At 53.3% G+C, this 57,671-nt stretch carries 51 protein-coding genes (1 of these 51 cut by a window edge); 23 read left to right on the top strand and 28 right to left on the bottom strand.

From position 1 onward, the window contains the following. A complete protein-coding gene (gene pspG / locus SK36_RS19295; RefSeq protein WP_045438538.1) occupies positions 1 to 243 on the top strand; it encodes an envelope stress response protein PspG in 243 nt (80 codons plus the stop codon). Positions 244 to 527: 284 nt separating this feature from the next. Here pspG and SK36_RS19285 read toward each other — a convergent pair whose 3' ends face one another. After that, the gene (locus SK36_RS19285; RefSeq protein WP_045438543.1) at positions 528 to 1,511 is read right to left on the bottom strand and encodes a quinone oxidoreductase; all 984 of its coding nucleotides are present in this window, start codon (positions 1,509 to 1,511) and stop codon (positions 528 to 530) included. Between the two features lie 81 nt (positions 1,512 to 1,592). Here SK36_RS19285 and dnaB point away from each other — a divergent pair, with 81 nt between their 5' ends. The 5 genes from dnaB (at position 1,593) to SK36_RS19260 (ending at position 7,002) form a co-directional block, all read left to right on the top strand. Next, positions 1,593 to 3,008: a replicative DNA helicase gene (gene dnaB / locus SK36_RS19280; protein ID WP_045438554.1), complete on the top strand. Its 1,416-nt coding sequence runs from the start codon at positions 1,593 to 1,595 to the stop codon at positions 3,006 to 3,008. A gap of 151 nt (positions 3,009 to 3,159) precedes the next feature. Continuing rightward, a complete protein-coding gene (gene alr / locus SK36_RS19275; RefSeq protein ID WP_048222443.1) occupies positions 3,160 to 4,239 on the top strand; it encodes an alanine racemase in 1,080 nt (359 codons plus the stop codon). A 131-nt stretch (positions 4,240 to 4,370) separates the two neighbouring features. Continuing rightward, positions 4,371 to 5,564: an aromatic amino acid transaminase gene (tyrB, locus tag SK36_RS19270; RefSeq protein WP_048222442.1), complete on the top strand. Its 1,194-nt coding sequence runs from the start codon at positions 4,371 to 4,373 to the stop codon at positions 5,562 to 5,564. Positions 5,565 to 5,810: 246 nt separating this feature from the next. Beyond that, positions 5,811 to 6,524: an acid phosphatase AphA gene (gene aphA / locus SK36_RS19265; protein ID WP_048222439.1), complete on the top strand. Its 714-nt coding sequence runs from the start codon at positions 5,811 to 5,813 to the stop codon at positions 6,522 to 6,524. Positions 6,525 to 6,651: 127 nt separating this feature from the next. Continuing rightward, a complete protein-coding gene (locus SK36_RS19260; RefSeq protein WP_045438566.1) occupies positions 6,652 to 7,002 on the top strand; it encodes an MmcQ/YjbR family DNA-binding protein in 351 nt (116 codons plus the stop codon). A 42-nt stretch (positions 7,003 to 7,044) separates the two neighbouring features. On the opposite strand, the gene uvrA is transcribed toward SK36_RS19260, so the two are convergent. Next, a complete protein-coding gene (gene uvrA, locus SK36_RS19255) occupies positions 7,045 to 9,867 on the bottom strand; it encodes an excinuclease ABC subunit UvrA (RefSeq protein WP_045438569.1) in 2,823 nt (940 codons plus the stop codon). A gap of 251 nt (positions 9,868 to 10,118) precedes the next feature. Here uvrA and ssb1 point away from each other — a divergent pair, with 251 nt between their 5' ends. Further along, positions 10,119 to 10,652: a single-stranded DNA-binding protein SSB1 gene (gene ssb1 / locus SK36_RS19250; protein WP_045438572.1), complete on the top strand. Its 534-nt coding sequence runs from the start codon at positions 10,119 to 10,121 to the stop codon at positions 10,650 to 10,652. Between the two features lie 96 nt (positions 10,653 to 10,748). Here the strand turns inward: ssb1 and fecE are convergent, their stop codons facing one another. The 8 genes from fecE to SK36_RS19210 all read right to left on the bottom strand — a co-directional run bounded on the left by fecE (position 10,749) and on the right by SK36_RS19210 (position 18,908). Continuing rightward, complete coding sequence (gene fecE, locus SK36_RS19245) at positions 10,749 to 11,516, bottom strand: Fe(3+) dicitrate ABC transporter ATP-binding protein FecE (RefSeq protein WP_048222437.1); 768 nt, start codon at positions 11,514 to 11,516, stop codon at positions 10,749 to 10,751. Continuing rightward, on the bottom strand, positions 11,517 to 12,473 hold the full coding sequence (gene fecD / locus SK36_RS19240) for a Fe(3+) dicitrate ABC transporter permease subunit FecD (RefSeq protein ID WP_048222434.1): 957 nt from the start codon (positions 12,471 to 12,473) through the stop codon (positions 11,517 to 11,519). Continuing rightward, the gene (gene fecC, locus SK36_RS19235) at positions 12,470 to 13,468 is read right to left on the bottom strand and encodes an iron-dicitrate ABC transporter permease FecC (protein WP_048222431.1); all 999 of its coding nucleotides are present in this window, start codon (positions 13,466 to 13,468) and stop codon (positions 12,470 to 12,472) included. Before fecC ends, fecD begins: the two co-directional genes overlap by 4 nt. Further along, positions 13,465 to 14,367: a Fe(3+) dicitrate ABC transporter substrate-binding protein FecB gene (locus SK36_RS19230; protein ID WP_048222429.1), complete on the bottom strand. Its 903-nt coding sequence runs from the start codon at positions 14,365 to 14,367 to the stop codon at positions 13,465 to 13,467. Before SK36_RS19230 ends, fecC begins: the two co-directional genes overlap by 4 nt. 225 nt (positions 14,368 to 14,592) lie before the next feature. Further along, positions 14,593 to 16,908 (bottom strand): TonB-dependent Fe(3+) dicitrate receptor FecA, encoded by a 2,316-nt coding sequence (gene fecA, locus SK36_RS19225; RefSeq protein WP_048222426.1) that lies wholly within the window; start codon positions 16,906 to 16,908, stop codon positions 14,593 to 14,595. A 94-nt stretch (positions 16,909 to 17,002) separates the two neighbouring features. Next, on the bottom strand, positions 17,003 to 17,959 hold the full coding sequence (gene fecR / locus SK36_RS19220) for a ferric citrate uptake sigma factor regulator FecR (RefSeq protein ID WP_048222423.1): 957 nt from the start codon (positions 17,957 to 17,959) through the stop codon (positions 17,003 to 17,005). Beyond that, positions 17,956 to 18,474 carry a ferric citrate uptake sigma factor FecI gene (gene fecI / locus SK36_RS19215; RefSeq protein WP_045438588.1) on the bottom strand — a complete coding sequence of 173 codons (519 nt, stop codon included), beginning with the start codon at positions 18,472 to 18,474 and terminating at the stop codon, positions 17,956 to 17,958. The genes fecR and fecI overlap by 4 nt, the downstream gene beginning before the upstream one ends. A 152-nt stretch (positions 18,475 to 18,626) precedes the next feature. Then, complete coding sequence (locus tag SK36_RS19210; protein WP_048222420.1) at positions 18,627 to 18,908, bottom strand: YjcB family protein; 282 nt, start codon at positions 18,906 to 18,908, stop codon at positions 18,627 to 18,629. Between the two features lie 549 nt (positions 18,909 to 19,457). On the opposite strand from SK36_RS19210, the gene SK36_RS19205 reads away from it, so the two are divergent. Next, a complete protein-coding gene (locus tag SK36_RS19205) occupies positions 19,458 to 21,044 on the top strand; it encodes an EAL domain-containing protein (RefSeq protein WP_048222417.1) in 1,587 nt (528 codons plus the stop codon). Positions 21,045 to 21,046: 2 nt separating this feature from the next. Here SK36_RS19205 and soxS read toward each other — a convergent pair whose 3' ends face one another. Continuing rightward, a complete protein-coding gene (gene soxS, locus SK36_RS19200; protein WP_045438598.1) occupies positions 21,047 to 21,370 on the bottom strand; it encodes a superoxide response transcriptional regulator SoxS in 324 nt (107 codons plus the stop codon). A gap of 86 nt (positions 21,371 to 21,456) precedes the next feature. On the opposite strand from soxS, the gene soxR reads away from it, so the two are divergent. The 3 genes from soxR (at position 21,457) to SK36_RS19185 (ending at position 25,698) form a co-directional block, all read left to right on the top strand. After that, positions 21,457 to 21,915, top strand: a complete 459-nt coding sequence (soxR, locus tag SK36_RS19195) for a redox-sensitive transcriptional activator SoxR (RefSeq protein WP_045438603.1) — start codon at positions 21,457 to 21,459, stop codon at positions 21,913 to 21,915. A 628-nt stretch (positions 21,916 to 22,543) separates the two neighbouring features. After that, a complete protein-coding gene (gene ghxP / locus SK36_RS19190; RefSeq protein ID WP_048222415.1) occupies positions 22,544 to 23,893 on the top strand; it encodes a guanine/hypoxanthine transporter GhxP in 1,350 nt (449 codons plus the stop codon). Positions 23,894 to 24,051: 158 nt separating this feature from the next. Next, the gene (locus SK36_RS19185) at positions 24,052 to 25,698 is read left to right on the top strand and encodes a Na+/H+ antiporter (protein WP_045438610.1); all 1,647 of its coding nucleotides are present in this window, start codon (positions 24,052 to 24,054) and stop codon (positions 25,696 to 25,698) included. Positions 25,699 to 25,789: 91 nt separating this feature from the next. Here SK36_RS19185 and SK36_RS19180 read toward each other — a convergent pair whose 3' ends face one another. After that, a complete protein-coding gene (locus SK36_RS19180; RefSeq protein WP_045438614.1) occupies positions 25,790 to 26,680 on the bottom strand; it encodes a LysR family transcriptional regulator in 891 nt (296 codons plus the stop codon). 101 nt (positions 26,681 to 26,781) lie between these two features. Between SK36_RS19180 and SK36_RS19175 the strand changes: the two genes are divergently transcribed. Together SK36_RS19175 and SK36_RS19170 are read left to right on the top strand one after the other, a co-directional pair. Further along, on the top strand, positions 26,782 to 27,192 hold the full coding sequence (locus SK36_RS19175; protein ID WP_048222412.1) for a CidA/LrgA family protein: 411 nt from the start codon (positions 26,782 to 26,784) through the stop codon (positions 27,190 to 27,192). After that, positions 27,185 to 27,874: an LrgB family protein gene (locus SK36_RS19170; protein ID WP_045438622.1), complete on the top strand. Its 690-nt coding sequence runs from the start codon at positions 27,185 to 27,187 to the stop codon at positions 27,872 to 27,874. Before SK36_RS19175 ends, SK36_RS19170 begins: the two co-directional genes overlap by 8 nt. Before the next feature lie 52 nt (positions 27,875 to 27,926). Here the strand turns inward: SK36_RS19170 and actP are convergent, their stop codons facing one another. From actP to acs, 3 genes are all read right to left on the bottom strand, one after another. After that, positions 27,927 to 29,576 (bottom strand): cation/acetate symporter ActP, encoded by a 1,650-nt coding sequence (gene actP / locus SK36_RS19165; protein ID WP_045438625.1) that lies wholly within the window; start codon positions 29,574 to 29,576, stop codon positions 27,927 to 27,929. After that, entirely contained in the window at positions 29,573 to 29,887 is a 315-nt protein-coding gene (locus tag SK36_RS19160; protein WP_045438627.1) for a DUF485 domain-containing protein, read from the bottom strand. Before SK36_RS19160 ends, actP begins: the two co-directional genes overlap by 4 nt. Before the next feature lie 241 nt (positions 29,888 to 30,128). Continuing rightward, entirely contained in the window at positions 30,129 to 32,087 is a 1,959-nt protein-coding gene (gene acs / locus SK36_RS19155) for an acetate--CoA ligase (RefSeq protein WP_048222409.1), read from the bottom strand. Positions 32,088 to 32,520: 433 nt separating this feature from the next. On the opposite strand from acs, the gene nrfA reads away from it, so the two are divergent. From nrfA to gltP, 7 genes are all read left to right on the top strand, one after another. Then, positions 32,521 to 33,957 (top strand): ammonia-forming nitrite reductase cytochrome c552 subunit, encoded by a 1,437-nt coding sequence (nrfA, locus tag SK36_RS19150; RefSeq protein ID WP_045438632.1) that lies wholly within the window; start codon positions 32,521 to 32,523, stop codon positions 33,955 to 33,957. A gap of 44 nt (positions 33,958 to 34,001) precedes the next feature. Next, positions 34,002 to 34,568 carry a cytochrome c nitrite reductase pentaheme subunit gene (nrfB, locus tag SK36_RS19145; protein ID WP_045438645.1) on the top strand — a complete coding sequence of 189 codons (567 nt, stop codon included), beginning with the start codon at positions 34,002 to 34,004 and terminating at the stop codon, positions 34,566 to 34,568. Next, entirely contained in the window at positions 34,565 to 35,236 is a 672-nt protein-coding gene (nrfC, locus tag SK36_RS19140) for a cytochrome c nitrite reductase Fe-S protein (protein WP_045438650.1), read from the top strand. Before nrfB ends, nrfC begins: the two co-directional genes overlap by 4 nt. After that, on the top strand, positions 35,233 to 36,189 hold the full coding sequence (gene nrfD / locus SK36_RS19135) for a cytochrome c nitrite reductase subunit NrfD (protein ID WP_045438653.1): 957 nt from the start codon (positions 35,233 to 35,235) through the stop codon (positions 36,187 to 36,189). Before nrfC ends, nrfD begins: the two co-directional genes overlap by 4 nt. Positions 36,190 to 36,199: 10 nt before the next feature. Continuing rightward, entirely contained in the window at positions 36,200 to 38,566 is a 2,367-nt protein-coding gene (gene nrfF / locus SK36_RS19130) for a heme lyase NrfEFG subunit NrfF (RefSeq protein WP_136345597.1), read from the top strand. Positions 38,567 to 38,742: 176 nt separating this feature from the next. After that, the gene (gene nrfG / locus SK36_RS19125; protein ID WP_231593098.1) at positions 38,743 to 39,294 is read left to right on the top strand and encodes a heme lyase NrfEFG subunit NrfG; all 552 of its coding nucleotides are present in this window, start codon (positions 38,743 to 38,745) and stop codon (positions 39,292 to 39,294) included. Positions 39,295 to 39,637: 343 nt separating this feature from the next. Further along, positions 39,638 to 40,948 (top strand): glutamate/aspartate:proton symporter GltP, encoded by a 1,311-nt coding sequence (gene gltP, locus SK36_RS19120; protein WP_045438658.1) that lies wholly within the window; start codon positions 39,638 to 39,640, stop codon positions 40,946 to 40,948. A gap of 103 nt (positions 40,949 to 41,051) precedes the next feature. On the opposite strand, the gene yjcO is transcribed toward gltP, so the two are convergent. Together yjcO and fdhF are read right to left on the bottom strand one after the other, a co-directional pair. Then, entirely contained in the window at positions 41,052 to 41,735 is a 684-nt protein-coding gene (gene yjcO, locus SK36_RS19115) for a Sel1 family TPR-like repeat protein YjcO (protein WP_048222406.1), read from the bottom strand. 91 nt (positions 41,736 to 41,826) lie between these two features. Next, positions 41,827 to 43,974 carry a formate dehydrogenase subunit alpha gene (gene fdhF / locus SK36_RS19110; protein WP_081918179.1) on the bottom strand — a complete coding sequence of 716 codons (2,148 nt, stop codon included), beginning with the start codon at positions 43,972 to 43,974 and terminating at the stop codon, positions 41,827 to 41,829. 288 nt (positions 43,975 to 44,262) lie between these two features. On the opposite strand from fdhF, the gene SK36_RS19100 reads away from it, so the two are divergent. Next, a complete protein-coding gene (locus SK36_RS19100) occupies positions 44,263 to 44,994 on the top strand; it encodes a response regulator (protein ID WP_048222403.1) in 732 nt (243 codons plus the stop codon). A gap of 52 nt (positions 44,995 to 45,046) precedes the next feature. Here the strand turns inward: SK36_RS19100 and SK36_RS19095 are convergent, their stop codons facing one another. The 6 genes from SK36_RS19095 to SK36_RS19070 form a co-directional block, all read right to left on the bottom strand. Then, complete coding sequence (locus SK36_RS19095; RefSeq protein ID WP_136345598.1) at positions 45,047 to 46,051, bottom strand: carbohydrate kinase family protein; 1,005 nt, start codon at positions 46,049 to 46,051, stop codon at positions 45,047 to 45,049. After that, positions 46,048 to 46,908 (bottom strand): ketose 1,6-bisphosphate aldolase, encoded by an 861-nt coding sequence (locus SK36_RS19090; RefSeq protein ID WP_045438681.1) that lies wholly within the window; start codon positions 46,906 to 46,908, stop codon positions 46,048 to 46,050. Before SK36_RS19090 ends, SK36_RS19095 begins: the two co-directional genes overlap by 4 nt. Positions 46,909 to 46,922: 14 nt before the next feature. Further along, the gene (locus SK36_RS19085) at positions 46,923 to 47,606 is read right to left on the bottom strand and encodes a D-lyxose/D-mannose isomerase (RefSeq protein WP_048222399.1); all 684 of its coding nucleotides are present in this window, start codon (positions 47,604 to 47,606) and stop codon (positions 46,923 to 46,925) included. A 69-nt stretch (positions 47,607 to 47,675) separates the two neighbouring features. After that, entirely contained in the window at positions 47,676 to 48,617 is a 942-nt protein-coding gene (locus SK36_RS19080) for an ABC transporter substrate-binding protein (RefSeq protein WP_045438690.1), read from the bottom strand. Between the two features lie 73 nt (positions 48,618 to 48,690). Further along, on the bottom strand, positions 48,691 to 49,686 hold the full coding sequence (locus tag SK36_RS19075) for an ABC transporter permease subunit (protein ID WP_045438694.1): 996 nt from the start codon (positions 49,684 to 49,686) through the stop codon (positions 48,691 to 48,693). Further along, positions 49,679 to 51,202, bottom strand: a complete 1,524-nt coding sequence (locus SK36_RS19070) for a sugar ABC transporter ATP-binding protein (protein WP_048222394.1) — start codon at positions 51,200 to 51,202, stop codon at positions 49,679 to 49,681. The genes SK36_RS19075 and SK36_RS19070 overlap by 8 nt, the downstream gene beginning before the upstream one ends. A 114-nt stretch (positions 51,203 to 51,316) precedes the next feature. Here SK36_RS19070 and SK36_RS19065 point away from each other — a divergent pair, with 114 nt between their 5' ends. Both SK36_RS19065 and yjdP read left to right on the top strand, forming a co-directional pair. Beyond that, positions 51,317 to 53,581, top strand: coding sequence for a hybrid sensor histidine kinase/response regulator (locus SK36_RS19065; RefSeq protein WP_048222391.1), 2,265 nt, complete (start codon positions 51,317 to 51,319; stop codon positions 53,579 to 53,581). 69 nt (positions 53,582 to 53,650) lie between these two features. Continuing rightward, positions 53,651 to 53,980 carry a DDRRRQL repeat protein YjdP gene (gene yjdP / locus SK36_RS19060; protein WP_048222388.1) on the top strand — a complete coding sequence of 110 codons (330 nt, stop codon included), beginning with the start codon at positions 53,651 to 53,653 and terminating at the stop codon, positions 53,978 to 53,980. Positions 53,981 to 54,284: 304 nt separating this feature from the next. On the opposite strand, the gene phnP is transcribed toward yjdP, so the two are convergent. The 5 genes in view from phnP to phnL are tightly spaced (at most 8 nt apart) and all read right to left on the bottom strand, a layout consistent with a single transcriptional unit that may run on beyond the window. Continuing rightward, positions 54,285 to 55,043: a phosphonate metabolism protein PhnP gene (gene phnP / locus SK36_RS19055; RefSeq protein ID WP_045438706.1), complete on the bottom strand. Its 759-nt coding sequence runs from the start codon at positions 55,041 to 55,043 to the stop codon at positions 54,285 to 54,287. An 8-nt stretch (positions 55,044 to 55,051) separates the two neighbouring features. Beyond that, positions 55,052 to 55,486, bottom strand: a complete 435-nt coding sequence (gene phnO / locus SK36_RS19050) for an aminoalkylphosphonate N-acetyltransferase (protein ID WP_048222386.1) — start codon at positions 55,484 to 55,486, stop codon at positions 55,052 to 55,054. Continuing rightward, a complete protein-coding gene (gene phnN / locus SK36_RS19045) occupies positions 55,473 to 56,027 on the bottom strand; it encodes a ribose 1,5-bisphosphokinase (protein WP_048222384.1) in 555 nt (184 codons plus the stop codon). The genes phnO and phnN overlap by 14 nt, the downstream gene beginning before the upstream one ends. 2 nt (positions 56,028 to 56,029) lie before the next feature. After that, positions 56,030 to 57,166: an alpha-D-ribose 1-methylphosphonate 5-triphosphate diphosphatase gene (phnM, locus tag SK36_RS19040; protein ID WP_045438720.1), complete on the bottom strand. Its 1,137-nt coding sequence runs from the start codon at positions 57,164 to 57,166 to the stop codon at positions 56,030 to 56,032. Continuing rightward, on the bottom strand, positions 57,163 to 57,671 hold the 3' portion of the coding sequence (phnL, locus tag SK36_RS19035) for a phosphonate C-P lyase system protein PhnL (RefSeq protein ID WP_045438722.1). Its footprint extends 172 nt past the window's final position; the window shows 509 of its 681 coding nt (coding positions 173-681); its start codon lies off the right edge, out of view — the gene reads right to left on this strand; the stop codon is at positions 57,163 to 57,165. The genes phnM and phnL overlap by 4 nt, the downstream gene beginning before the upstream one ends.

The following is a 57,671-nucleotide window of genomic DNA, read 5'->3' as shown; positions in this document are numbered from 1 at the left end:
ATGCTGGAACTACTTTTTGTCGTTGGCTTTTTTATCATGCTGATGGTCACCGGTGTATCACTGCTGGGTGTGCTGGCTGCATTGATGGTGGCTACCGCAGTGATGTTTTTGGGTGGCTTGTTTGCGTTAATGATTAAATTGTTGCCCTGGTTGTTACTGGCCATTGCTGTGGTATGGGTTATCAAGGCGATAAAAGCGCCAAAAGTCCCACAGTATCAGCGCAATAACCGTCGGTTTTACTAAGGTATTGAGTGGTTCGTCACAACATGCAACTTTGCTTTTAGAACCAAATAGGAATTGATAATCAAATCTGTCACTATTACGCCGTTAACGAATTCATCGAGCTGTACCCTACATACAGCCGAACTAAAAAAAGAAAGGGCTTCCTGCGGGAAGCCCAATTTCTTTGTATTCCCGCCATCATTCAAACCGCTGGTGTGCTGGATGTTTTCACTGACCCCGGACACAAGCTTCAGTAACGTATCGGTTTTTTTCCTGCTACTGAAATGAATTAGGAACGGTAGAAATTAAGGGATCAGAAGACTTGAACCCTGCGTCGCCCGGCTTTCCAGGACTTCATGCGCGCGTTGCGCATCTTTCAGGGCATACTTCTGACTCTCTGCCACATCAACCTTGATAACCCCGCTGGCAATCAGCGAAAAAAGCTCATTGCTGGCTTCGGCTAACTCATTGTGGTTGGTGATGTAACCCTGAAGAGAAGGGCGCGTCACATATAACGAGCCTTTCTGATTCAGAATACCTAAGTTTACGCCAGTCACTGGTCCGGAAGCGTTACCGAAACTTACCATCAGTCCCCGGCGCTGCAGACAATCCAGCGAAGCTTCCCAGGTATCTTTCCCTACCGAATCGTAAACCACCCGAACTTTTTTACCGCCAGTTATCTCTTTAACGCGCTCGACAATGCTTTCTTCACGGTAGTTAATCACCTGCCATGCACCGGCCTGCAAGGCAATTTGCGCTTTTTGCGCGTTGCCGACGGTACCAATCAGTTTTGCACCCAATGCTTTTGCCCACTGACAGGCAATCAGACCGACACCCCCTGCCGCAGCATGGAACAAAAACGGTTCGCCAGGCTGGATTTCATAGGTTTTGCGTAACAGATAAAAAACGGTAAGCCCTTTCAGGAAGGAGGCGGCAGCCTGCTCAAACGAAATGGCATTGGGCAGAATGGCGACTTTATCAGCTGGAACGTTATGCACTGAACTGTAAGCGCCGAGTACGGACTGAGCATAGACGACCCGATCGCCGGTTTTAATGTGCTTCACACCGCTGCCGACTTTGCTGACTACGCCAGCAGCCTCGGTGCCCAGACCACTGGGTAATGATGGCGGCGGATAAAGCCCGCTACGGATGTAAGTATCAATATAATTGATGCCAATCGCTTTGTTTTCGACCTGGATTTCATGTTCCGCCGGGTCAACGGGCGCAAACTCCACAGCCTTCAGAACATCAGGCCCGCCGTGCTTATGAAATTCAATACGTGTTGCCATGTATCCTCCAGAACGTATCGTAAGGGTCTACTTATATGGTAATCTTTCGACCCATTCTTTATCTCGGTAACTCCATTCACTATGGCAGGAAATAAACCCTTCAACAAACAACAGACTGATGCTCGTGACCGCGATCCGCAGGTTGCGGGACTGAAAGTGCCGCCGCACTCGATTGAAGCGGAACAGTCGGTGTTGGGCGGTTTAATGCTGGATAACGAACGCTGGGACGATGTGGCCGAGCGCGTGGTTGCGGAGGATTTTTACACCCGACCACATCGGCATATCTTCACAGAAATGCACCGCCTGCAGGAGATGGGAAAACCCATCGATCTGATTACACTGGCAGAGTCGCTGGAAGTTCAGGGACAACTGGACAGCGTCGGCGGTTTTGCTTACCTGGCTGAGTTATCTAAAAATACGCCAAGTGCGGCGAACATTAGCGCGTATGCCGATATTGTCCGCGAACGTGCCGTTGTTCGCGATATGATTTCTGTCGCCCATGAAATAGCCGACGCGGGTTTCGATCCGCAGGGGCGCTCCAGTGAAGACCTGCTCGATCTGGCGGAATCTCGCGTCTTTAAAATCGCTGAAAGCCGCGCCAATAAAGACGAAGGTCCGAAAAACATCGCCGATGTGTTGGATGCGACCGTCGCGCGTATAGAACAGTTGTTCCAGCAACCGCATGATGGCGTCACCGGAGTGAATACCGGTTATGACGATCTCAATAAAAAGACTGCAGGTTTGCAGCCGTCAGATCTGATCATCGTCGCGGCGCGTCCATCGATGGGTAAAACGACATTTGCGATGAACCTCGTCGAAAACGCAGCGATGTTACAGGATAAGCCCGTACTCATCTTTTCTCTTGAGATGCCCTCTGAGCAGATTATGATGCGTTCCCTGGCCTCGCTTTCGCGCGTGGATCAGACCAAAATTCGTACTGGTCAACTGGATGATGAAGACTGGGCGCGAATTTCCGGAACAATGGGTATTTTGCTGGAGAAACGAAACATCTATATTGATGATTCCTCCGGTCTGACGCCGACGGAAGTGCGTTCGCGCGCGCGCCGTATCGCTCGTGAGCACGGCGGTATCGGGCTTATCATGATCGACTACCTTCAGCTTATGCGCGTGCCGTCGCTTTCCGACAACCGTACGCTGGAAATTGCTGAAATTTCTCGCTCACTGAAAGCGTTAGCAAAAGAACTGCATGTGCCGGTGGTGGCATTGTCGCAGCTTAACCGTTCTTTGGAACAACGCGCCGACAAACGCCCGGTCAACTCGGATTTGCGTGAATCAGGCTCCATCGAGCAGGACGCCGACTTAATCATGTTTATCTATCGTGATGAGGTTTATCACGAGAACAGCGATCTGAAAGGGATCGCAGAAATTATTATTGGTAAGCAGCGTAACGGTCCTATCGGCACGGTACGTCTGACGTTTAACGGCCAGTGGTCACGCTTTGATAACTATGCCGGACCACAATACGATGATGAGTAAATAATTTGGCCATTTTGTTTGCGATTTAAGGATTGGGGAGTGCTCGTCATCCCCACGTACTTTAGTACGCTCTGGTGGCTGAGCGTTTGCCGCACCCAAACTCGCTGCACCAATAACACCAAATTCCAGACACATAATTCAAGGAACACAAATGCAAGCGGCAACTGTAGTCATTAACCGCCGCGCTCTGCGACACAACCTGCAACGTCTGCGTGAACTGGCGCCTGCCAGCAAACTGGTTGCGGTCGTGAAAGCGAACGCTTACGGACACGGTCTGTTAGAGACCGCGCGAACGCTCCCCGATGCGGACGCTTTTGGTGTCGCTCGTCTTGAAGAAGCCCTGCGGCTGCGCGCGGGAGGGATCACGCAACCCATCCTGCTGCTGGAGGGTTTTTTCGATGCAGCCGATCTGCCGACTATCTCCGCACAGCGTCTGCATACCGCCGTGCACAACCAGGAACAACTTGATGCCCTGGAAGCGGCAGAACTGGCTGAACCGGTCACCGTATGGATGAAGCTCGACACCGGAATGCACCGTCTGGGCGTACGCCCTGAGCAGGCCGAGGCCTTTTATCAGCGTTTAACGCAGTGTGAAAACGTGCGTCAGCCGGTCAATATTGTTAGCCACTTTGCTCGTGCAGATGAACCCGAGTGCGGTGCAACCGAAAAGCAGCTCGATATCTTCAATAGCTTCTGTGAAGGCAAGCCGGGCCAGCGTTCTATCGCCGCTTCTGGCGGCATCCTGTTGTGGCCACAGTCTCACTTCGACTGGGCGCGTCCGGGGTTGATTCTGTATGGTGTATCACCGTTGGAAAATCACTCCACAGGTGCAGATTTCGGCTGCAAGCCGGTGATGTCACTCACCTCCAGCCTGATTGCGGTACGCGAACATAAAGCAGGAGAACCTGTTGGTTACGGCGGAACGTGGCTCAGTGAGCGCGACACGCGTCTGGGCGTCGTGGCGATGGGGTATGGAGACGGTTATCCGCGTGCGGCTCCCTCTGGTACGCCAGTACTGGTTAATGGCCGGGAAGTGCCGATAGTCGGGCGCGTTGCGATGGATATGATTTGCGTTGATTTAGGCCCTGATGCGCAGGATAAAGCTGGCGACCCGGTGATCCTGTGGGGTGATGGCCTGCCGGTTGAGCGTATTGCTGAAATGACAAAAGTAAGTGCTTACGAACTTATCACGCGCCTGACGTCAAGAGTAGCGATGAAGTACGTGGACTAAATTTGGTTATAAGCCGGATAAGGCGGTTCCGCCGCCATCCGGCAATATTCCCCTCAACATCCTCTCGATCTTCTCTCACTTCCGGTTTATTGTGTCTTTATCCCCTGCCTGTAAACCTGGAGAACCATCGCGTGTTCCAAAAAGTTGACGCCTATGCTGGCGACCCGATTTTATCGCTCATGGAGCGTTTCCAAGAAGATTCACGTAGCGACAAAGTGAACCTCAGTATCGGCCTGTATTACAACGAAGACGGGATTATTCCTGAGCTTAAAGCCGTAGTTGAAGCGGAAGCGCGGCTTAATGCTAAGCCACATGGTGCTTCCCTGTACCTGCCAATGGAAGGGTTGAATAGCTATCGCCATACTATCGGAAAACTGCTGTTTGGCGCAGAACACCCGATTCTCCAGCAACAGCGTGTAGCGACGATTCAGACGATGGGGGGATCGGGCGCGCTAAAAGTGGGCGCTGATTTCCTGAAACGCTATTTTCCTGATTCTGGCGTGTGGGTCAGCGATCCGACGTGGGAAAACCATATCGCAATTTTTGAAGGCGCCGGGTTCGAAGTCAGTACTTACCCTTGGTATGACAATGCAACCAATGGCGTGCGTTTCAACGATCTGTTAGCAACGCTCAATACCTTACCGGCGCGCAGCATTGTGCTGCTGCATCCGTGCTGTCATAACCCAACCGGTGCAGATCTGACTCATGCTCAGTGGGATACGGTCATCGAGATACTGAAAGCACGCGACCTGATCCCGTTTCTGGATATTGCCTATCAAGGTTTTGGCGCCGGAATGGATGATGATGCCTACGCGATCCGTGCTATTGCCAGCGCCGGATTGCCTGCTCTGGTCGGCAATTCGTTCTCAAAAATTTTCTCACTGTATGGCGAGCGTGTCGGCGGGCTTTCCGTTGTCTGTGAAGATGCTGAGACGGCAAGTCGCGTACTGGGACAGTTAAAAGCCACCGTTCGTCGTAACTATTCCAGTCCGCCGAACTTTGGTGCTCAGGTTGTTGCTGCCGTACTGGGGGATGATGAGCTCAGAGCCAGTTGGCTGGCTGAAGTAGAGGGTATGCGTACCCGTATCCAGGCGATGCGTCAGGAACTGGTCAACGTTCTTAATACTGAGATCCCTGGTCGCGATTTTGATTATCTGCTGCAACAGCGCGGTATGTTCAGCTATACCGGACTGAGCGCAGCCCAGGTTGATCGTCTGCGTGATGAGTTTGGTGTTTACCTGATTGCCAGCGGTCGTATGTGTGTGGCCGGTCTGAACCACAGTAACGTTCAGCGCGTGGCGAAGGCGTTTGCTGCGGTAATGTAATATTTTTTTCCCGAAACACGTAGGTCAGATAATGGAAACACCATCAGGTTTTGTGTGCCAGATGGTAGCGTAAATACCTTATCTGGCCTACGTGACATGCCTCTATTCATATGTGATCGTTCTCTTTTTCTGTAACAAAACCAGATAAAGCCCTTCCTTTCCCCCCCCTCAGGGGGTAAGGTCAGATAGCTTTTTGACCAGTTGTTAATAAAAAAATCATAACTAACTGACTAATTAGGGAAAAATATGCGCAAGATTTCTTTGGCACTGAGTGCCGTTTGTTTATTGTTCACATTAAACCATTCCGCCCAGGCTTTAGTTTCTTCTCCCTCTCAGCTTAATCCAGGCACTAACGTTGCAAAACTTGCTGAGCAGGCTCCTATTCATTGGGTTTCTGTCGCACAAATTGAAAATAGTCTGACTGGTCGTCCGCCGATGGCTGTCGGATTTGATATTGATGATACGGTTCTCTTTTCCAGCCCGGGATTCTGGCGTGGCAAAAAAACGTACTCCCCGGACAGCGAGGATTACCTGAAGAATCCGGCCTTCTGGGAGAAAATGAATAATGGCTGGGATGAGTTCAGTATCCCGAAAGAAGTGGCGCGACAGCTTATTGATATGCACGTGCGTCGCGGCGACAGCATCTTTTTTGTGACCGGGCGTAGCCAGACCAAAACCGAAACGGTTTCTAAAACGCTGTCCGACAACTTCCATATTCCACCCGCCAATATGAATCCGGTTATCTTCGCGGGTGACAAACCCGGACAGAACACCAAAACGCAGTGGTTGCAGGATAAAAACATCCGTATGTATTACGGCGATTCCGACAATGACATCACTGCGGCCCGTGAGGTCGGTATTCGCGGTATTCGCATTTTACGTGCTTCCAACTCCACCTATAAACCGTTGCCACAGGCTGGAGGGTTTGGTGAAGAGGTGATCGTGAACTCCGAGTACTAAGGAGCCGCTTTTTCAGTTGCTGTTTTTTTAAACAAATTTGCGTTACTGGCTTTTACCTTTCGCTGACTTGCTGCACACTGAGTAAAAGATGTTCTCATCAGGCGATATGCTGGTAAGGGGAATAAAAATGACGAATTCGGAGTTGCTGCAATACTGCATGGCAAAAACAGGTGCGGAGCAGAGCGTCCACAGTGACTGGAAAGCCACACAAATTAAAGTCGAAGATGTGCTTTTTGCCATGGTAAAAGAGGTGGAAGGTCGCCCGGCGGTGTCTCTGAAAACCAGCCCTGAACTGGCAGAGTTATTACGTCAGCAGCATAGTGACGTAAGGCCAAGCAGACATCTGAATAAAGCGCACTGGAGCACGGTATATCTGGATGGCTCGTTACCGGATTCTCAGATTTACTATCTGGTCGATGCCTCCTGGCAACAGGCCGTAAACACGCTGCCGGAAGATAAGCGCAAACTGCTGGCGTAAATTTGCCGCTCCCTGATGATTCAGGAAGCGGCATTCGCGCAATTACAGCATGGGTTTGAGGAATCGGGCCGTGTGCGAAGCTTCACACTCGGCAACCGTTTCTGGCGTACCGGAGACGAGGATTTCGCCGCCGCCGCTCCCGCCTTCCGGTCCGAGGTCCACAATCCAGTCCGCGGTTTTAATCACGTCCAGGTTATGCTCAATGACTACGATGGTGTTGCCCTGATCTCTGAGCTGGTGCAGTACGTCCAGTAACTGCTGAATATCTGCAAAATGCAGACCTGTGGTCGGCTCATCCAGAATATACAACGTCTGGCCGGTTCCGCGTTTTGACAGCTCGCGTGCCAGTTTCACGCGCTGCGCCTCACCACCGGAGAGCGTTGTCGCGGACTGACCCAGACGAATGTAGGTCAGACCAACGTCCATCAACGTTTGCAGCTTACGCGCCAGCGCCGGAACGGCATCAAAGAACTCGCGGGCTTCTTCGATCGTCATATCCAGCACTTCGTGGATGGTCTTGCCCTTGTACTTAATCTCCAGCGTTTCACGGTTATAGCGCTTGCCTTTGCACTGGTCGCACGGCACGTAGATATCCGGCAGGAAGTGCATTTCGACTTTGATTACGCCGTCGCCCTGGCAGGCTTCGCAGCGTCCACCGCGCACGTTAAAGCTAAAGCGACCCGGCGTATAGCCGCGCGCGCGTGATTCCGGTACGCCAGCAAACAGTTCGCGCACGGGCGTAAACACGCCAGTATAGGTCGCCGGGTTAGAACGCGGCGTACGACCAATCGGGCTTTGGTCAATATCGATAACTTTGTCGAAATGTTCCAGTCCCTGAATATCGCGATACGGCGCGGGTTCCGCCAGTGTTGCGCCATTAAGCTGGGTCTGGGCAATCGGGAACAGCGTGTCGTTAATCAGCGTCGATTTACCCGAACCGGAAACGCCGGTAATACACGTGAACAGGCCAACTGGCAGCGTCAGGGTGACATCTTTCAGGTTGTTGCCGCGTGCGCCGGTTAACTTCAGCACTTTTTCTGGATCGGCCGCAACGCGCTGTTTCGGCACTTCAATCTTGCGCTTGCCACTCATGTACTGGCCGGTCAGTGACTCAGGTACTGCCATGATGTCGTCCAGCGTTCCTTCCGCGACCACCTGTCCACCGTGGACACCGGCGCCAGGACCGATATCAATAACGTGATCGGCGGCGCGAATAGCGTCTTCATCGTGTTCCACCACTATCACGGTATTACCCAGATTGCGCAGATGGATAAGCGTACCTAACAGGCGTTCGTTATCGCGCTGGTGCAGACCGATGGACGGTTCATCCAGCACGTACATTACGCCCACCAGGCCTGCGCCGATCTGGCTTGCCAGACGGATGCGCTGGGCTTCGCCACCGGAGAGCGTTTCGGCTGAACGGGACAGCGTCAGGTAGTTCAGACCGACGTTAACCAGGAACTTGAGACGGTCGCCAATCTCTTTGAGGATTTTCTCTGCGATCTTCGCCCGCTGGCCCGCGAGCTTGAGATTGTTGAAAAAGTCCATCGCATGGCCGATGCTCATGTCGGAAATGGCGGGCAGCGGTGTGTTCTCAACGAATACATGGCGTGCTTCACGACGTAAACGTGTTCCTTCACAGCTGGCACAAGGCCGGTTGCTGATGAATTTTGCGAGTTCTTCACGTACCGCACTGGATTCCGTCTCTTTATAGCGACGCTCCATATTGTGCAATACGCCTTCGAACGGATGGCGGCGTACCGATGTATCGCCGCGATCGTTCATATATTTGAATTCAATGTTTTCTTTGCCGGAACCGTATAAGACCACTTTGTGAACGGCAGGATTCAGGCTGGCCCATGGCGCTTCCACATCAAACTTGTAGTGTTCCGCCAGCGACTTGAGCATCTGAAAGTAATAGAAGTTACGGCGGTCCCATCCGCGAATAGCCCCGCCTGCCAGCGACAGTTCAGGGTTCTGAATCACCCGATCGGGATCGAAATACTGCTGTACGCCGAGACCGTCACAGGTTGGACACGCACCAGCCGGGTTGTTGAACGAGAACAGGCGTGGTTCCAGTTCGCGCATGCTGTAGCCGCAAATCGGACAGGCAAAGTTGGCGGAGAAGAGCAACTCTTCCGCTTTTGGGTTGTCCATATCGGCAACTATCGCTGTGCCGCCGGAAAGCTCCAGCGCGGTCTCAAAAGATTCCGCCAGACGCTGAGAGAGGTCGTCGCGCACTTTGAAACGATCAATCACCACTTCGATGGTGTGTTTCTTCTGCAACTCCAGCTTAGGTGGATCGGAAAGGTCGCACACCTCACCGTCAATTCGCGCACGGATATAACCCTGGCCTGCCAGGTTTTCCAGCGTTTTGGTGTGCTCACCTTTACGCTCTTTAATTACTGGTGCCAGCAGCATCAGACGCTTGCCTTCCGGCTGCGACAGGACATTATCAACCATCTGGCTAACGGTTTGTGCTGCCAGTGGGACGTCGTGGTCCGGGCAGCGCGGTTCACCGACGCGGGCAAACAGCAGGCGCAGATAGTCGTGAATTTCGGTAATGGTGCCTACCGTGGATCGCGGGTTGTGGGATGTCGATTTTTGTTCAATTGAGATGGCAGGAGACAGCCCCTCAATGTGGTCGACATCCGGTTTTTCCATCAGCGACAGAAACTGACGCGCGTACGCGGAAAGGGATTCAACGTAACGACGCTGCCCTTCGGCATATAACGTGTCGAAAGCAAGCGAGGATTTGCCTGAGCCCGAAAGCCCGGTGACGACAATCAGCTTGTCGCGCGGGATGACGAGGTTGATGTTTTTGAGATTATGGGTGCGGGCGCCCCGAACTTCGATCTTATCCATTCATCTTTCCCGGATTAAACGCTTTTTTGCCTGGCTGCATGGTGCTACCGGCGATCACAAACGGTTAATTATGACACAACCTAACCTGAATGGATATACAGTATTGGAATGCAAAACGCAGGTGTCTGTGCAACAATGTCTGGCTGAGGTTGTTTACTGGAATCGACCTCCCAACGTAGTAAAAGCGCTATTGGAAATGCTACAATCCCGCGCTTACACTTATTAAGAAACGTTTTTCAGGAGACACGATCATGGCCAGCAGAGGCGTAAACAAGGTGATTCTCGTCGGTAATCTGGGCCAGGACCCGGAAGTACGCTATATGCCGAATGGTGGCGCAGTTGCCAACATTACGCTGGCTACTTCCGAATCCTGGCGTGATAAAGCGACCGGTGAGATGAAAGAGCAGACTGAATGGCACCGCGTTGTGCTGTTTGGCAAACTGGCAGAAGTTGCCAGCGAATATCTGCGTAAAGGTTCTCAGGTCTACATCGAAGGTCAGCTGCGTACCCGCAAATGGACCGATCAGTCTGGCGTAGAAAAGTACACCACTGAAGTGGTTGTAAACGTAGGCGGTACCATGCAAATGCTGGGTGGCCGTCAGGGTGGTGGCGCTCCTGCTGGTGGTAACGCGGGTGGTGGTCAGCAGGGTGGTTGGGGTCAGCCTCAACAGCCGCAGGGTGGCAATCAGTTTAGCGGCGGTGCTCAGTCTCGTCCGCAGCAGTCAGCTCCGGCAGCACCGTCTAACGAACCGCCGATGGACTTTGACGACGACATCCCGTTCTAAGCATTCTGCTAAAAAGGCCCGTAAAGGGCCTTTTTTGTTTCGGGAAACGTAAAATGTCCGGCTCGATTGCATCCCAAATCTCTGCCCTTGAAAGTATTACACCACCACGCACATCGGCCTTCCTGATATTGGCTCCGGGTGGATCTCTGCTTCCACGCTAAACACTCTTTTTAGCATTTCCGGCTGCATTACCGCTTCTGGTGTTCCCTGCGCCGTCACGCGACCATTTGCCAGCACGACGAGGTGATCGCAATAGCGGCTCGCCTGATTCAGATCGTGCAGTACCGTCACTACCGTTTTTCCCTGCGCCTTGAGCTCGTCCATCAACCGCATTAGTTCGACCTGATGATTAATATCCAGCCAGGTCGTCGGCTCATCAAGCAACACGACAGGAGTGTCCTGCGCCAGCATCATGGCCAGAAATGCTCGCTGGCGCTGACCGCCAGACAGCTCGGTTAAACGTCTGTCTGCCAGAGCATGCATCTGCGTTTTCTCCATTGCAACGTTGACCCGGGAATGATCTCCGATAGAAAGTCGTCCCCATAAGGAAAGCCAGGGGCTGCGACCGTAACTCACCAACTCCCGGACGGTGATCCCCTCAGGAGTAAGGTGATGTTGGGGTAGCAGCGCCAGACGTTGGGCTAACTGGCGTGATGACAGGGTGTCAATTGGCTGGTCGTCGAGCATCACGGTACCCGATGTTGGGATGAGCAGACGCGAAAAGCAGTTCAACAGTGTTGATTTTCCGCAGCCGTTTGGTCCCAGTAGTGCGGTAATTTTCCCTGACGGCAGTGCGAGCGTAAGTCCGTCCAGAACCTGGCGAGTACCATAGTTGACGGTCAGATTTTCGGTATGTAATTTCATTTAACGCATTCTCACAAGCAGCCAGACAAAACATGGTGCGCCGATGATGGCTGTCAGTATCCCTGCCGGAAGCTCCAGCGGGGGATGGATAATTCGCGCCAGCAGATCGGCGACCAGCAACAGCAAAGCGCCAGTTAGCGCGGAAACTGGCAGCAGCCAGCGATGGCGACCGCCGGTCATTTTGCGCACCATGTGTGGCACCACCAGACCAATAAAACTGATTGGTCCACAAACGGCTACTCCGGTTGCGGCCATCGCCACCGCCAGCATTAGCCCGCAAAATTTTACGCGCGGAACGGCCACGCCAAGCGTCGCCGCGCGCGCATCGCCCAGTGCCAGCAGGTCGAGGTCGCGGCAAAAACGCAGGCTAAGGGGAAGAAATACCGCCAGCAATGGCACCGCGATTTTTACAAACGTCCAGTCGCGCCCCCACAAACTTCCGGTGAGCCACAACAAAGCACTGTTTACATCTTGCGGATGTGAAAGCATCAGGTAATCCGTCATGCTCGCCCAGCAGGCGGAAAGCGCCACGCCTGTTAACGCCAGCCGCATTGGCTGCGTGGTATCGGCCAGTATGCGTAGCAGCAACAACGCTGCAATACCGCCGCCAAATGCCAGTAGCGGCAGAAAAATTGCTGGCAGCGAGGGCAGTAGCAGCAATCCACTCACTGCCGCAAGACTGGCCGCATGGTTGACGCCGAGAATGTCCGGTGAGGCCAGCGGGTTGCGTACAATGCCTTGTACCAGCACGCCAGAAACCGCTAACGCGGCACCAACGAATATCGCCAGAATCAGTCTTGGTAGACGGTATTCCATCAACACGTAATAGTGTGTGCTGTCGGGACGCCAGTCAGTCAGCAGTGCTCGCCAGGGAACAGGGATCATCCCCATCTGTAGCGACAGCGAGGCGAATACCAGCAGAGCCAGCGCAATCAACATCACCAGGGAGGTTCTCATCCGCGCCTCCTGACCAGCCAGACAAAACACGGTGCGCCGATGAGCGCCAGCACTGCACCGGCAGGTAAATCACCAGGAAAGGCCAGGGCGCGGGCCAAAACGTCAGCCAGCAGCATGAACGTAGCACCCAACAACATGCTCATAGGCAGAACCTTGCGCTGATCGTACCCAATCCAGAATCGTGCCAGATGTGGCATCAGCAGACCGACAAATGCCACGGGGCCCGCCACGCTGACGCAGGCACCGACTAACGCCAGTACCAGAATATTGATGGTAAATCGCAATTTCGGCAGATTTACTCCCAACGTGTGGGCGGTACTATCCCCTATATTCAGCAAGTTAAGCTGGGTTGCCAGCAGCAGGATCGCCGGCGCTGCTATCGCCACAATCGGGAACAGATGCCAGAAATCCTGCCAGCGAACATGTGACACACCGCCAGCCAGCCAGTAAAAAATGCCCCAGGTATGATCTTCAGCCAGCAGTAGCGTGATCCGGGTGAATGCCATACAAAAGGCGGAAAGCGCGATCCCGGCGAGGATCAGCCGGTTTCGCTCCTGTGTATGACGAAAACCGCCTCCGGCGATCATGACCAGCATCCAACTTATACCACCACCACAGGTTGCGACGATGGCAAGTGGATATCCTGCCACTGGCGTGGGATTGAGGGCGCTGGTGAGCGCCATTGCCAGTGCGGCACCGCTGTTGATACTGAGCAGGGAAGGCGAGGCCAGTGGGTTATGGGTCAGGGTTTGCAGTAGCGATCCGGCTAGCGCCAGGCTTGCTCCCACCAGAATCGCGACCAGGCTTCTGGGTAAGCGGAGATTGTGGACCAGCGTTTGCGGGAGCGTCAGCGTATGGCCGGGGATCAACGCGCCTAAAGCATCCATACCGGAAACAGGGATGGCTGAGTAGCAAAACAGACTCAGCCAGAAAATAGCGATAAGCGCCGCAGCGGGAATACCCCACAACAGTGCTGGATGTTTAGGGTAAGTCATTTCATATCGTCAACTGACTGGTGCTGAAAGACCTTTACCGTATCGCTGGCAATGCGCTCGGCAGCAAAAATGCCGCGCATTCTGGCCCAGGTATTACTGTCAACGGCGGCAATTTGCTGTTTTTTCACCGCATCAAGCATTTGCCACAATGAGTCCTGTTGCCAGCGTTTAACGATACTTTCCTCGCGATAGTGTGCCACTAACAGCCATGACGGATTGATCGCCAGGAGTTGTTCAAGGCCTATCGAGGGGATGGGCGCACCCGCGATTGCTGGGGGGACGTTCAGGCCAAGAGCCGTTAATACGCCCCCGGTATAGGTCTCGCTGGAGTGCAGATTGAACTGCTGTTCGCGAGAGGTTCCAAATACCACGCTGGCCCCTTGCGGGAGAAGTTCGGCCCATTGAGCCATCTTCTGGCGATGTTGTTCCAGTCGTGCGGTCATCTGCTCTTTTTTACCGACAATATTCCCGATAATTGCGGCTGATTGCAGATTTTCTGCGTAGGTTTCGTTGCGGGATTTAAGCAACAGAACCGGGGCGATCTGCTGTAATGCACTATAGATGCCCGCGTGGCGGTGGCTGTCGGCAATAATCAGGTCTGGCTTCAGGGCGCTGATAGCCTCCAGACTTGGCTGGGCGCGCGTACCGACAGATTGCCAGGGTTTTAGATGCGCGCGAACCTCCGGAAGAATGCGGCCCGCATCACCATCATCGGCAATCCCCACCGGACTTATCTCCACCGCGGCCAGCGCATCGGCAAACGACAGTTCCAGCACCACAATCCGCTGTGGTGTTTTGTCGAGTGTAAAAGAGCCATGTTCATCCTGAACCGTGGCGGCAAAGGTGTGGCTGGCTACCAGCATCAGACCTGCAAATAGAAAACGAAAACATGCCAACATATGTACTCCCGGAGCCGGATAGCGCAGTGTTTTCTGGCCTGCATTGGTGTACCTGCAGGCCAGATGAGTGTTTATACCCGTCATTCTTCAAGCTGGTTGGGTGTTGGCTGCCCTTACTCACCCCAGTCACTTACTTGTGTAAGCTCCAGGGGCTTCGCTCTGTTGCCGCCTACAAGCAACTCGAATTATTTGGGGTATACGTCGCTGTCGGAAAAAGAACCCTTATCAGAACTTCAGCGAGCCTTGCAGGTACAGCGTGCGGGGCTGTCCGGTGTAGATACCTTTGTTGTTATCGTCATACGAGCGGGTGTAGTACTCATGGTCGAAAATGTTCTTCACACCGAATGCCAGATTCAGGTCTGCCATCTGTGGGCCGAAGTCATACGCCACGCGAGCTCCCCACAGCATATAGCCGGGGATCCGTCCGGTGCTGCCGTCTGCGCTCTCTTTCTCAGTGTTTGCATTATCTGCAAACTGGCTGGACTGGAAATCGCTGTTCAGGTTGAAGGTCCAGCTACCCGGCTTGTAATCCACACCGAGCGTGCCTTTATGTTTCGGCGAGAAAGGAACCTGGTTGCCGTAGGTATCGCCTTTTTCACGAATTTCGGCGTTTACATAGGCGTAGTTTGCATAGATGGATACGTTATCGAACGTGGGCGTCAGGCTGCCGAGATCGTAACGAGCCTGAGTTTCCAGGCCGGTATGGCGCGTTTTGCCGCGTGCGGTAACGGTGTCATTGGTTTGGTTAGAGTCGTACTGATTATTAAAGTTAATCAGGAACAACCCCATTTCCGCCGTTAACGCTCCGCCGTCGTATCGGGTTCCGAGCTCCCAGGTTCGCGCTTTTTCCGGTTCCACGTTGCCGCTTTCCACAGCCTTGCCAATTTGGCTGTACTGTACGGTGCCGAATGAGCCTTCTGTGTTGGCATAGAGATTCCAGCTGTCTGTAAGATGATAGAGAACGTTCAATGCCGGAAGCGGAGCGTTATAGCTCACTTCCTGATGTGTTTTTTTGATGTTGTTGTTCTGATACGACTCGATATGCTCAAAACGCATACCTGGCGTAATGGTCCAGTTGCCGATATCAATTCTGTCATCCAGATACCAGGCATGCGCTTCAGTACCGGAGCGGGTATCACGATCGTGTGGGCTGGATGTTGAAGGTAACTGCCCGCTCGCTGCTGCGCTGAAATAGCGCATCTCATGCGTTGATTCGTTGACATAGCGATAACCTACACCGACTTCATGCGCGGAAGAGCCGATCATAAAGCTCTGGCTGTAGCGTGGTTCAATGCCGCGAACCCAGTAGTAACGTGGCGAAAGCGTGAGGTTTTTTCCCTGATCCAGAAAACCGCTACGCAGGGTTTGTGTATAAAAGCCCTGGATATTGAATTTATGTTGGCTGTCCGGCTGGAACTGGTACCCGAGGCTGGCCAGTTTTCTGCGGCCCCAGAAGCGATCATATGGACGGGTGGATTGCCAGCGGTCGGCGTCATAGTCGGCGCGAGACAGTCCACCAGGCATGTCGGCTTCACCATCGTAGTATTGCAAAAGACTATTGAATGAGTGGGCTTCGTTCGGCGAATATTTGCTTTTTAGCATGATATCGTCGATACGGGTGGCGCTGTGTTCACGCCAGTCACTACCACGGGTGCCGGAATAGAGCAGAGCAGAGCCGAAGCCGTTATCTGCCGTGCCGCCAATCATCAGATTGTGCGTTTCTTTCGGATTATTTTGTGATGAGGTTGGACTCAGTTGCCCCTCCGTCCCGGCTTCAATACCGAAGTCTTGTGGGATCGCGCGGGTGACGAAGTTCACTACGCCGCCGACACTTTGCGGTCCATAGCGCACCGCGCCGCCGCCGCGAACCACATCAATGGCATCCATATTGCCCAGAGAGACCGGTGCTAGCGAGAGTTGTGGTTGACCGTAGGGGGCAAACGGAACGGGGATGCCGTCCATAAGCACCGTTGAACGGCTTGCCAGGCGTGGGTTGAGGCCGCGAATGCCGAAGTTCATTGCCAGATCGTGGCTGCCGGTACCGTTATTTTCTGGGGCGTTGACGCCAGGAATACGGTTAAGCGCTTCGCGCATTGTCGTTGCACCGGTTTTGATAAAATCATCGCGGCGGATAACGTCACGTGCTCCGGCATGTTCAAAGACGTCGTTTTCACGGGCATCGCCCAGCCAGTCGCCGACCACAGTCAATGAGTCTTCAGTCGCAACGGGGGCGGGTTCCAGCGTCCAGGTGTTATCTCCGAGCGATTTCTCCTGCAGGCCACTGCCTTTTAATAGCGCATGCAGACCCTCGTCGAGATTAAAGTCCCCTTGCAGACCATCGCTGTGTTTGCCGCGCGTCAGCGAGGCATCAACCGACAGAATAATACCGCTGCGCGTAGCGTACTGGTTCAGCGCTTTGTCTAAATCCCCTGCGGCAATATTAAATTGTGTCGCGATTGCAGGGAGCGAAGCAAGCCCGGCGAGCGGGAGCAGGCTTAAACGAATCCACATCCCCAGAGATGCTGTGTTATGAAAGGCCATCACGTCTCCATCATATTATTTTGTATTTTCATTAATGAAGTCGAACGACCAGAGGAAAAGGGACAATAGAAATGATAATTTTTTTCGTTATCGTTTAACTGATGGGGCTGAGAGTGACCCAATAGCGGGTAACAAACTGAATTTTAACGGGGAGTGTTTTGGCTATCGCATTCAGCACTGCATCAGTATTTTCTAATGGAAAAGTTCCTGTCAGACGTAATCCGGCGATGGCAGGATCGCAGCGCAGAATGCCGGGGCGATAGCGAGAGAGGGTGGTAATAACGTCTTCCAGTGGTTTGTCGCTGAAGCTGAGCACGCCTTGCGTCCAACTCGCTGATTCGTTATTAAGCGGCTGTACATGACCAAATTGTGATGCGCTGAAAACCAGCATTTCACCCTGCTGGATCACCCGTATTTGGTGGGGCTCGCTGGCAAGACGCACTTCAACCGCATGCTGATGGACGCTAAGATGCGTTTCATCGCTCAGTTGGGTAACAGTAAATTCTGTACCCAGTGCGGTGAGTTGCCCCTGACGCGTCTGTACACGGAAGGGGCGCTGTAGATCATCTTTCCCGGTGGTAATTGCAATTTCACCGTACCACAGGCGTACCAGGCGTTGCTGATCGTCAAATTTTACGTTTACTGCGCTGTCGGTATTCAGTGAAAGTAGAGTGCCATCTTGCAGTTTTTGTCGCTGGATTTGCCCTTTCGCGGTCCGGTAATCCGCGCGTAACCCTTCCCCTGTTTCTGAGTGCCAGAGCGACCAGCCGCTTCCTGCACAGGCGAGGATCAGCAAGCCTTTCAGTACATGGCGACGAGTCAGGCGGGTATCATTCAACGTCCGACTGGCAAGGTTTCCTGGTACGCTGTTCATCTGGCAACGCAGATTTTCAACCTGCTGCCATGCCCACTGGTGATCTCTGTCCTGTTCATACCATTGTTGCCAGCGGGCTTCCTGCTGAGGGCTGACACGTTCACCGGTCAATACAGCGTACCAGTGAGAGGCTGAACGTAATGCCTGGCGACGGGAATCGGTAAGTGTTGTTTTCACAGGTCGTGCTCCAGACGGAACAGCAGGCAGTGCTCAGTGGCTTTAGCGACGTACTTTTTCACCGAGCTTACCGATACGCTCAGTCGCTGCGCGATATCGCTATAAGTAAGACCATCGAGTTGAGAAAGCAGGAAGGCATATCTGGCTTTGGTGCTCAGTCCGTCCAGCATCTGGTCAACAAGTTGTAACGTTTCAAGATGAGACTGCTTTTCTTCTGCAGAAGGTGCCAGCGCTTCGGGTAACTGTGCGAGCATCTCCAGATACGCTCTTTCCAGTGCATTACGGCGGAACAGGTCGATCATTACCCGCTTAGCGATGGTGCATAAAAATGATTTTGGATCGCGAATGGCGGCGAGTGACTCACCATTGATAACACGTAGAAAAGTATCCTGAGCGACATCATCGGCATCGAATGCTGATTGTAATTTTCGCGTCAGCCAGTGGGTTAACCAACCGTGATGCGCACGGTACAACGATTCAAACGAGAGAGGGGCGCACTGAGCAGGATTAGACATGGCCGATAGTTTCAACAGTTAATCATCACGGCGGCATGTTAATATGAGAATGGTTATCATTTCAATGTTGGCGGAGGAATTTGTACATGAGAGAGAATAATTGACTGATTTTGTGGGTAATAAAAAGCCTCCATGCAGGAGGCTCATTGGGGTCAGGTCAGTACCATCGGCCAGTCTGGTGGTGTATGGCTCATTACTTCCACCATTACAGATTCGATGTTCTTCCAGATAGCAGAGACATCCACCAGAGTGATACCAAGTAATCCGGTCGCAAACCAGCAGGCAAAAACAACCCCTAAACCGCTGCTGATGACAGCCAGACCAATATAATCTGATTTACGAAACCGAATATTGAGCATACTGGCTAAAAACATGAGCACCGCGCTGAGCAGTTGCCACCGCAGAAGAGCCACGCCAGTTGTTATTGTTGCCATGAAAAATGTCCTCAGAAAATCTGATGCCCAGGACAGCGCGGGGGGATTCACAGGGGGTGTGGCTCTCTGGCTATCGACGGGCATTTACATGAATGAAACGTTGTTTCTGTTACATGATTTTTGTGAACTATATCACATATGCTCGTTTGTTCACCAGTGTTGAACGCTATTTTTGTCGGCTTATAGCCATGCTAAAATTGTGGTTATATTGAGAGCGAGCAGATAATAAAGTATTCACAATATAAGATGCATTCATACTGCCTGTTATCTTTATCCTAAATTAATCTTTAAATTTTTTAATGTGTTTTTTTTATGCAGCCAGTATTACGCCCATAAAACATTACGACTTCTGGATAATGTTGTTCCTGAATAAGCTAAACTCTAAGTTTGGCTTACGGAAAAATAATATCATCATCAACTAATATCAGACTTTTACATAGAGAAGTCTGTTGCTAATACTGATAGATTCATGCAACTTAGCTAGCTGGTGTTTATAGCATCCTGCCTTGATGGGTACTGGCATATACGATACAGGGAAATAGGGCTGACATGACTCACAGTGCGCGACGCAAGACGCTGAGGCTACTCGGAACGTTCATGGTGGTAATGCTCCCCGTGGTACTGGCGTTATGGTTTGCTCACTTGAGGGCAATGTCCGAAACCCGCAATCAACTCCGCTCTTTTGCTCAACTGGTGTTAAATAAAACGGAACTGGTGATCCAGCAGGCTGATTTAGCTCGCGATATGGCCCAACTGTATCAAGGGAAGATGTGTACCCCTGAACATCAGAAAAGCATGCTGAATATTATTCGCGGTCGCTTATATATCAGTGAGCTAATTTATGCGCAGGCTGATCGTTTTTTGTGCTCTACATCGTTAGTACCCCCTGCCTCGTATATTATGCCGACCGCTGACTATAAGCGTACACCGGACATCTCCATCTATTACTATCGCGATACGCCTTTTTTCTCCGGCTACAGAATGACGTATATGCAAAGGGGAAACTACGTTGTCGTTATCAATCCATTATCTTACAGCGAGGTAATGTCAGACGATCCAGGTCTGGCCTGGGGAGTATATGATACGGTTACGGATTCCTTCTTCTCTGCAAGTGAAGGGGTAAACGTTGCGCAATTATTGCCGTTGGTGCGCGGCGCAGCCTCTACGTTCCAGCAAGGTAATCGCTTCTATACCATCGTTCGTTCTGAAAAGCGGCCAATTGCGATTATTGTGTCGACGACAGGCGATCGCGTAATTCAAAATTTCTATCATGAAGCTGCGTTAACACTTCCCTTCGGGGCAATTAGCAGCATTCTGATACTGTTAATGTGGTGGCGTACGCGTCAGCAATACTACTCTCCCCGCCGCCTGTTAAAACGCGCGATCAAAAAACGTCAGCTTTGTCTGCATTATCAGCCAATCATTGATATCAAAAATGGTAAATGCGTCGGGGCCGAAGCTTTGCTGCGCTGGCCTGGCGGAAAAGGTGAAGTAATGAGTCCGACAGAATTTATTCCGCTGGCAGAAAAAGAGGGAATGATAGAGAAGATCACGGATTACGTGGTGGAAGAAGTGTTCAACGATCTGGGCTATTTTTTATCGGCGCACCCTCAGCTTTATATCTCAATAAACCTTTCCGCTTCTGATTTTCATTCATCCCGACTGATTGCCTTAATTGCCGATAAAACACGCGAGTATTCGGTGCAAGCGCAGCAGATTAAAGTTGAGGTGACTGAACGCGGATTTATTGATGTGCATAAAATGACCCCGGTCATCCAGGCATTTCGTCAGGCGGGTTATGAAGTCGCGTTTGATGATTTTGGTACGGGGTATTCCAACCTGCATAACCTGTCTTCATTGAATGTTGATATTCTGAAGATCGATAAATCTTTTATCAGTACGCTAGCCACCAATAGCACCAGCCACCTGATTGCGGAACATATCATCGAGATGGCGCAAAGTTTACATCTGAAAACTATTGCAGAAGGTGTAGAAACGTCGGAGCAGATCAAGTGGCTGCTGGAGCGCGGCGTACAGTACTGTCAGGGATGGTACTTCGCGAAGGCGTTGCCGCCACAGGAATTCATGCACTGGCTCCAGCGATCGCCCGCCATACTGTCGCAAAGCGGGCAATAATCTTACAGGCGATGACGGTAGTCGCTGGGAGTACGATCAAACTCGCGGCGGAACACGCGTGAGAACGTTTGTTGCGATACATAACCCAGATCCATCGCGATATCAAAAATAGGCCGCTCGGTGTTACGCAACTCGACTGCGGCCAGCAGAAGTCGACGCTGACGGATATAGTCGCCCAGCGTCTGACGCATCACCGTGCGGAACATCCGCTGTAAATACCACTTCGAATAGCCTGATTTTTTCGCGACCACCTCAATATTCAGCGGTTGGTCGATATGTTCATCAATCCATTCAATAAGGGTCTGAATAATTTGCTGATGGGACATATAGTTGCCTCTTGCTCAGTGTTCGATTCGTCGTTTTGTCTGTGGGCGAGTATAATTCCTCAAGTTAACTTGAGGTAAAGCGATTTATGGAAAAGAAATTACCCCGCATAAAAGCTCTGCTAACGCCTGGTGAAGTCGCAAAACGTAGCGGTGTGGCGGTATCAACTTTGCATTTCTATGAAAGCAAAGGCTTAATCAGTAGCATGCGCAATAGCGGCAATCAGCGTCGATATAAACGTGATGTGCTGCGCTATGTCGCGATTATCAAGATTGCTCAGCGCATAGGCATTCCGCTGGCGACGATTGGCGACGCGTTCGGTGTCTTGCCAGAAGGGCACTCGCTTAGTGCGAAAGAGTGGAAGCAACTCTCGTCGCAATGGCGTGAGGAACTGGATCGACGCATTCATACCCTGGTGGCGTTACGAGATGAGCTGGACGGCTGCATTGGTTGTGGTTGTTTGTCGCGCAGCGATTGTCCGTTGCGTAACCCAGGCGATCAGCTTGGTGAGCAGGGGACAGGGGCGCGATTGCTGGAAGATGATTGATGTGAAATATACGATGGGCATATCCCTTAAACAACATGAAGTATGACGGGGATAAAACTAAAGCGCCACAGAGGGCGCTTTAGTTTGGTTCCGGTCTTTGTCTTTCACTCTATCCCGCTGGTTCACGGGAGGGTTTCCCCCGACATCAACACCCCTCAGTCGAGCACATTAGGGGAGGTTCCGGCTTGTGTTGATAAGTTAATTGTAAGCCAGTTCAGGGTATTTGCCAGTGTATTGAGGGTTTTTTCGCCTAAAAATTTCCCACAACTCCACCAATTTTTCTGCGTAACTTTGCGTCCAAAACAAAACGATTGTTGCGACAACTCAGCGAAATTTGTTGCCAGATTGCGCATTGACGATAACGTTTGCGCATCGACTGTCTATTTCTTGTACGTTATAAGAAGAAATGAGTAAAAACTGGCAAAGTTCAGTTGAAAACCGTCGTATGATCGCTGGATAATCGTTTGCTTTTTTTTACCACCCGTCTTTTTATGCGCGAAGCTAAACGTTTGCTTTTTTGCGACACCCCTATTGACGCAAACCTGGCACATGGAGAAAACGTTTAGCAGGCAGTGGATTGTCCATCACGCATAGGGACGAAAAAATAAACTCTCAGGGGATGTTTTCTATGTCTACGCCTTCAGCGCGTACCGGCGGTTCACTCGACGCCTGGTTTAAAATTTCACACCGTGGCAGTACCGTCCGTCAGGAAGTCGTTGCCGGATTAACGACGTTCCTGGCGATGGTCTACTCTGTTATCGTGGTTCCAGGAATGCTGGGTAAAGCCGGGTTCCCGCCTGCTGCTGTATTTGTGGCGACCTGTCTGGTGGCAGGGGTTGGTTCGATTGTGATGGGCCTGTGGGCAAACCTGCCGCTGGCTATTGGCTGCGCCATTTCGTTAACGGCATTTACTGCATTCAGCCTGGTTCTGGGACAGCATATCAGCGTGCCTGTCGCGCTGGGTGCGGTGTTCCTGATGGGGGTCCTGTTTACCATCATTTCTGCAACCGGTATTCGTAGCTGGATCCTGCGCAACCTGCCACAAGGTGTTGCGCACGGCACCGGTATTGGTATCGGCCTGTTCCTGCTGCTGATTGCGGCAAACGGTGTTGGTCTGGTCATTAAGAATCCGCTGGATGGTCTGCCGGTTGCCCTGGGTGACTTCGATACCTTCCCGGTCATTATGTCGCTGATTGGTCTGGCGGTGATTATTGGCCTTGAAAAACTGAAAGTACCAGGCGGCATTTTACTGACCATTATTGGTATTTCCGTGGTCGGCCTGATTTTCGACCCCACCGTACACTTTTCCGGTATTTTCGCTATGCCTTCTCTGAGCGATGCTGAAGGTAATTCGCTGATTGGTAGCCTGGATATTATGGGCGCACTGAACCCTGTCGTCCTGCCGAGCGTGCTGGCGCTGGTGATGACTGCAGTCTTCGATGCGACGGGTACTATCCGTGCTGTGGCCGGGCAGGCGAATCTGCTGGACAAAGACGGGCAGATTATTGATGGTGGCAAAGCGTTAACCACCGACTCCCTGAGCAGCGTGTTCTCCGGTTTGGTGGGCGCAGCACCGGCGGCGGTGTACATTGAATCCGCAGCAGGTACGGCGGCTGGCGGTAAAACTGGTCTGACGGCGATCACCGTCGGCGTTTTATTCCTGCTGATCCTGTTCCTCTCTCCGCTCTCTTATCTTGTTCCTGCTTATGCAACGGCTCCAGCACTGATGTACGTCGGTCTGTTGATGCTGAGCAATGTGGCGAAAATCGACTTCGCTGACTTTGTTGATGCGATGGCGGGTCTGGTGACAGCCGTGTTCATCGTGCTGACCTGTAACATCGTTACCGGCATTATGATTGGCTTTGCCACGCTGGTTATTGGTCGTATCGTTTCTGGTGAATGGCGCAAGCTAAACATTGGGACCGTGGTGATTGCTGTAGCGCTGGTAGTCTTCTACGCAGGCGGTTGGGCTATCTGATCCTGATACGCTGATGATCCTGAAAACGGGTGGCTTTTGCCGCCCGTTTTTATTTTCAGAACACATCTCGTTGTCTTTTGCGTTACTCTGAAGTAGATAGAATTGAGGCACGACGCTTCTCGTCACATATCATAAGAAACATCGCAAACAGGGAACGCATGGAAATCTTCTTCACCATACTTATCATGACCCTTGTGGTCTCGTTGTCGGGGGTATTAACTCGCGTATTGCCCTTCCAGGTCCCTTTACCTCTCATGCAGATCGCCATTGGCGCCTCGCTGGCATGGCCGACGTTTGGTTTGCATGTGGAGTTCGACCCCGAACTGTTTCTGGTTCTGTTCATCCCTCCTTTGCTGTTTGCCGACGGCTGGAAAACGCCAACGCGTGAGTTTCTCGAGCACGGTCGGGAGATCTTCGGCCTGGCTCTGGCGCTCGTTCTGGTCACGGTTATCGGGATTGGTTTTATGATTTACTGGCTGGTGCCGGGGATTCCGCTGATCCCCGCTTTCGCACTGGCTGCCGTGTTGTCGCCAACCGATGCCGTCGCGCTTTCCGGCATTGTCGGTGAAGGGCGTATACCGAAGAAAATCATGGGTATCCTGCAGGGTGAAGCGTTAATGAACGACGCTTCTGGCCTGGTATCGCTGAAATTTGCCGTCGCCGTGGCGATGGGTACGATGGTGTTTACCGTCGGCGGTGCGACGGTTGAGTTCTTCAAGGTAGCGATTGGCGGTATCCTGGCCGGTTTTGTTGTCAGTTGGTTGTACGGCCGCTCTCTGCGTTTTCTCAGCCGCTGGGGCGGTGATGAGCCAGCAACGCAAATCGTCCTGCTGTTCCTGCTGCCGTTTGCTTCTTACCTGATTGCTGAACACATTGGCGTATCCGGGATCCTTGCCGCGGTCGCTGCCGGGATGACGATTACCCGTTCTGGCGTAATGCGGCGCGCGCCTCTGGCGATGCGTTTACGTGCTAACAGCACCTGGGCAATGCTGGAGTTCGTCTTTAACGGCATGGTATTCCTGCTGTTAGGGCTGCAGTTGCCAGGAATCCTGGAATCGTCGCTGGTGGCGGCAGAAGCTGATCCAAACGTCGAAACCTGGATGTTGTTTACTGATATCGTCCTGATTTATGTCGCGCTGATGCTGGTGCGTTTTGGCTGGCTGTGGACGATGAAAAAATTCAGCATGCGCTTCCTGAAGAAGAAGCCGATGGAGTTTGGCTCCTGGACGACGCGTGAAATCCTGATCGCGTCCTTTGCCGGCGTGCGTGGTGCAATCACACTGGCTGGTGTGCTCTCTATTCCGTTACTGCTCCCGGATGGTAGCGGCTTCCCGGCGCGTTATGAATTAGTATTTCTTGCTGCCGGCGTCATTCTGTTCTCGCTGTTTGTTGGCGTGGTGATGCTGCCAATTCTGCTGCAACATCTCGAAGTGGCCGATCACTCTCAGCAACTGAAAGAAGAGCGCATTGCCCGTGCGGCGACGGCCGAAGTGGCGATTGTCGCCATCCAGAAAATGGAAGAGCGTTTGGCTGCGGATACCGAAGAGAATATTGATAATCAGTTGCTGACTGAGGTGAGCTCCCGCGTTATTGGTAATTTGCGTAGACGTGCCGATGGGCGAAACGATGTAGAAAGCTCCATGCAGGAAGAGAACCTGGAACGGCGCTTCCGTCTGGCGGCACTGCGTTCAGAGCGGGCGGAGCTGTACCATCTGCGTGCTACGCGTGAGATCAGCAATGAAACGTTGCAGAAGCTACTGCACGATCTGGATTTGCTGGAAGCGCTGTTAATCGAGAACCAATAAACGGTTGTGCCTGATGGCGCTACGCTTATCCGGCCTACGAATCGGCAATACTGATGTAGGCCGGATAAGGCGTTAAGCCGCATCCGGCAATTTATGACTCTTGCGTTAACCAAAACCCTTCGCAACATTTCAGCCACGCCTGGGCGCTGTGCGACAGATACACGCCTTCACGCCAAATCATGCCCAACTGCCAGCGTAAATTACTTTCCAGCGGGATCCAGCGCAGCGTCTGCTTATCCAGCCGCTGGCAGATCGGCTCTGGCAAAATAGCGATCCCGACCCCGGCTTGCACCATCGCCGCCAGAAAGTCCCACTGCCCGCTACGCACCGCGATTCGCGGCTTAACGTTGTGCTGATTAAACAGTTCAAGTAGCTGACGGCTGAGAGCAAAATCTTCGTTGTAGATCAGTAACGGATGCTCAGCCAGTGCTTCGGGTGAAATGGAATCGCAGGTTGTCCACTGGCCGGATCGTGGCACAAGTACGCAGAGTGGGTGGCTGAAAAGAGGTAAGGTTGCCAGTCCGCTCTCTTCTTCGACCGGTAGCGCCGTCATTGCCACGTCCAGATCGCCATTCATCACTGCCTGCTGGACGGTTAAGCCGCCAAATTCAGATACCTTCAGTTCCACGCCGGGATAGCGCTGGCGAAACAGGCTGATTGGCCCCGCCATAAGCATGCCGACCATCGGGGGGATCCCGAGTCGCAGGATCCCTTTATTGAGATGGTTAATGTCGCTGAGTTCTGCTTCGAGTTGCCGAAATTCGGCCAGGATCGCCAGACCACGCTCAAACACCACCTGTCCGGTGTCGGTCAACAACAGCCGACGTCCGTCACGAATTAACAGCGTGCAATTAAGCTCGTCTTCAAGGTTCTTCAACATTTTGCTGATGGTGGGTTGGGTGACAAAGAGCTTCTCCGCTGCGCGGGTGAAACTCTGCTGACGTACTACCTCAACAAAATATCGCAGCGTTCTGATATCCATGATTATTCCTTAAGACTATGCCTGCAATGAGTTTAATTCATTTCAGTCCTGGGGGGAGGCTCTCTATACTGGCGCTCTCTATTTTTTAAGGACATTCCCTCATGGCTGTGGCGATAAGCCGCGTGACGCCTGCCGTTATTTACCGACTCCAGATACCCGTTCAGGTACTGTTGTACGCAGGTTTATTTGTTTTTGCCCAATATCTTGTCTCCTGGCTACACCTGCCGCTTCCTGCCAATCTGGTAGGGATGATTTTGATGTTGGCGTTGATTGTCTGCCGGGTTATCCCACTTAACTGGATACGTGCAGGCGCCCGCTGGTTACTGGCTGAAATGCTGCTGTTTTTTGTTCCGGCTGTTGTGGCTGTCGTGAACTATACGCAACTGTTGCTGGTCGATGGTTGGCGCATTTTTGCTGTTATTGCGATCAGTACGCTGATGGTACTTGGTGCAACCGCATGGGTAGTAGATAAAGTGTATCGCTATGAAATGAGCAGGTTAAACCGTGAGTAACTTCCAGTTAAGCGTGCTTTGCCTGGTGATAACGCTAGGTATCTATTTTGCCAACAAGCGTCTGTATCGCCGCTTTCGTAAATTACCGCTGATGCCGCTGGTTCTTACTCCGGCCCTGTTGGTACTGATGCTGGTTTTTGGCCACATTTCCTGGCAAAACTATATTGGTGAATCTCACTGGCTGCTGTGGCTGTTAGGCCCGGCGACCATCGCTTTTGCCGTTCCGGTTTACGATAATCTCGCGGTGATTAAGCGCCACTGGATGTCTCTGACAGCAGGTGTTGTCACAGCAACGCTGGTGGCTGTGACCAGCTCCGTCTGGCTGGCACGTCTGTTCATGTTACCCGATGAGATCCAACGCAGTCTGGCAGTACGCTCTGTCACCACACCGTTTGCGCTGGCGGCGGCGGAGCCGTTAGGCGGTCAACCGGATCTGGTGGCGTTGTTCGTAGTAGTTACTGGCGTGTTCGGTATGGCGGTCGGCGATGTGCTGTTTCTGCGGCTCTCTATTCGCGAAGGTATGGCGAAAGGGGCGGGATTTGGTGCGGCGTCCCACGGTGCGGGTACGGCGCGCTCTTATGAACTTGGTCAGCAGGAGGGGGTTGTCGCCAGTCTGGTGATGATGCTCTCCGGTGTGGTGATGGTTCTGGTCGCACCGTTGGTGGCTACATTGATGTTTTGAGAGAAAATGAACTCCTCCGACCCGCAGGCCGGAGGAGGAGAGAGACTATTAGTTAGTGCGCGCGACCCTGCTCTACACCGTACCCGGTCTGGGAACGGATGAACTGAGCACGGAACTGCTCCCGCTCACGGTTACCTTCTGCTGAGTTATCCGTAGCGGAGAAGAACCAAATCCCGAGGAACGCAACGCTGATAGAGAACAGCGCCGGGTATTCATACGGGAAAATAGCTTTTTCGTGGCCGAGAATTTGCACCCAAATAGTCGGGCCAAGAATCATCAGCACTACTGCCGTCAACAGACCTAACCAGCCACCCAACATAGCGCCTCGCGTGGTCAGTTTTGACCAGTACATAGAAAGCAGAATGATTGGGAAGTTACAGCTGGCAGCGATAGCGAAGGCCAGACCCACCATGAAGGCGATGTTCTGATTTTCAAACAATACGCCGAGCACGATAGCGATCACGCCCAGTACCAGCACAGTAATTTTTGAAACACGCAGTTCGTCACGCTCGGTTGCGCCTTTGCGGAACACGTTAGCATACAGGTCGTGAGAAACTGCTGATGCGCCTGCCAGCGTCAGACCGGCAACCACCGCCAGAATTGTGGCAAATGCCACGGCTGAGATAAAGCCGAGGAACAGGTTGCCGCCTACCGCATTCGCCAGGTGCACCGCCGCCATGTTATTACCGCCAATCAGCGCGCCAGCCGCGTCTTTGTACACCGGATTAGCACCGACCAGCATGATGGCGCCAAAGCCGATGATAAAGGTCAGAATGTAGAAATAACCCATAAAACCGGTGGCATAGAACACGCTCTTACGCGCTTCGCGGGCATCGCTGACCGTGAAGAAGCGCATCAGAATATGTGGCAATCCTGCAGTACCGAACATTAACCCGAGTCCCAACGACAACGCGGAGATCGGATCTTTTACCAGCCCGCCAGGACTCATAATGGCCGACCCTTTCGGGTGTACCGCCATGGCTTCGGTGAACAGGTTGTTGAAGCTGAAGCCGACGTGTTTCATCACCATGAATGCCATAAAGCTGGCGCCGAACAACAGCAGTACGGCTTTGATGATTTGCACCCACGTAGTTGCCAGCATGCCGCCGAACAACACGTACATCATCATCAGTACGCCAACCAGCACCACGGCAATGTGATAGTTCAGACCGAACAGCAACTGGATAAGTTTACCGGCGCCTACCATCTGGGCAATCAGGTACAGCGCCACCACCACCAGTGAACCGCAGGCAGACAGAATACGAATTGGCCCTTGTTTCAGGCGATAAGAGGCGACGTCAGCAAAGGTGTAACGACCAAGGTTACGCAGACGTTCAGCAATCAGGAACAGAATGATTGGCCAGCCGACCAGGAAGCCCAGCGAGTAAATCAGACCGTCATAGCCAGAGGTAAAGACCAGCGCGGAAATCCCGAGAAACGAGGCCGCTGACATATAGTCGCCAGCAATTGCCAGCCCGTTCTGGAAGCCGGTGATATTGCCGCCAGCGGTGTAATAGTCGTTACGCGACCGTACGCGTTTAGAGGCCCAGTAGGTAATACCGAGCGTAAAGACGACGAAGATCAGGAACATAACAATCGCCTGCCAGTTGGTTGGCTGGCGTTGGACTGCACCGCTAATAGCATCCGCCGCATTTGCGGCGAAGGGCAGCGTGGCGGCAAGCGCCGTCAGGACTCTCTTCATGATGCTTTAACCTCGTGCAGAACCGCATTGTTAAGACGATCGAATTCACCGTTTGCCCGCCAGATATAGATCCCGGTCAGAATGAAGGAGATAAGGATCACGCCCACCCCAATCGGAATACCCCGGGTAACGCTGGTTCCCGCATGCAGCGGCGTTCCCAGCCAGCCAGGCGCAAAGGCAATCAGTAAAATAAAGCTGATATAAACCACCAGCATGATGATGGACAGAACAGCGGCAAACCGTTGCCTTTTTTCAACTAATTCCCTGAAACGCGCACTGTCTTCTATCCGCTGATAAATATTGTCATTCATCACAGAGCTCTCCAGAGGTCCCCCTGCGTCTTTCGCGTTACAGGCTTGTTGGCCGCACTCACCCACCCCAGTGACATAGTGAACTCTGTTCTTGGGGATATGCTCGTTTGTCGCCTTCCTGTAACGCGAAATCCTTTGGGGGAGGTTTTTATATTTCCCTCCCGGTGAAGAGAGGGTAGGGTCAGATTTGTAGGCCGGATAAGACGTTTTGGCGTCGCCATCCGGCATTTTCAGGACTTTGTTAGGATGGCATCGCGATAGCCTGCTTCTCTTCGAGCAGTTTCTCTACCACGCCTGGATCGGCGAGGGTCGAGGTATCGCCCAGATTGCTGGTATCGCCCGCCGCAATTTTGCGCAGAATACGGCGCATGATTTTGCCGGAGCGGGTTTTCGGTAGTGAGTCAGTCCAGTGCAGCACATCTGGCGTTGCCAGCGGGCCAATTTCTTTACGCACCCAGTTGCGAACTTCAGCGTACAACTCAGGTGACGGCTCTTCGCCGTGGTTGAGTGTGACGTAAGCGTAGATCGCCTGGCCTTTGATGTTATGTGGAATACCGACTACCGCGGCTTCGGCGATTTTCGGATGCGACACCAGCGCCGACTCGATTTCCGCCGTACCCAGACGGTGACCGGAGACGTTCAGCACGTCATCAACGCGTCCGGTGATCCAGTAATACCCATCTTCGTCACGACGCGCGCCGTCGCCGCTGAAGTACATATTCTTGAAAGTAGAGAAGTAGGTCTGCTCGAAGCGCTCGTGATCGCCAAACAGGGTTCTCGCCTGACCCGGCCAGGAGTCGGTAATAACCAGATTGCCTTCGGTAGCGCCTTCCAGCGGATTACCCTCGTTATCAACGATGGCGGGTTGTACGCCAAAGAACGGGCGCGTCGCGGATCCGGCTTTCAGCTTGGTTGCACCCGGCAGTGGGGTGATCATGAAGCCACCGGTTTCGGTCTGCCACCAGGTATCGACGACCGGGCATTTTTCGTTACCAATTTTCTTCCAGTACCACTCCCACGCTTCCGGGTTGATAGGTTCGCCCACCGATCCCAGAATACGCAGCGATGAACGGTCAGTACCTTCAATCGCTTTATCACCTTCTGCCATCAGGGCGCGAATTGCGGTTGGTGCGGTATAGAGAATATTCACCTGGTGCTTGTCCACAACCTGCGACATACGCGCAGGCGTTGGCCAGTTGGGGACGCCTTCAAACATCAGTGTCGTTGCACCGCAGGCCAGCGGGCCGTACAGCAGATAGCTGTGTCCGGTAACCCAGCCCACATCAGCGGTACACCAGTAGATATCCCCCTGATGATAATCAAAGACATACTTAAAGGTCGTCGCCGCGTAAACCAGATAACCGCCAGTGGTGTGTAGCACGCCTTTCGGTTTACCGGTGGAGCCGGAGGTATACAGGATAAACAGCGGATCTTCCGCGTTCACTTCTGCCGGCTGATGTTCAGGACTCGCTTTTTCAATAAGATCGGACCACCACAGGTCACGACCTTCCTGCCAGTCTGTCTTCCCACCGGTGCGTTTGAGGACCACTACATGCTCAACGGTTTTCACGTTCGGGTTTTTTAGCGCATCATCCACATTCTTTTTCAGTGGGATGCCGCGTCCGGCGCGCACACCTTCATCAGCGGTGATCACCAGGCGTGAATTTGAGTCAATGATACGTCCGGCAACGGCTTCCGGTGAGAAACCGCCGAAGATAACCGAATGCACAGCGCCAATGCGGGCGCAGGCCAGCATGGCAACCGCAGCTTCCGGAACCATTGGCATATAAATAGCCACGACGTCGCCTTTTTTAATCCCCAAATCCAGAAGGGTATTGGCAAAACGGCAGACATCGCGATGCAGTTCGCGATAAGTAATATGTTTGCTTTGGGTGGCATCATCGCCTTCCCAAATAATGGCGGTGCGATCGCCATTTTCCAGCAGATGACGGTCAAGGCAGTTCGCCGCCAGATTCAGCGTGCCGTCTTCGTACCATTTTATGGATACGTTGCCAGGTGCAAAAGAGGTGTTCTTAACCTTGCTGTACGGTTTGATCCAATCAAGAATTTTTCCCTGCTCGCCCCAAAATGTGTCGGGATCGGTAATGGACTGCTGGTATTTCGCTTCGTACTGCTCCGGGTTTATCAGGCAACGGTCCGCAATATTTGCGGGAATAGCGTGTTTGTGTATTTGGCTCATGGCTTTTGTTCTCCTTGTAGGATGTTAATAATATGTCGCACAAACGTTAAATGTAGGGGCTTTGGCGTTTTTGTTTAGTATTTGCGCGGCAGATCACGCAATAAAGGAATTGTGCAAATTAGCGGCAAACTGATTTTTGAAGGGAACTAGCAAAAATTGATTAAATCTCGTAATAACATGCAGTTATCAATAAATTGTTGAAAAGGTGAACCGTATCGAAAATAGACAAAAGAGTGAGGCTCAGAAGGGGGTAAATAACTCTAAAGTGGTATTTTACATACACTTACAATTGATTAAAAACAACATTTCTTGTGGGGTTTCTTGTTACAAATAGGGTGGAGCAATGTCATGACAGTATTCGTGTGGTTGCTGTTATGGAAAACAATAAAAGAACCGCCATTGAAAGTAATGGCGTCATCTGGATGAGACCCCTATGGCAAGGACAAAATCACGCGTACGCCGTTTCTTCAGCCTGATATTACCGTTTTTATTTATATCTGTTGTTAACGCTGAACAAACCCCTGTACCCGCAAAGACCGTCACCGTTGAAGCGAAGAATGAAACCTTCGCCCCTCAGCATCCCGATCAATATCTCTCCTGGAAAGCCACGTCGGAGCAGTCAGCTCGTGAAGATGCGCTGGCAGAAGATCCTCGACTGGTGATCCTGTGGGCGGGATATCCTTTCTCCCGCGATTACAACAAACCGCGTGGGCACGCGTACGCGGTTACCGATGTGCGTGAAACCTTACGTACCGGCGCGCCAAAAACGGCAGAAGATGGTCCGCTGCCGATGGCCTGCTGGAGCTGTAAAAGCCCGGATGTGGCACGTCTGATCCAGAAAGACGGGGAAGACGGTTACTTTCACGGCAAATGGGCGCGTGGCGGCCCTGAAATTGTTAACAACTTAGGCTGCGGCGATTGCCATAACACCGCATCGCCAGATTTCGCCAAAGGGAAGCCTGAATTGACGCTGTCTCGCCCTTACGCGGAACGCGCCATGGAAACGATTGGCAAACCGTTTGATAAAGCCGGTCGCTTTGACCAGCAGTCAATGGTTTGCGGTCAGTGCCACGTGGAGTACTACTTTGACGGTAAAAACAAAGCCGTTAAGTTCCCGTGGGATGAGGGCATGAAAGTTGAGAACATGGAGAAATACTACGACGCCATCGCGTTCTCCGACTGGACCAACTCTCTGTCTAAAACGCCAATGCTGAAAGCGCAGCACCCGGAATATGAAACCTGGAGCGTGGGCATTCATGGCAAGAACAATGTGACCTGTATTGACTGTCACATGCCGAAAGTACAGAACGCCGAAGGCAAGATCTATACCGACCATAAGATTGGTAACCCGTTCGATAACTTCCCTCAGACCTGCGCTAACTGCCACACCCAGGATAAAGCCTCACTGCAAAAAGTGGTTGCTGAGCGTAAACAAGCGATTCATGACCTGAAAATCAAAGTTGAGGATCAACTGGTTCATGCGCACTTTGAAGCAAAAGCTGCATGGGATGCGGGCGCGACGGAAGCTGAAATGAAGCCGATTCTGGAAGATATTCGCCATGCACAATGGCGCTGGGATCTGTCGATTGCTTCACACGGTATTCACATGCACGCGCCGGAAGAAGGTCTGCGTATGTTGGGTAGCGCGATGGATAAAGCCGCTGATGCACGCACCAAACTGGTACGTCTGCTGGCGACCAAAGGCATCACTCATGAAATCCCTCTGCCGGATATCTCCACCAAGGAGAAAGCCCAGCAGGCGATTGGTCTGAATATGCAGCAAATCAATGCTGAGAAGCAGGACTTCATCAAAACGGTGATTCCGCAATGGGAAGACCAGGCACGTAAAAACGGTCTGTTAAGCCAATAACCCCATTCCGCCTCGCAAGGGGCGGATAACTCAACGGAGTGAATATGAGCGTATTACGTTCGTTATTAACTGCTGGGGTGCTGGCGTCAGGCCTGTTCTGGAGCCTGTGCGGGATAACCGCCACGCCAACGCCACAGGAATCGGAGCAACGCTGGACGGTAACACAACAGCGTAACCCGGATGCCGCCTGTCTGGATTGTCATAAGCCAGACACTGAAGGCATGCATGGTAAACATGCACAAGTCATCAACCCGAATAATAAACTGCCGGTTACCTGTACCAACTGTCACGGCCAGCCATCCCCGAATCACCGTGAAGGAGTGAAGGATGTGATGCGCTTTAATGAGCCGATGTACAACGTGGAGCAGCAGAACAGCGTCTGTATGTCCTGCCACCTGCCTGAGCAGTTGCAAAAAGCGTTCTGGCCGCATGATGTCCACGTGACTAAAGTGGCCTGTGCCAGCTGTCACTCATTGCATCCGAAGCAAGACACGATGCAGACGCTAAGCGATAAAGGACGGATTAAGATTTGCGTCGATTGCCACAGCGATCAGCGTAACAATCCAAACTTTAACCCGGCGTCTATTCCCTTGCTTAAGGAGCATCCATGAGTTGCTCTCGTCGCCAGTTTATCACCGGCGTCAGCGCGCTGGTGGCTGTGAGCGGGACGGCGGGACGCGTTGTGGCGAAGACGTTGAATATCAACGGCGTCCGTTACGGCATGATACATGATGAGTCATTATGCATCGGCTGCACTGCCTGTATGGATGCCTGTCGGGAAGTCAACAACGTGCCAGAAGGCGTCTCGCGTCTGACGATTATTCGTAGTGAGCCGCTGGGGACGTTTCCCGATGTGAAGTACCGCTTCTTCCGTCACTCTTGCCAGCACTGCGATCATGCTCCCTGTGTTGACGTCTGCCCGACGGGGGCGTCGTATCGCGATGCCGCCACCGGGATTGTGGATGTAAACCCGGATCTTTGCGTCGGCTGCCAGTATTGCATTGCCGCTTGTCCTTACCGTGTGCGATTTATCCACCCGGTCAATAAGACGGCGGATAAATGCGATTTCTGTCGGAAAACCAACCTGAAAGCGGGCAAACAGCCTGCCTGCGTTGAGTCGTGTCCGACGAAAGCGTTGACGTTCGGTAATCTGGACGATCCCAACAGCGACATCTCTCGTTTGTTGCACCAGAAAAACACCTACCGTTACAAGCTGGCGCTGGGCACAAAACCGAAGGTCTACCGCGTTCCCTTTAAATATGGGGAGGTGAGCCAATGACACCCGCTTCTGCTTTTCATTTTGAATCACTGGTGTGGGATTGGCCCATTGCCATCTATCTGTTTCTGATTGGCATATCCGCTGGACTGGTGACGTTGTCGGTATTGCTGCGCCGGCTGCACCCGGAAGCGGGCGGTGCCGACAGTACGCTGCTGCGCACCACGCTGGTACTCGGGCCGGGAGCGATTATTCTTGGTCTGTTGATTCTGGTATTCCACCTGACGCGACCGTGGACCTTCTGGAAACTGATGTTCCACTACAGCTTCACTTCGGTGATGTCGATGGGGGTCATGCTGTTTCAGTTGTACATGGTGGTGCTGGTGTTGTGGCTGGCAAAAATCTTCGAAAAAGATGTTATTGCCCTGCAACAGCGCTTCATCCCGCGTCTGAGTATCGTGCAGAAACTGCTGGCGCTGATAACGCCGTTCCATCGTCTGCTGGAAACAGTAATGCTGGTGCTGGCGGTACTGCTCGGGGCATATACCGGGTTCCTGCTGTCGGCGCTGAAATCCTATCCGTTCCTGAATAACCCGATCCTGCCGGTCCTGTTCCTGTTCTCCGGGATCTCCTCCGGGGCGGCGGTTGCGTTAATTGCCATGGCATTACGCCATCGCAGCAACCCGCACAGTACTGAGGCGCACTTTGTTCACCGTATGGAAACCCCGGTTGTCTGGCTGGAGATCTTCCTGCTGGCAGCGTTCTTTGTGGGGCTGGCATTAGGCGATGACGGCAAAATGCGTGCACTGGCAGCAGCGCTGGGTGGTGGTTTCTGGACCTGGTGGTTCTGGCTTGGCGTTGCCGGGCTTGGGCTGATACTACCGATGCTGCTGAAACCCTGGGCTAATCGTAGCTCGACGTTTCACGGCGTTCTGGCGGTGTGTGGCGCCAGTCTGACAGGAGTGCTGTTACTGCGCTTTTTTATTCTGTACGCAGGCCAGCTTACAGTTGCATAAGGTAGGGTGAATTCTGGAAATATTCCTTCCTGAAGCCGGTTTTCTGGCACTGCTGTTAAGTCTCGGGGTCAACGTGTTGACCCCGCTTGCCGCGCTGGTGGGTGTTCGCCTGCGCTGGCTGGGCGTGATGCGTCTGGCAAGCGTTGGCGTATGGACGCAATTTACACTGCTGCTGCTGGCTTTTGCCATTCTGGCTTTCTGTTTTCTGACCAGCGATTTCTCCGTTGTTTACGTTGCCCAGCATAGTTACAGCCTGCTGCCGTGGGGGTTAAAACTTGCGGCGGTATGGGGCGGTCATGAAGGATCGCTCCTGTTGTGGGTACTGTTTCTTTCCGGCTGGAGTGCGCTGTTCGCCTGGCGCTATCGGCGGGAACCGGACACGCTGTTTCCGCTGACTCTCAGCGTTCTGTCAATCATGACAGCTCTGCTCCTGCTGTTTGTGGTGGTGTGGTCTGATCCGTTTGTGCGTATCTTCCCGCCAGCGATTGAAGGGCGCGACCTTAATCCGATGCTGCAACACCCTGGACTTATCTTCCACCCGCCGCTGCTCTATCTTGGCTACGGTGGCCTGATGGTGGCGGCTGGCGTAGCGCTGGCTTCGCTGCTACGCGGGAGCTTTAGCGCGGCGACCGCCTGGGTATGCTGGCGCTGGGCGCTGCCTGGCTGGTGCGCTCTGACGTTGGGTATCATCCTCGGTTCCTGGTGGGCGTATTGCGAGCTGGGTTGGGGCGGTTGGTGGTTCTGGGACCCGGTTGAAAACGCTTCTTTATTACCCTGGCTTTCTGCCAGTGCGTTGCTGCATAGCCTGTATGTCACTTGCCAGCGGGGAATCTTCCGTCACTGGTCGCTGCTGCTGGCGATTGTGACGCTGATATTATCGCTGCTGGGTACGCTGATTGTACGTTCCGGTATTCTGGTTTCTGTCCACGCCTTCGCACTGGATAACGTCCGCGCCGCGCCGCTGTTCGCGCTGTTTACCGTGCTAAGCCTGGCATCACTTGGTCTGTATGCCTGGCGGGCGCGGGATGTCCACCAGGTTGCGCGTTTTGGCGGCTGGTCGCGCGAGATGTCGATTCTGGCGGCGTTGCTGCTCTTTTGCGCAGTGCTGCTAATCGTGCTGATCGGTACGCTCTATCCGATGATTTATGGCCTGTTTGGTTGGGGACGACTCTCCGTTGGCGCACCTTATTTTAATCGTGCCACGCTGCCGTTCGGCCTGCTCATGCTGGTGGTGCTTGGTCTGTCGGCGGGCGGGTTCTGGAAACGCTCTGCACGTATTTCCTTGCGCCGACGGGTCTGGCCATTTGCCATTGGTTTGTTGGTGGCTGCGCTGTGCTGGTCGCTGGGTACGCTGGACGCAATGGCTGGTGGGCTGGTCGCTGCGGTAATGGTGCGACTCTGGTTTCAGCCTCTGGAGGCACTACGCCGCCAGCTTCCGGCATTGCTGGCGCACACCGGTGTGCTGGTATTCGCTGCGGGGATCATCTTCTCCAGCGGCAGTCGGCACGAGATAAGCCTTAATTTAAGCCCCGGGGAACAGGTTGAACTGGCAGGTTATACGTTTCGTTTTGATCGCCTCGATCTTGCCGCACACGGGAACTACACCACCGAAAAAGCGCGAATCGTTATCTCAGAAGATGGGCAGCACATCGGCAGCGTTGTGCCAGAGCGACGTTTTTATGCGGCACGGCGTCAACAGATGATGGAGCCGGGTATTCGCTGGGATCTGCTTCATGACTGGTATGCGGTGATGGGCGAAAAAACCGGGGGAGAGAGATATGCGATGCGCTTTTACATTCAGACCGGCGTGCGTTGGGTATGGGGCGGCGGGTTGTTGATGGTACTCGGTGCGCTGCTCAGCGGATGGCGAGGGAGGAAGCGTCCTGGATTGTTGCCTGATGATTCTGCGCTTATCGCTCCTGTGTGTGATGAATCAGACAAGCTGAATAAGGCGTCGACGCCATCATCCGGCAAAACGATGTTACTGCTGGCAGTGCTGATTTTTCTGCCCTTTAGCGGCCATGCTCAGATTGTGGATACCTGGCGCTTTGAAAACCCGCAACAGCAGGAAAAAGCGCTATTTATTGCCAGCCAACTACGCTGCCCCCAGTGCCAGAACCAAAACTTACTGGAATCCAATGCGCCAGTGGCGGTCAGTATGCGTCATCAGGTTTACAGCATGGTGGAAGAGGGGAAAAGCGAGGAGGAAATCACCACCTGGATGACTGAGCGCTACGGCGATTTTGTGCGCTATAACCCCCCGTTGACTGGACAAACGCTGCTGCTGTGGGCATTGCCGTGCGTCCTGTTGTTGCTGGGAGGGATTATCCTGTGGCGGGTGAGAGTCAGCCAACGCAACCGCGGAGAACGTAAATGAGTCTGCATCAGGTCAGTGTAATATTACTGCGTCACAGCCAGCAGCAGGCTCAGCGGCTACTGGCACAACCCGAGGCGGAGCAGTTACAACAGGAGCTGAGCCATGATCTGGCAGAACCATCGCGGCTTGTTACCTCATCACGTCGGCTTCCGCTGAAGTGGCTGAGTGTCTCGGTCATGCTGGTGGCAGCAGCCTGCGTGGGGGCTTATTTTCTGATGCCAAAATGGCAGGCGATCCGCGTGGAACAGGCGCGTCTGGCGGACCCTTTACACGCCTTTTCTGCTGAAAATGTGCAGGAAAAACAGCTACTATCCCTGCAGGAGAAAATCCGCGCTAACCCGCAGGACAGCGCGCAGTGGGCGCTGCTTGGTGAGTATTATCTCTGGCAAAATGCGTATCATAATGCGCTGCTGGCCTATGAACAGGCGCTGCGTTTACGCGGCGAAAACGCTGAAATCTACTCGGCTCTGGCGACGGTGTTGTACTATCAGGCCGGGCAGCACATGACACCAAAAACCCGTGAAATGATAGATAAAGCCCTGGCGCTGGACGCCAGTGAAGTCACCGCGTTGATGCTTCTGGCTTCCGATGCGTTTATGCAGGCTGATTACGATCAGGCTATTTCGCAGTGGCAAAAAGTACTGGATTTAAACTCACCAAGGGTGAATCGTGTGCAGTTGATTGACTCTATCAATATGGCGAAGTTGTTGCAGAATCGGCAGAAATAAAATTGTTTTTTTGTGATTTGCATCGTTTTTGCTGTTTAAAAAACAGGCGAACGAACAAATGAGCAAAAAAAACTCACGCCATGACTTCTTCATTTTTGAACATATTAAAATTCTTTTATAACAAAAAGTTATTCATCGTTATCCCGATAAAATTGCATTTTTATGCATAAATTCAGCTGAAGGCTCTGTTCCTGGAGGGTTGCGCGAGATAGCACGCAAATGATAATGATAATAAGCGTTAAAAAACTCCATAAACGAACGCAACACAATTCATACCCTTTCAGTATGTACTATTACCACACACTGCATGTGGAATAGCGCTCCACCGAGGAAGTCCGTTGTTATGAAAAATTTGAAAGTCAGCCTGGCCTGGCAGATTTTGATCGCCATGGTGCTGGGCATTTTGCTAGGGAGTTACCTGCATTACCATAGTGACAGCCGAGAATGGCTGGTGTTAAACCTGCTGTCCCCGGCAGGCGATATCTTTATCCACCTGATCAAAATGATCGTAGTTCCGATTGTTATCTCAACGCTGATTGTAGGTATCGCCGGGGTCGGTGATGCAAAACAACTGGGTCGTATTGGCGCAAAAACCATTATCTATTTCGAAGTGATCACCACCGTTGCGATCATCCTCGGTATCACGCTGGCGAACGTATTCCAGCCCGGTACCGGCGTTGATATGTCGCAACTGGCGACCGTGGATATTTCGAAATATCAAAGCACAACCGCAGAAGTGCAGAGCCACGCGCATGGCCTGATGGGCACTATTTTGTCACTGGTGCCGACCAACATTGTTGCATCAATGGCAAAAGGCGAAATGCTGCCGATTATCTTCTTCTCGGTGCTGTTTGGCTTAGGGTTGTCTTCTCTGCCAGCAACCCACCGCGAACCGCTGGTTACCGTGTTTCGCTCCATCTCTGAAACCATGTTTAAAGTGACGCACATGGTGATGCGTTATGCGCCGGTCGGTGTTTTTGCGTTGATTGCCGTTACCGTTGCAAACTTCGGTTTTGCATCCCTGTGGCCGCTGGCGAAGCTGGTACTGCTGGTGCATTTCGCCATCCTGTTCTTCGCGTTGGTCGTACTGGGTATCGTGGCACGCGTGTGTGGGCTGAGCATCTGGATCCTGATTCGTATTCTGAAAGACGAGTTGATTCTGGCCTATTCCACCGCCAGTTCCGAGAGCGTGCTGCCGCGTATTATTGAGAAGATGGAAGCCTATGGCGCTCCGGCGTCGATCACCAGCTTCGTGGTGCCGACCGGTTATTCATTCAACCTTGATGGTTCGACGCTGTACCAGAGTATCGCCGCTATCTTTATCGCTCAACTGTACGGTATTGATCTGTCATTGTGGCAGGAAATCGTGCTGGTGCTGACGTTGATGGTGACGTCGAAAGGGATCGCAGGCGTGCCGGGCGTATCTTTTGTCGTGCTGCTGGCTACGCTTGGCAGCGTGGGGATTCCACTTGAAGGCCTGGCGTTCATTGCCGGTGTCGACCGTATCCTTGATATGGCGCGTACCGCACTGAACGTGGTGGGTAACGCGCTGGCAGTACTGGTTATTGCGAAATGGGAACACAAATTTGACCGCAAAAAAGCGCTGGCCTATGAGCGTGAGGTGCTGGGGAAATTTGAGAAGACCGCCTTGTAGGGCCGGATAAGGCAACGCCGCCATCCGGCAACCTGCTCTGGGTTGCCTGATGGCGCTACGTTTATCAGGCCTACAACGACTACGTTCATCCGGCAACTCAAAACTAGCCGTTCGTTAACTTATCAAACTCCTCGCAGCCGGTATCAAATCCTTCCGTACAGCTCAGATTCAGCCAGTGCAGAGCCTTCTGTTTATTCTTCTCGATAAAGCCCTGCTCGCCGTTTAAGAACATCATCCCCGCCCAGTACTCGGAATAACCGGTACGCGAAATGGCAGAACTGCGTTTGAAATACCATGTCGCTTTCTCATCATCTGCGGGTATGCCCACACCGTTGGCATAAATCAGCCCTAGCAGCATTTGTGCATCAACAGCTGAATCGCTTTCCAGATTCTCGGATGCATTTTGTAGCAACGTAATGGCTTTGGGATAATCTGGTCGCCCCGCCTGAGTGTTCACCAGAATTCGCGCCAGCGTGATTTCCCCGGCCTTACTGCCAGCCTGAGTGGCTTTTTCGGCCAGCGTTTTGGCTTCCGGGTAATCCAGACTGACCGGATTGGTTATCTTAATTTGCGCCAGTAAGGCCCAGGCATCTGCATCACCGTTGTCGGCGGCTTTTTGCGCCCAGTATTCGGCTTTGCTCAAATCGCCGGAACTAAACCAGGTATCAGCGAGGAAGTATTGCGCACGTCGGTCTCCGGATTCGGCAGCCTGCAGAAACTGGCTACCAGGCTCTTCGGCATGGACAAAGCATGTGATTAACACCATTAAGGCGAAAAGTCGTTTCATCTTATTTTTAGATTTAGTGTAGGGAATGAACAGTATAGAGAGATTATTTGCATAAAAAAACGGCCTCCGAATGGAGGCCGTAGAGACAAGCTTAACCCATTGCGCTTTCGCGCAGGCTGGCTTTCAGCTTGGTGTACTCATCAATAACGTATTGTTCGGCAGCACGCTGATCGGCAATGCGTTCAACGTTGACGGCACAGTACTTATACTCCGGCGTTTTGGTAATCGGGCTTAAGTTCTCGGTTACCAGTTCATTACATGCCCCAATCCACCACTGGTAGGTCATGTAAATCGCACCTTTGTTCGGACGGTCACTCACTGCCGCGCGGGTGATAACTCGACCCTTGCGAGAGTTAACCCACACCAGATCTTCATCCTGAATACCCAGACGTTCAGCGTCGGCGGTGTTGATCTGGGCATAGCCCGGTTCATCCGCCAGTGCAGCCAGCGCTGCACAGTTGCCGGTCATGGAGCGGCAAGAGTAGTGGCCAACTTCACGCACCGTAGACAGTACCATTGGGTACTCTTCGGTGAGTTTATCGATTGGCGCTACCCAGTCGCAGGTGAAGAACTGCGCCAGGCCGTTCGGGGTGTCGAACTTCTCTTTGAAGAGGTAAGACGTACCCTGGTCGGCATCTGAGGTGTCGCGACACGGCCACTGGATATAACCCAGCTCGCCCATTTTCTCGTAAGTGGCACCGTAGAAATCAGGGCACAGATGACGCAACTCATCCCAGATTTCCTGGGTGTTGTTGTAGTGCATCGGATAGCCCATACGGGTAGCGATTTCACTGATAATCTGCCAGTCCGTTTTCAGGTCCCACTTCGGCTCAACGGCTTTAAAGAAGCGCTGGAAGCCACGGTCAGCTGCGGAGAAAACGCCTTCATGCTCACCCCATGACGTAGACGGTAAAATAACGTCTGCGGCAGCGGCTGTTTTGGTCATGAAGATATCCTGCACAATGACCAGTTCCAGATCCTCAAAGCCTTTGCGCACCGCGGAGAGTTCAGCATCGGTCTGTAATGGATCTTCACCCATAATGTACGCTGCGCGAACTTCGCCATGTGCCGCACGGTGCGGCAGTTCGCTGATGCGATAGCCGGTATGTGCAGGCAGGCTTTCAACGCCCCAGGCTTTGGCGAATTTCTCGCGGTTAGCCGGATCTTTCACATACTGATAGCCCGGATAGGTATCCGGCAGTGCACCCATGTCGCACGCGCCCTGAACGTTGTTCTGGCCACGGACCGGGTTAACACCCACGCTTGGCTTACCGAGGTTACCGGTCAGCATGGCGAGGCTGGTCAGTGAACGCACGGTTTCCACACCCTGATAGAACTGGGTAACACCCATGCCCCAGAGGATGGCCGCGCTTTTTGCCGATGCGTACATACGCGCAGCCTGACGAATTTCCTGAGCGCTAACGCCAGTAATATCTTCGACGGACTCCGGCGTGTAGCCTTCGACAATCTTGCTGTACTCTTCGAAGCCTTCCGTACGCGAGGCCACGAACGCCTGGTCATACAGTTTTTCTTCGATAATGACATGTCCCATGGCGTTGAGCAGCGCGATATTCGAGCCGTTTTTCAACGCGATGTGCATGTCGGCAATGCGCGCAGTTTCAATTTTGCGCGGATCGCAGACGATAATTTTCGCCCCGTTACGTTTAGCGTTAATCACGTGATTCGCCACGATAGGGTGGGAATCCGCCGGGTTGTACCCGAAGATGAACACTAAATCTGTGTTATCAATTTCATTGATAGCATTACTCATTGCGCCGTTACCGACCGATTGGTGCAGACCTGCAACCGAAGGGCCGTGTCAGACGCGAGCGCAGCAGTCAACGTTATTGGTACCAATAACGGCGCGCGCGAATTTTTGCATTACATAGTTGGTTTCGTTACCTGTGCCGCGAGATGAACCGGTCGTCTGAATGGCGTCCGGGCCATACTTCGCTTTGATGGCGCTCAGGCGATCGGCGACGTAATTAAGCGCTTCATCCCAGGATACAGATTCCAGCTTGCCGCCACGCTGGCGACGGATCATTGGGGTTTTCAGACGAGGGGTCAGGATCTGGGTATCGTTAATAAAATCCCAGCCATAGTAGCCCTTCAGACACAGGGTACCCTGGTTGGTTTTCCCCTGCGCCGCCTCAGCCCGGACGATTTTGCCGTTATCGACCACCAGGTTGATTTTGCAACCTGATGCGCAATATGGGCAAACCGTGACGACTTTTTTCATCGGTCTCGCTCCAGTTAATCAAATCGCGCATACGCGCTTGTCGCTTTAGTTATGCATCTTTTATGCCATGTTTTTATTAGGGGCATTTACTGATATTACGGGTGAATTTTGAACAAAACCCTGACGAAAAACAGGCTGTCGTCATATTTGACGTGACGAATTCCAAATGTGTGACGGCCTGGCAGTGTGACCAAGGTTATGTTTCCCGCACGTCCTTGTGCCTTATCGCTGTCACTCTGTGCAGAATCATTCACACTCATTTGAGTTGGCATAAAATGGGGAAGAATAATGAAGCCAGCCATACTGGTTGTGGATGATGACGTGGCGATCTGCGCATTGTTACAGGATGTGCTGAGCGAGCATGTCTTTGCTGTGACGGCCTGTCATACCGGGCAGGAGGCGTTGCGCTGTATTGATACCCAGCCGGATATTGCTCTGGTATTGCTGGATATGATGCTGCCCGATACCAACGGGTTGATGGTGCTGCAACAGGTGCAAAAGATGAGGCCAGGGTTGCCGGTCGTGATGTTGACCGGGCTGGGCAGTGAGTCGGATGTGGTTGTGGGACTGGAAATGGGCGCTGATGACTACATTGGCAAGCCGTTCAACGCCCGCGTGCTGGTGGCGCGGGTGAAGGCGGTGCTCAGGCGTGTCGGAGTGCTCAGTGCAGAAAGCACTGGCCCGCAAACGACGGGGCTCTCCTTTAATGGCTGGCATCTTGATACCGCAGGCTGCCAGTTGCATAACCCCCAACAGTTGAAAGTGGATCTGACGCAAGGCGAGTACAGTCTGCTACTGGCGCTGGCGCAAAACGCCCGTCGGGTGCTGAGTCGTGAACAGTTACTGGAGCTAACGCGTAGCGACAACGTCGAAGTCTTTGACCGTACGATCGATGTATTAATTATGCGTTTGCGGCGAAAAATAGAGAACAATCCGCATCAGCCGACGTTGATCAAAACTCTGCGCGGCCTGGGTTATGTGTTCGCCGCTGACGTGCAGCATCACGATAAAGCAGCGTAATTTTATCATCCAGGCCTACACGTTTCCCGTAGGCCTGATAAGCGTCGCGCCATCAGGCGTCAGCCATTCCGGCTTTTAACTCTTCCAGCGTTTTTGCACCGTCAATCGCGTTGGCGCACAGCAAGCTTGCCCGTGCACAGGCGTGCGCCAGTCTGACGCTATCCGTCAGCGACCAGCGTTCGTGGCAGCCGTACAGAAAACCCGCGCAAAACGCATCCCCCGCGCCGACGCTGCCCACGATCTCCTCCTGTGCCAGATACTGTGACGGTATCCAGACGCCATCCTGATCCGGCGTTTCTCCCCAGGCGCCTTCCGGGCAGTGGATCACCACTCGCTGGCGCACGCCTGCGTCCAGGAGTTCACGCGCGGCGCTGGCGATATGGGGGATATGTAACTCACCGTTGGGCTGGCGGATCTCCAGACCGCTGAATTCTCCGGCCTCCAGCTCGTTGATGACAAGATAATCCAGATGACGCAGCGCGGGCATTACCAGTGGTTGATAGCGTGGATCACCCTTGCGAGACACCAGATCCAGCGATGTTTCAAATCCATTCTCACGCATTTGTGCCAACAATCGTGCACTGCGCGTGCCGAACTCTTCGTCTGGCATGTCCAGACTGTCGAGCAGCAGCAGATAACCCAGATGGAAAATTTTCATCGACGTATCAAGTGCGCCAAATGCGGGCAAATCCAGTAGCCGGTTCGCGCCGGGAGAGTGGAAAAAAGTACGCTGGCCGCCTGGGTCGGTCATCACCTGAGACATCGAGGTAGGGGCTGAGGTGGTGCGCTGTACGTGCTGGCGATTAACGTGATACTGCTCGAGCATCGCCATGATGTAGTCCCCGTCGCTGTCTTGGCCGATCAATCCCACCGCCTGCAGCGGCAAACCCGTGTGCATTTTCGCCAGCGTGAGCAGCACGTTTAACGGCGCACCGCCCGTTGCGCGTTCGCTACGGGTTATTTCAGCCAGCCAGCCGCGCTCCGGCCATTGCACGATCTGATGTACATGATCGACCAGCATGTTGCCCGCGGCGATAATGCCCCGGCGTTCCATCAGACCTGCCCCGCGCTGCCAAAGATGCGCATCTGTTCGGAAACGGTATCGGTGATGGCCTCTTCAATACCTAATAACAGCTCGGCAAATTCATCGTACAGCGGCTGACGATTGGCCATGCGCGACTCTACTGCAGCCAGTGCCGCCTGTGACATGCCGGTATAAAAGTTGATTTTATGAATCCCCAGTTCGATCGCGCGGCGGAAGTCATCATCACTGATGCCTGAACCCCCATGCAGTACCAACGGGATCGCTGCCTGCTGGCGAATGGCGTCCAGACGCGGGAAGTCGAGTTTTGGCTCGCCTTTGTACTTGCCGTGCGCATTGCCAATAGCAACTGCCAGCGCGTCAATACCGGTTCTGTCGACGAAATCGCGTGCCAGCATGGGATCGGTAAATAATGATTCGTCGGCATGACCGTACAGCGCACCGCCTTCATCACCGCCCACCGCACCCAGTTCCGCTTCCACCGAAACGCCGACGGCGTGACACATCTTCACCACTTCGCGGGTCTGACGGATGTTTTCTTCGTAATCCAGCGTTGAACCATCGAACATTACTGAACTGAATCCTAATCGCAGTGCCCGGACGACTGACTCAAAGTGCAGACCGTGGTCAAGGTTAAGCACCACAGGGATATCATGCCGTGCGGCTTCAAATTTCACCGCTTCGACCAGCGAATCCAGCGAGACATATTTAAAGTGGACTTCGGCAATGTTGATAATAAACGGTGAACGTTCCTGTTTGGCTGCGGCAAACAGCGCGCGCAGAAAGTGTGAATCGAGGACGTTAAAAGCCCCTAAGGCATAGCGGTGCTCGCGAGCATGGGCGAGGCCATCGGCAAGAGAAATCAACGGCATAATACGCTCCTTGGTTAACGGAACAGGCGATACTCGTTACACAGCACCAACTGCGCCGGTTCATCTTCTTCAATGTCGTTATAACGGGCGATCGGCAGCAGAAAGTGATTGTCATGGTCGTCGTCATTAACAGAAGACACTTCGCCAACCAGTACGTCGCCGAAACCTTCCTCAGCCCAAAAGCTGTGATACAGACCGGGTGTCAGGCAGATGCTTTCCCCTGGAGTCAGGCGTAACTGGCTGCCAGCGGAGTGGATTTGCCGACAACCGTCAATGACCACGCTGACGTTGCTCGCTTCTGTTTGCTCGCGAATATCGGCGTTCCACAGTTCAACAATCAAATTGCCGCCGCCGCGATTGATAATGTCTTCGCGCTTGCGCCAGTGAAAGTGCATTGGGGTGACCTGTGCATCACGGACATGCATGATTTTTTCGGCGTAGCATTTCTCATAAGGCATGCCTTTCGGCGAGCCATTACGTAGGGTGAACAGCGTTAATCCCAGTGCGGCGAAGTTGTTGCCACCGAATGCAGTGACATCCCAGCCGAGTTTGAGGTCAAAGACTTCGCTCCATGCGGAGGCATCGAGTTTGCGCCATTGGGTTGGCGGAAAGTTGGCAAAAGGCGGGAGATGCACATCGTGCAGGGAAAAAAACTGGCGTGTGTGGCCGAGAATTTCGTTTATTGCGGAGCGTTTCATGGGCAGCATTCTCCTTATAACGCCGGACAGGGCATTGATGCCGCCATCCGGCAGTGTCGTGGTGGGGGGTTATTTCACCGTCCAACCCTTATAGCTACCGACGTTGTTTTTATCGATCATCGTCACCGGGATCAGCACAGGCTCTTTCGGCGCGGGTTTCCCCTGTAATATGTCATAGCCGATTTCTACCGCCTTGGCAGCCATCACTTGCGGATCTTGTGCCGGGGTCGCCACAAACAGTGAATTCTCACGCTTCAGTGCTTCTTCTCCGTCCGGAGATCCGTCAACACCAACAATAAAGAATTCACTGCGTTGCGCCTGTTTTGCTGCCAGATCGGCGCCGATCGCCGTGGGATCGTTAATCGCGAATACGCCGTCGATCTTCGGATTGGCCGCCAGCAATGCAGTCATGATCTCCAGTCCACCTTCACGGCTGCCTTTGGCGTTCTGGTTATGTGAAAGCACCTTGATGTCCGGGTGGCGTTTGAATTCGGTCTGGCAGCCTTCCACGCGGTTCTGTACCGCGGAAACCGGAGGCCCGTTGATGATCACGACGTTGCCTTTGCCTTTCAGGCGATCGGTGATGTACTTACAGGCCATTTCACCTGCCTGGGTGTTATCGGAGGTGATGGTCGCATCTGCACCTTCAGCCGCCACGTCAACAGCGACCACGACGATCCCCGCATCTTTTGCCCGCTTGACCGCCGGTCCGATGCCTTTGGAATCGGCAGCGTTAAGAATAATCATGTCAACTTTGGCGGCAATAAAGTTGTCGATCTGAGACACCTGCTGCCCCAGATCGTAGCCGCTGGAAACCAGCGTTACTTTGACACCATCACCCGCCAGTTTGCGCGCTTCCAGCTCCGCACCTTTGGTTATCTGTACGAAGAACGGGTTGGCAAGATCGCCCACCGTTACGCCGATTGATTTCAGTTCTTTTGCCTGCACATAAGGCGTAGCAGCAAGCAGTGCGCCAGCACAGAGCGCAGTCACTAATGGCTTCAAACGCATACTCGTTTCCTCACGTAGGGTATTGTTGTTATAAGCCGGATAAGGCAATTGCGCCGCCATCCGGCAAGTTGGCTTATGCACTTTGATGGTGTCGGGTACGGTATTTGTCGATTAGCACCGCTATGATGATCACCGCCCCTTTGATCACCAGTTGCCAGAAATAGGAAACGCCCATCAGCGTCATTCCGTTATTGAGCGTCGCGATAATAAGCGCCCCAACCAGCGTGCCGGTGATGGTGCCAATTCCGCCGACAAAACTGGTGCCGCCGAGGATCACCGCCGCGATGGCGTCCAGCTCATAGCCCATGCCTAAGTTGCCGTTGGCGCTGTACAGTCGTGAGGCGCTCATCACCCCGCCAAGACCCGAAAGCAGACCGCTCATGCCGTAGACGAACAGCAGCACCAGCCACACTTTGATGCCGGTTAACCGTGCCGCCTGCATGTTGCCGCCGACTGCGTAGATATGAACGCCCAGTGTGGTGCGGCGCAGAATAAACCAACACACGACAATCACCGCCAGGGCAATCACCACCAGCCACGGAATCGGCCCGAGATAGTTGTTGCCGATCCACTCAAAGCTAATGTTGGAGTTAATTACTGTCGTCCCGTCTGCCAGCAGATAGGCCGCACCGCGTAGTGCCGTGTAGGTCCCAAGCGTAACGATAAACGGTGGCAATCCGGCAAAGGCGACCAGTGCGCCGTTAAACAACCCCAGAACCAGACCGAGCATCAGCGCAGCCGGAATCGACAGCATGGACAGTTCAGGAATAAGAGAAACGACCATCGCCGCGACTGCGGTAGTACCAAGAATGGAGCCCACGGAGAGATCGATCCCGCCGGTCAGAATGATGAAGGTCATTCCGGCAGCCAGTACGATGTTAATCGATGCCTGACGGGTAATATTGAGCAGGTTGCTCTCAGTAAAAAAGTTGGGGGCGATAAAACCAAATACCGCCACAATCAGGATCAAAATGGGTAAAATGCCGACCGTTTGCATCAGATCGCTCATCAGCATTTTTTTTGCGGAGGCCGATTTTGCCACCTGCTGGGGAGTGGTTGGATTAGTCATGGTGCACCGCCTGATGATGGGAGTCGTTCACGCCGGTCGCCAGCGTCATAATGTTTTCCTGAGTAATGCTTTGTCCGTTCAGCTCTCCGGCAATACTGCCTTCGCGCATCACATACACCCGATCGCTCATGCCGACGACTTCCGGCAGTTCGCTGGAGATCATCAGGATCGCCACGCCTTTGCGCGCCATATCGTTCATGATCCGGTAGATCTCGCTTTTTGCTCCGACGTCCACACCACGGGTCGGTTCATCAAGGATCAAAATGCGTGGGCCAATCGCTACCCAGCGTGAGATCAGTAATTTTTGCTGGTTACCGCCAGACAGACCGCCTGCGCGAACCTGAGCATGTGGGACGCGGATATTGAGCAACTGGATGGCGTCATCAGAAATGGTCTGTGCCTTTTTGCGGTTGAGCATGCCCCAGTTTGCATCACGTTCCAGGGTTGCCATGGTGATGTTCTCTGCCGCCGCCAGCTCTAAAAACAGCCCCTGTTCTTTGCGATTTTCGGTAAGAAAACCGATACCGTGGTCAATGGCTTCGCGCGGGGAGTGGATCACCACCGGCTCACCGTCCACTTCAATCATGCCGCTGATCGCTTTACGTACGCCAAATATGAGTTGCGCCAGTTCGGAACGCCCGGCTCCGACCAGCCCAGCCAGGCCAACGATCTCCCCGGAACGTACCAGTAAACTGCATGGCTGGACTTTGTTGCCATCAGTCAGGTGATGGACATTCAGACGCGCTTTGCCTAATGGGATATCGCGTTCTTTGTTGAACAGATCGCTTAAAGGGCGGCCCACCATCATACGTACCAGTTCGGAGGCGTTGAGCTTGTCGCGGGTCAAACTGCCGACGTACTGCCCGTCGCGTAATACGCTGACGCGATCCGACAGTTCGTAGACTTCTGCCATACGGTGGCTGATGTAGATAATCGCCATGCCTTCATCACGCAGACGCATGATCAGCTCAAACAGGCGGTGGGTTTCACGGGAGGAGAGTGCGGCGGTGGGTTCATCCATTACCAGGATGCGGCTGTTACGGTGCAGAGCGCGGGCGATTTCCACCTGCTGCTGTTCGGCGATAGTGAGCGTCATCACGCGATCGCTGGCCTTAAACTGCGCGCCAAGCCGGTCGATGACCTTTTGCGCCTGCATCACCATCTCTTTACGCTGGACCAGGCCACCACGCGACAGCTCGCTGCCGAGGAAGATATTTTCCGCTACTGTAAGATTCGGTGCGAGCTGCATCTCCTGATAAATCAACGTAATGCCTGCACTAAGCGCATCCTTTGGCCCACGAATATGAAAAGGCTGACCGTCAATCAGGATCTCACCACTGGTGGCGGTATAGGCGCCAGCAAGGATCTTCATCAGGGTGCTTTTTCCCGCGCCGTTTTCGCCCATCAGCGCGTGGATCTCACCGGGCCAGACCGTCAAATCGACCCCTTTCAGCGCATAAAATTTGCCAAATGCTTTGGCAATATTGCGCATTTCCAGAACCGGTGTCTTGCTCATAACGGATCTCCTGCGGGGGGGCCGATATCAGCAGTCCATCACAGGAATGTAAATGCAAAATGTCAGAAGCCGTTCATATTTGTCATATTGCGATTTTTCTTCATGGAGCGTGATATGCCGCAACCCGGACGTCACTTTTTCGCCAGTGCGCGTGGGCGACTGCTGTTCTTTAACCTGCTGGTGGTCGCGGTCACGCTGATGGTGAGTGGCGTTGCGGTGCTGGGTTTTCAGCATGCCAGTCAGATTCAGGAACAGGTGCAACAGCAAACCGTAGACGATATGACCGGTAGCATGAATCTGGCGCGCGATACAGCAAACGTGGCAACGGCGGCGGTGCGGCTCTCGCAAGTGGTGGGGGCGCTGGAATACAAAGGTGAAGCGGAGCGGTTACAGGAGACCCAGCGGGCGCTGAAACATTCGCTGGAACAACTGGCCAGCGCACCGCTGGCACAGCAGGAACCGGAGTTGGTTGGACGAATTATCCAACGCAGCAATGAGTTGCAAAGCAGTGTGGAAGGCATGTTACAGCGCGGTCAGTTACGACATCTGGAACGTAACGCATTGCTCAGTTCGCTGTACCAGAATCAAAGTTACTTACGCCATCTGCAAAAACTCACCGATGGGCAGGATGACGTGCTGCTGGGGCAAATGGATCGCTTGATCGTCGCCGCTATCGAAACGCCAACGCCGCGATCGGTGATCAAACAGCTGGACGATGTAATGCCTGCGTTGCCACTGCACAATGCCAACCTGTTGATTAACCGTATTCTCAACGACTTCAATCAGGAGCTACATAAGCTTGAACCGCTTTCGTCAGCGCTGGAACAGAGCGATCTGGCGATCAACTGGTATATGTTTCATATCAAAGCGCTGGTAGCGATCCTCAACAGTGATATCAACCAGTATGTCTCACAGGTGGCGATTATCTCTGAACAGCGGGTGGCACAGAGCCATCATGAATTGCAGTCCGGCGTGCTGTTTATCATGATCTTTGCGCTGCTGGCGGTGGTGATCACGGGTTTTGCCGGCTGGTATATCTACCGTAATCTTGGCTCCAACCTGACGGCTATCTCGCGTGCGATGACCCGGCTGGCGCATGGCGAATCAGACGTTAGTGTTCCAGCCCTGCAACGGCGCGATGAGCTGGGAGAGCTGGCGCGTGCTTTTAGCGTTTTTGCGCGTAACACGGCTTCGCTTGAGCACACCACCCGGTTGCTGAAAGAAAAAACCACGCAAATGGAAATCGATCGAACCGAACGTCAGGGCCTTGAAGAAGCACTGTTGCACAGCCAAAAGCTGAAGGCGGTGGGGCAACTGACCGGCGGGTTAGCGCATGATTTCAATAACCTGCTGGCGGTGATTATCGGCAGTCTGGATCTGGTTAATCCGGATTCTCCCGATGCGCCGCGTATCAACCGGGCGCTCAAAGCGGCGGAGCGCGGCGCACTACTCACCCAACGGCTATTAGCCTTTTCGCTTAAACAATCTTTGCATCCGCATGCGGTAGAGCTGAAAACGTTGCTGGAGAATCTGGGTGAGTTGATGCGCCACTCGTTACCCGCCACGCTGACACTGGAGATTGAAGCCCAGACGCCCGCCTGGCCGGCGTGGATTGACGTCAGCCAACTGGAAAATGCCATCATTAATCTGGTCATGAACGCCCGTGATGCGATGGAAGGGCAGGCGGGCACGATTAAAATTCGCAGCTGGAATCAGCGGGTGACGCGCAGCGATGGACGCAGGCAGGACATGGTGATGCTGGAGGTTGCCGACCAGGGTAGCGGCATGTCGCAGGAGATCAAAGCACAGGTCTTTGAACCGTTTTTCACTACCAAACAGACCGGCAGCGGCAGCGGGCTGGGGTTGTCGATGGTATACGGATTTGTGCGCCAGTCCGGCGGTCGCGTCGAGATTGAAAGCGCGCCAGGGCAGGGAACCACCGTCAGGTTACAGCTTCCTCGCGCGATTGTGCCGGTGCAGATTCAGGTGGAACCGATAACGGAACACGCCACAACCCGCGGCGAAAAACTGGTTCTGGTACTCGAAGATGAGGCCGACGTGCGCCAGACGTTGTGCGAGCAGCTACACCTGCTGGGCTATCTGACGCTGGAGGCGTCCAACGGCGAACAGGCGATGCATATGCTGGCGTCGTCATCTGAGATTGATATTCTTATCAGTGACTTAATGTTACCTGGTGGCTTAAGCGGGGTGGATGTGGTTAACCACGCGCTGAAGCATTATCCGCAGTTGACCATCCTGCTGATCAGCGGCCAGGATTTACGCCCGGCGCACAACCCAGCGCTACCTGACGTAGCATTATTGCGTAAACCTTTTACCCGTAGCGAACTGGCGCAGGTGCTACGCCACCCACGGAATTGAGAATCCTCCGCTACTTGTGTGACAGTGCTTTGATTACCGTGGAGCGAGTTTCTCTTCAGGGCTGGTTTTATGAAACGCTCCACGACACTCTTTTTATTCAGTCTGCTGATGCTGACCACCATTTCGGCACAGGCGGATATTATCGATGACGCCATCGGCAATATTCAACGTGCCGTCAGCGATGCCTATAAACCTGAAAATAATCGGGATTACGACGATTCTCGTGATGAAAGCTGGCAGCGCCAGATGAGCGACGATCGTCGCAGGCAGTATGATAACCGCCGTCGCCAGTTTGAAGACCGTCGTCGTCAGTTAGACGACCGCCAGCGTCAGCTCGATCAGGAACGGCGTCAGCTTGAAGATGAAGAGCGTAGAATGGAAGAGGACTACGATCGTTAACGCCCCATTCACCTTTTTTCGCGACGATGATTCCCGTCAGTAGCGCGGGAATCGCACCGATTATCCATGTCAGCGTAATAAACAGCGAAAACATGTGCAGAATGTCGGCCAGCAGGCGCATGGCTGAATCAGACGTTATGCACATCAGACCGATAATGGTTAACAGCATGCCGATAAACGGCCCCAGCAGCGTGAACCAACTGGCGTGGTGGATGATACGTCGTGTTCGGGTCATGCGATTCCCTTCAAATTGAACAATGTGCAGGGAGCATAGGCCTGGAGTGTGAAGCGCGCGTGAAGTGGGCTAATCCAGCACAATCTCCATCCCGTCATATCCGGCCTCAATCCCTTTTGGTAATGGATTTTCCATCATCCATGCGTCGAACTGGTGGCTGATGTGAGTCAGGATCACCCTCGGGCAGCGAATCAGCTCATTGAGTGCCATTACGGTGTTGAGATCGCAATGATTACGCGGCGGTTCGGTGCGCGGGGCATGGCTACAATCGATGACGATTGCCTGAGGTTGATTGTTGATCAGGAATTTCAGCGTCTTGTCAGGTAGTCCGGCGGTGTCGGAGAGCCACGCCAGGCGACTGTGCGCGGTTTCCAGCAGATAACCAAACGTCAGTTTTGAGTGGTTAAGCGGCAATGGAGTAACCTGTAAGCCCTGGAGATCAAAGACCACAAACGGTTCGACCGTATGGCTAAAATCGAGAATGCCGGGATGCTTAAACAGATCGTCACAGCCCTGTTTATCCGGCGGTCCGTACACCGGGATGGTCTTGCCTACACCCCAGCGCAGCGTAAACAGCCCCTGTACATGATCCATATGGTAATGGGTGAGCAGAAATTGCCGGAAACTGCCTGCGGGCCAGTCATCCATCAGGTGTGGGATCCCCGCGTCCAGCAGCGTCACCGAATCATTGAACCTGACCACCCCGCTACAGGGGCGACGACGGTATTGTGTCTGTATACGTGCCCGTTGGCAGGCTGCACAGTCGCAGCCAAAAACCGGTACTAACTGGGCACCGCCCGTTCCCGTCAGCGTGATGGTCAGACTCATAGCTCTCCCTACAACGGCTTGGTGAAGCGGTAATGGCTTTGTACATAGCCTTCACGCAGATAAAAACGGTGTGCGTCGTGGCGTTGAACACTGGTGGAAAGCTCGGTCATTTCTGCGCCAGCCTCACGTGCTGTCGCTTCAGCCCAGGCCAGCAGTTGACTGCCTACTTTTAGCCCTCGCGCCTGTGGCATTACAACTAATTCCTGAATTTCACCGATCCAGTTGGCGTGGTGCAGGTGAAACTGTAAGTGCAGACCAATCATCCCGACGACTTGTCCGTCCAATAGCGCCAGTTGGTAGCGCATATTGTGGTCCTGCAGATTTGCGGCATACCCGGCGCTAAATGCCTGGTGGTCAAATTTGCCCTGCTTTAGTTCGCAAATAAGCGCGTAAACCGAATCAACATCGTACAGCGTGGCGCGGCGTAATTCACAGACAGACATGTTTCTTCTCCTTGCGTCCCATCAGTGTGAGCAATGTATCGACTGACTGTAGCAAACTTCCATCGTTATTGAGGACATGGCAGTCAAACGGCGTGTAGCGTGCTGCGCGTTCGAGGCGGGCGGCGATTTCCATTGCGCTCTCCCGCCCGCGCATCTGCAGGCGCTGGCGCAAAATCTCAGGAGAAACTTGTAAGCAAATGGGCAAAAGCGAGGTGCCATAGCGCGTTTGCACCTGTGCCAGATGGGCGCGCGATCCGTTGACGACGACATCGAAACCGGCGTGCAGCCAGAGGTCGATCTCCACGCCCACGCCGTAGTATAGGCCGTTGGCATGCCAGCTCAGCGCCAGCAGATTCTGCCCGGCGCGGGTAAAAAACTCTTGTTCACTGAGGGCGATATGATTTTCATTCCCGGCGTTAGCGGCTCGGGTAATGTAGCGGTGCGCCACCAGTAACTGCGTATGTTCCTGCTGGCGGAGTGCCGCCAGCAAACTGTCCTTACCTGAGCCGGATGGCCCCATCAACCAGATCAGTTTTCCCATAGTCAGAACACCCTTTTCCCCTGACGCCAGACGTGATCGATATGGATGTGATCGCCCTTACGGTGTGCCAGCACCAGATCCGCACGCTTACCTTCAGCAATAACGCCACGATCGTTGAGATTCAGCGCTTGTGCCGGGTTGCGGGTGACCAGCCGGATTGCCTGCGATAGCGTAAAGCGGTTGGCTTCGTCATCGGCAACACGAAAGGCAGCATCGAGCAGGCTGGCGGGGTAGTAATCAGAAGAGAGGATATCCAGCAGGCCTAATTCTGCCAGCTTATGTGCCGCCACGTTGCCTGAGTGGGAACCACCGCGCACGATGTTTGGCGCTCCCATCAGCACATTCATACCATGCTGGCGTGAGGCTTCTGCGGCCTCAAACGTGGTGGGAAATTCGGCAATAACGCTGCCAAGCTGATGCGATTCCAGCACATGTTCATGCGTCGCGTCATCGTGGCTTGCCAGCGCAATCTGACGTTCGCGGCACATCTGCGCAATGGCTGAGCGGTTGGGCTGCGACCAGCGTGCCGCCAGTGCCACTTGTTCCTCTTCATAAAGGGCCATCTGCGCATCGGTGAGTGAATATTTGCCCTGATAATACTCGCGGTACTTCTCGCGGTTGGCAAATTGACGCTGACCCGGCGAGTGGTCCATCAGCGAAACCAGAGTTACCGGTTCGCGACCGACCAGCTTTTCAAACAGCGGCAGGGTGGTGTGATGCGGCAACTCACAGCGCAAATGCAGGCGGTGTTCAGCGCGATTGACCCCACGCTTCTGAGTTTCTTCCACGGCGTTGATCATCTTTTCCAGATTTTCCAGGCGGTCGCCGCCGTCACGCACATCGCCAATCGCTACCGCATCCAGCACGGTCGTGATACCACTGGCGACCATCAGCGCGTCGTGGCTGCTCATTGCCGAATGGGCGGGCCAGTCCACCTTCGGGCGGGGGGTGAAGAATTTATCCAGATTATCGGTATGCAGTTCGATCAGTCCCGGCAACAGCCAACCGCCTTCACCGTCCAGCGCTTGCGGAAGACGGCTCTGGCCTTCGGCAACAGCGCGGATAACCCCGTCCTGTATTTCCAGCGATCCCTGCACCACTTCATTTTCCAGCACCAGCTTTACATTGTTGATAATCATGCTGTTGTTCCCATCAGGTGCAGGCGATCCGCTACGCGGTCGCGCACGGTTTGATCGTGAAAAATGCCGACAATTGCCGCGCCGCGGGCTTTCGCTTCTTCAATCAGTGCGACGACGGCAGCGCTGTTTTTGGCATCCAGTGAGGCAGTGGGCTCATCGAGCAGCAGAATGGGGTAATCAACGATAAACCCGCGAGCAATGTTGACGCGCTGCTGTTCACCGCCGGAAAACGTCGACGGTGCAAGATGCCACAGTCGCTCCGGGACATTCAGGCGAGTGAGCAGATTCGCCGCTTTGGCAGCGCATTCCTCGCGAGAAACCCCCAGATCAAGCAGAGGCTGCATTACGACATCCAGCGCGGAAATCCTTGGGATCACACGCAGAAACTGGCTCACCCAGCCGATGGTTGCGCGACGGACTTCCAGTACTTTGCGTGCCGGAGCCTGCACCAGATCCACCCATTCATCACTGTGGCGAATGTGGATGTGCCCTTCATCCGGCAGAT

Origin of the sequence: Citrobacter sp. MGH106, assembly GCF_001037495.1 — a bacterium.
Lineage (GTDB): Bacteria > Pseudomonadota > Gammaproteobacteria > Enterobacterales > Enterobacteriaceae > Citrobacter > Citrobacter murliniae.
This window is presented reverse-complemented; position numbering and strand designations above follow the sequence as displayed.

What these genes read in the sequence shown, in the direction of transcription:
- acs (WP_048222409.1), bottom strand. Translation starts at nt 32,087, where the DNA reads ATGAGCCAAATACACAAACACGCTATTCCCGCAAATATTGCGGACCGT.
- SK36_RS19085 (WP_048222399.1), bottom strand. Translation starts at nt 47,606, where the DNA reads ATGAAACGCTCCGCAATAAACGAAATTCTCGGCCACACACGCCAGTTT.
- SK36_RS19090 (WP_045438681.1), bottom strand. Translation starts at nt 46,908, where the DNA reads ATGCCGTTGATTTCTCTTGCCGATGGCCTCGCCCATGCTCGCGAGCAC.
- SK36_RS19260 (WP_045438566.1), top strand. Translation starts at nt 6,652, where the DNA reads ATGACGAATTCGGAGTTGCTGCAATACTGCATGGCAAAAACAGGTGCG.
- SK36_RS19065 (WP_048222391.1), top strand. Translation starts at nt 51,317, where the DNA reads ATGCCGCAACCCGGACGTCACTTTTTCGCCAGTGCGCGTGGGCGACTG.
- phnP (WP_045438706.1), bottom strand. Translation starts at nt 55,043, where the DNA reads ATGAGTCTGACCATCACGCTGACGGGAACGGGCGGTGCCCAGTTAGTA.
- SK36_RS19080 (WP_045438690.1), bottom strand. Translation starts at nt 48,617, where the DNA reads ATGCGTTTGAAGCCATTAGTGACTGCGCTCTGTGCTGGCGCACTGCTT.
- SK36_RS19070 (WP_048222394.1), bottom strand. Translation starts at nt 51,202, where the DNA reads ATGAGCAAGACACCGGTTCTGGAAATGCGCAATATTGCCAAAGCATTT.
- phnM (WP_045438720.1), bottom strand. Translation starts at nt 57,166, where the DNA reads ATGATTATCAACAATGTAAAGCTGGTGCTGGAAAATGAAGTGGTGCAG.
- SK36_RS19160 (WP_045438627.1), bottom strand. Translation starts at nt 29,887, where the DNA reads ATGAATGACAATATTTATCAGCGGATAGAAGACAGTGCGCGTTTCAGG.
- soxS (WP_045438598.1), bottom strand. Translation starts at nt 21,370, where the DNA reads ATGTCCCATCAGCAAATTATTCAGACCCTTATTGAATGGATTGATGAA.
- SK36_RS19205 (WP_048222417.1), top strand. Translation starts at nt 19,458, where the DNA reads ATGACTCACAGTGCGCGACGCAAGACGCTGAGGCTACTCGGAACGTTC.
- SK36_RS19185 (WP_045438610.1), top strand. Translation starts at nt 24,052, where the DNA reads ATGGAAATCTTCTTCACCATACTTATCATGACCCTTGTGGTCTCGTTG.
- fecC (WP_048222431.1), bottom strand. Translation starts at nt 13,468, where the DNA reads ATGACTTACCCTAAACATCCAGCACTGTTGTGGGGTATTCCCGCTGCG.
- SK36_RS19100 (WP_048222403.1), top strand. Translation starts at nt 44,263, where the DNA reads ATGAAGCCAGCCATACTGGTTGTGGATGATGACGTGGCGATCTGCGCA.
- ghxP (WP_048222415.1), top strand. Translation starts at nt 22,544, where the DNA reads ATGTCTACGCCTTCAGCGCGTACCGGCGGTTCACTCGACGCCTGGTTT.
- uvrA (WP_045438569.1), bottom strand. Translation starts at nt 9,867, where the DNA reads ATGGATAAGATCGAAGTTCGGGGCGCCCGCACCCATAATCTCAAAAAC.
- SK36_RS19175 (WP_048222412.1), top strand. Translation starts at nt 26,782, where the DNA reads ATGGCTGTGGCGATAAGCCGCGTGACGCCTGCCGTTATTTACCGACTC.
- SK36_RS19230 (WP_048222429.1), bottom strand. Translation starts at nt 14,367, where the DNA reads ATGTTGGCATGTTTTCGTTTTCTATTTGCAGGTCTGATGCTGGTAGCC.
- nrfD (WP_045438653.1), top strand. Translation starts at nt 35,233, where the DNA reads ATGACACCCGCTTCTGCTTTTCATTTTGAATCACTGGTGTGGGATTGG.
- aphA (WP_048222439.1), top strand. Translation starts at nt 5,811, where the DNA reads ATGCGCAAGATTTCTTTGGCACTGAGTGCCGTTTGTTTATTGTTCACA.
- actP (WP_045438625.1), bottom strand. Translation starts at nt 29,576, where the DNA reads ATGAAGAGAGTCCTGACGGCGCTTGCCGCCACGCTGCCCTTCGCCGCA.
- SK36_RS19285 (WP_045438543.1), bottom strand. Translation starts at nt 1,511, where the DNA reads ATGGCAACACGTATTGAATTTCATAAGCACGGCGGGCCTGATGTTCTG.
- fecA (WP_048222426.1), bottom strand. Translation starts at nt 16,908, where the DNA reads ATGGCCTTTCATAACACAGCATCTCTGGGGATGTGGATTCGTTTAAGC.
- alr (WP_048222443.1), top strand. Translation starts at nt 3,160, where the DNA reads ATGCAAGCGGCAACTGTAGTCATTAACCGCCGCGCTCTGCGACACAAC.
- phnO (WP_048222386.1), bottom strand. Translation starts at nt 55,486, where the DNA reads ATGTCTGTCTGTGAATTACGCCGCGCCACGCTGTACGATGTTGATTCG.
- fecE (WP_048222437.1), bottom strand. Translation starts at nt 11,516, where the DNA reads ATGAAATTACATACCGAAAATCTGACCGTCAACTATGGTACTCGCCAG.
- fecD (WP_048222434.1), bottom strand. Translation starts at nt 12,473, where the DNA reads ATGAGAACCTCCCTGGTGATGTTGATTGCGCTGGCTCTGCTGGTATTC.
- nrfG (WP_231593098.1), top strand. Translation starts at nt 38,743, where the DNA reads ATGCTGGTGGCAGCAGCCTGCGTGGGGGCTTATTTTCTGATGCCAAAA.
- dnaB (WP_045438554.1), top strand. Translation starts at nt 1,593, where the DNA reads ATGGCAGGAAATAAACCCTTCAACAAACAACAGACTGATGCTCGTGAC.
- yjcO (WP_048222406.1), bottom strand. Translation starts at nt 41,735, where the DNA reads ATGAAACGACTTTTCGCCTTAATGGTGTTAATCACATGCTTTGTCCAT.
- ssb1 (WP_045438572.1), top strand. Translation starts at nt 10,119, where the DNA reads ATGGCCAGCAGAGGCGTAAACAAGGTGATTCTCGTCGGTAATCTGGGC.
- nrfB (WP_045438645.1), top strand. Translation starts at nt 34,002, where the DNA reads ATGAGCGTATTACGTTCGTTATTAACTGCTGGGGTGCTGGCGTCAGGC.
- SK36_RS19210 (WP_048222420.1), bottom strand. Translation starts at nt 18,908, where the DNA reads ATGGCAACAATAACAACTGGCGTGGCTCTTCTGCGGTGGCAACTGCTC.
- soxR (WP_045438603.1), top strand. Translation starts at nt 21,457, where the DNA reads ATGGAAAAGAAATTACCCCGCATAAAAGCTCTGCTAACGCCTGGTGAA.
- nrfA (WP_045438632.1), top strand. Translation starts at nt 32,521, where the DNA reads ATGGCAAGGACAAAATCACGCGTACGCCGTTTCTTCAGCCTGATATTA.
- phnN (WP_048222384.1), bottom strand. Translation starts at nt 56,027, where the DNA reads ATGGGAAAACTGATCTGGTTGATGGGGCCATCCGGCTCAGGTAAGGAC.
- gltP (WP_045438658.1), top strand. Translation starts at nt 39,638, where the DNA reads ATGAAAAATTTGAAAGTCAGCCTGGCCTGGCAGATTTTGATCGCCATG.
- yjdP (WP_048222388.1), top strand. Translation starts at nt 53,651, where the DNA reads ATGAAACGCTCCACGACACTCTTTTTATTCAGTCTGCTGATGCTGACC.
- SK36_RS19180 (WP_045438614.1), bottom strand. Translation starts at nt 26,680, where the DNA reads ATGGATATCAGAACGCTGCGATATTTTGTTGAGGTAGTACGTCAGCAG.
- pspG (WP_045438538.1), top strand. Translation starts at nt 1, where the DNA reads ATGCTGGAACTACTTTTTGTCGTTGGCTTTTTTATCATGCTGATGGTC.
- nrfC (WP_045438650.1), top strand. Translation starts at nt 34,565, where the DNA reads ATGAGTTGCTCTCGTCGCCAGTTTATCACCGGCGTCAGCGCGCTGGTG.
- SK36_RS19075 (WP_045438694.1), bottom strand. Translation starts at nt 49,686, where the DNA reads ATGACTAATCCAACCACTCCCCAGCAGGTGGCAAAATCGGCCTCCGCA.
- fecI (WP_045438588.1), bottom strand. Translation starts at nt 18,474, where the DNA reads ATGTCTAATCCTGCTCAGTGCGCCCCTCTCTCGTTTGAATCGTTGTAC.